Raw genomic sequence first — 57,671 nt, 5'->3', positions numbered from 1 at the left:
GGTAGACGCCGGTGGAGATGGCGGGGAACGCGACGGTGCGGGCGCCGAGTTCGTCGGCGACGCGCAGGGATTCGCGGTAGCAGGAGGCCAGCAGGTCGGAGCGGTCCTCGGACCGGCTGAACACGGGCCCCACGGTGTGGATCACCCAGCGGGCGTGCAGATTGCCCGCCGTGGTCGCCACCGCTCGGCCTGTCGGCAGGCCCTTGCCGTACTGGGAGGCGCGGAGCTTGCGGCAGTCCTCCAGGATGGCCGGGCCGCCGCGGCGGTGGATGGCGCCGTCGACGCCTCCGCCGCCGAGCAGCGAGGAGTTCGCCGCGTTGACGATGGCGTCGGCGCTCTCGCCGGTGATGTCGCCCTGGACGAGCGTGATGGTGGTCATGTCTGCCGCAGCCTCCTCCACACCGCTTTCGCCGCGTTGTGCCCGGACATGCCGTGCACGCCCGGGCCCGGCGGGGTGGCGGACGAGCAGATGAAGACGGCCGGGTGCGGGGTGGCGTACGGGGACAGTGAGAGCTTGGGGCGCAGCAGGATCTGCAGTCCGGTGACCGCGCCGGAGCCGATGTCGCCGCCGACGTAGTTGGCATTGCGGGCGGCCAGTTCGGGCGGGCCGGCGGTGGCACGGGCCAGGACCAGGTCGCGGAACCCCGGGGCGAAACGCTCCAGTTGGCGCTCGATGGCGTCGGTGAGGTCCCCGGTCCAGCCGCTCGGGACATGGCCGTAGGCCCAGAAGACGTGCTTGCCCTCGGGGGCCCGGGTGGGGTCCACCACGCTGGGCTGCACGGTGATCATGAACGGTTTGTCGGGGGCCCTGCCCTCCCGGGACGCCGCGCGCAGGGCGGCGCTGATCTCGGCGGTGTTCGCGCCGATCTGCACGGTGCCGGCGATGCGGGGCTCCGGCGCGGTCCAGGGCACCGGGCCGTCGAGGGCGTAGTCGACCTTGAAGACGCCCGGGCCGTACCGGTAGTTGTCGTAGTAGCGGCCGAAGCCGGCGATGCGGGCCAGCGCGGTGGGCGAGGTGTCGAAGATGTAGGCGCGGGCGGGCGGCAGGTCGTCGAGGCGTTTGACCTCGTAGTCGGTGTGGATGGCGCCGCCGAGGTCCTCGAGGTAGGCCGCGAGCGCGTCGGAGATGGACTGGGAGCCGCCGCGGGCGACGGGCCAGCCGCGCGCGTGCGCGGCGAGCGCGAAGACCAGGCCGATGGCGCCGGTGGCGAAGCCGGAGAGGGGCGCCATGACGTGCGCGACGAGACCGGCGAACAGCGCCTTGGCGCGCTCGTCGCGGAAGCGGCGCAGCAGCCAGGTCGACGGGGGCAGTCCGACGAGGCCGAAGCGGGCGAGGGTCACCGGGTCGCGGGGCAGCGCGGTCATCGGCAGCGACATGAAGTCCCGGACCAGGGTGTCCCATCGGGGCAGGAACGGCTCGACCAGCCTGCGGTACGCCCCCGCGTCGCGCGGCCCGAACGAGGCGGCCGTCTCGGCGACCGAACGGGAGAGCACGGCGGCGGTGCCGTCGGTGAAGGGGTGGGCCATGGGGAGGTCGGCGTGCAGCCACTCCAGGCCGTACCGCTCCAGTGGAAGGGCGCGGAACGCGGGCGAGTTGATGCCCAGGGGGTGTGCGGCGGAGCACGGGTCGTGCCGGAAGCCCGGCAGCGTGAGTTCCTCGGTGCGGGCTCCCCCGCCGACGGTGTCGCGGGCCTCGAAGAGGGCCACGGAGAAGCCGCGGCGGGCCAGCTCCACGGCAGCGGTCAGTCCGTTCGGTCCCGCACCCACCACGCATGCGTCAAGCATCGACGGCACCTTCGGACTCCTTCGTCAGCCGATGGCCACTGGATCAGGATAGGACGGGGCACCGTCGGTCCCGGGTCGCGGGGGACTCGAGCGCGGGCGGTGTCCGGACGGTCACCGTCGGTGGCGTACATCGCGACCCGCGCGCACCCGTCCGCCGAGCCGTGCCTCAGACCCCGCCCGCCAGCAGCCCCACGATCCGTCGTGCCGTCGCCGCGTCCCGTGCCGTGGTGAACGGCAGGGTGTTGCCGCCGGTGATGCGGAACGGCTCGCCGGTGACGGTCAGGTGGGCGCCGCCCGCCTCCTCGACGAGGAGCAGGCCCGCCGCGTGGTCCCAGGCCGCCTCCCAGGAGAAGGCGGTGGCGTCCAACCGGCCACGGGCGATGGCGAGATACTCCAGGCCGGCGGAACCGCAGGCGCGGGGGGCGATGCCGTCCGTCCACAGCCCCAGCAGGGCGCGCTTCTGTTCGTCCGTCGTGTAGTCCGGGTGGGAGGTGGCCACTTCGAGGTCCCGGCCGGGCTCCGGCGGTCCGGCGAACAGTCGCTCGCCGTCGAGGAAAGCGCCCTGGCCCCGTACGGCGGTGGCGAGTTGGTCACGAGCCGGCGCGTAGATCCACGAGGCGCGCAGCACGCCGCCCTGGGCGAGTGCGACCAGGGTGCTGAAGCCGTCCTCCCCGCGCACGAACTGCCGTGTCCCGTCGACCGGGTCGACGATCCAGACCGGGGCGTCGCCGCGTATCGCCTCGTACGAGGCCGGGTTGGCGTGCACGGCCTCCTCGCCGACCACGACGGAGCCGGGCAGGAGGGCGCCGAGCGCTTCGGTGAGGTGCTGTTCGGCCAGCCGGTCGGCGTCCGTCACCAGGTCGTGCGGCCCGCTCTTCTGGTCGACCTCGTGCGCGGCGAGCTGACGGAAGCGGGGCATGATCTCGGCCGCGGCGGCCTTGCGGAGGGCCTCCTCCACGTCGGCCGAGTGGCGGGCGAGAAACTCGTCGATGGTTTCCGTGTCTTCGATCATGACTCCATAAGAGCACGCCCTACTGACAATCCCCACCCGATGGGTGGACTGTGGGTGGAATCACGCTGAATACCGGGATATGGCATCAATGGCCGGGAGTGAGCGTGGCGTGGGCTCAGCGGCCCACCGCGTACCCCTGCATCCCCCGCGGATTCGCCGCCGCCGACAGGATCCCCGTCTCCGGGTCCCGGGCGACCGCGCACAGCCGTCCCTCCGACCAGGGGTCGCTCACGGTGACGTCATGCCCGCGCCGGCGCAGCTCCTCGACGACCCCGGCGTCCGTGCGGGCCTCGACCGTCACGCTGCCGGGCCGCATGCCGCGCGGGTAGAAGGACCCGGGGAAGCTGTCGTTGTGCCAGTTGGGCGCGTCGATCGCGCCCTGCAGGTCGAGGCCCCCGCGCACCGCCGGCCGCAGCGCGACCGCGAGGAAGAAGTGCAGCTGCCACTGGTCCTGCTGGTCCCCGCCGGGCGTGCCGAAGGCCATGACGGGCACGCCGTCGCGCAGCGCGATCGAGGGCGTGAGGGTGGTCCGGGGGCGGCGGCCCGGCGTCAGCGAGTTCGGCAGGCCCTCCTCCAGCCAGGTCATCTGGAGCCGGGTACCGAGCGGGAAGCCCAGTTCGGGCACGACGGGGTTGGACTGGAGCCAGCCGCCGCTGGGGGTGGCGGCGACCATGTTGCCCCAGCGGTCGACGACGTCGAGGTGGCAGGTGTCGCCGCGGGTGGTGCCGTCGGCGGCGACCTCGGGCTCGCCGGGCACCGGGGAGGCCGGGCTCTTGGCGACGGTGGGCTCCCCCGCCCCCATGGGGCTGAAGCCGGGGTCGTCCGTCGCGACCACGTGCGCGTGCGCGCACAGCCGGGGCGCGCGCCCGCCGGGACTGCCGGGCCGCAGTTCGTACGAGGCCTTGTCGCCGACCAGAGCCCGCCGGCCCGCGTTGTACGCGTCCGTGAGCAGCTCGTCGAGCGGCACCTCGGCCGCGTCGCCGTACCAGGCCTCGCGGTCGGCCATGGCGAGCTTGCAGCCCTCGATCAGCAGGTGGACGTAGTCGGCGGACCCGTATGCGGGCAGCTCGGCCGGGAGCAGCGCGAGTTGCTGGAGGAGCGCCGGGCCCTGGCTCCAGGGGCCGGCCTTGCAGAGCGTCCACCCCTTCCAGTCGTACGTCGCCGGGGTCTCGTACGTCGCGGACCACCCGGCGAGGTCGTCGGCCGTCAGCGTGCCGGTGTGCCGCTCCCCGCTGGTGTCCATGGTGGGCCGCCGCGCCTGCCGTACCAGCGCCTCGCCGATGAACCCGGTCCGCCAGACCTCCCGCGCCGCCTCGATCTGTGCGACCCGGTCGCCCGCCGCGTCGACCTCGGCGAGCAGCCGCTTCCAGGTGGCGGCCAGCGCGGGGTTGCGGAACAGCTCGCCGGGGCGGGGAGGCTGTCCGCCGGGCAGATAGATCTCCGCCGACGAGGTCCACTCGGCCTCGAACAGCTCCCGGACGGTCTCGACGGTCGCCCCGACGTTGTCCACGGGCGCGTGCCCGTCCTCGGCGTACCCGATGGCGTACCGGAGCACCTCGGCGAGGGGCTTGGTCCCGTGATCGCGGAGCAGGAGCATCCAGGCGTCGAAGGCGCCGGGGACGGCGGCCGCGAGGGGTCCCGTTCCGGGGACGAGATCCAGCCCGAGCTCCTTGTAGTGCGCGACGGAGGCTCCGGCCGGGGCGACGCCCTGTCCGCACAGCACCCGTACCTCGCCGCCCGCCGGGGCGAGCAGGATCGGCACCTCCCCGGCGGGCCCGTTGAGGTGTGGCTCGACCACGTGCAGCACGAACGCCCCCGCCACGGCCGCGTCGTAGGCGTTGCCGCCGTCCTCCAGCACGGCCATCGCCGACTGCGAGGCGAGCCAGTGGGTGGAGGACACCATGCCGAAGGTGCCCTGGAGGGTGGGTCGGGTGGTGAACACGGGCGGACTCCTCACTGCGGGGGCGGCGCTGCGCATGATCGTACGAAGGAAGCTATGCGGGCCGTGTGCCCGCCGTGAGGAGATGTCCGCTGATCCCCAGGAGCGTCGGTTCCGACTCGATGCGCCGGCTCGCCGCCAGGACGACCTCGCGGCGTTCCGGGTCGTCCAGCCAGTCCTCGACGCCGCCCATCAGCCAGGCGGCGCCCTCCAGGCCGTACTGGCCGTCGACGGTGAGCCCGGCGTCGGTGAACTCGGCGGGGGCCTCGTCGGGTCGGGCGAAGTAGGCGGTGGTGAACAGGCCGCCCTCGGTGCCGTGCCGGCCGTGGTCGCCGACCGCGTCGGTGCGGGCGCGTTGCGCCGGGTCGAAGTAGCGCTCCTCGCGCAGCAGGTCGTGCAGTCCCGCGAACCGGTTGATGGTCGCCGCGACCACCAGTCCACCGGGCCGGACCGCCCGGCAGGCCTCCGCCAACGCCCTGACCCGGTCGGCGCGTTCGGGCAGGTGGTACAGCGGGCCGAGCAGCAGTACCACGTCGTGGGCGGCGTCGGCGGCGGGCAGTGCGCGGGCGTCACCGGCGCGCGCGGTGACGCCGGGGATCCGTGCCGCCTGCTCCACATGGAGCGGTACGGGGTCCACGAGGTCGACCTCGTACCCGTCCCGCACCAGCCACTCCGCGTGCACCCCGCTGCCGCCGCCGACGTCCAGCACCCGGGCCGGCGCCGGGGGCAGCAGCCGTCGCAGCACGTCCTGCGTACGCCAGAACTCCAGCCGCCCGGCGGGAGCCCCTCCGTCCCGCAGGCGGGCGTCCTCGTTGCCGCGTGCGTAGTAGGCGAGGATCTCGTCACGGACGGCGGGCCGCCGGGGCTGTGTCGTCTCTGTCATGGCACCAGGTTGCTGATCGGTGCCCGGACCACGCAACGGGAATTCACTCCCGCGCCCGCACCAGCCCCGACTCGTAGGCGAACACGACCAGTTGGGCCCGGTCCCGCGCCCCCAGTTTCGTCATCGCGCGGCTGACGTGCGTCTTGACCGTGAACGGGCTGATGACCATGTGCGCGGCGATCTCCTCGTTGGTCAGCCCCCGCGCGGCCAGGCCCGTCACCTCGCGCTCGCGAGGGGTGAGGCACTCCAGGCCGGGGGCCGTGGCGCGGTCCGGGGGTCTGGAGACGAACTCGCCGATCAGGGTGCGGGTGACCGACGGCGACAGCAACGCCTCGCCGCCCGCCACCACGTCGATCGCCTGCAACAGGTCAGCCGGGTCCGTGTCCTTCAGCAGAAAGCCGCTGGCGCCGGCGCGCAGCGCCTCGAACACATAGCTGTCGAGGCCGTAGTTGGTGAGGATCACCACGCGCACCCCGGCCAGTGCGGGGTCCGCGGCGATGTGGCGTGTCGCCTCGATGCCCGTCATCACCGGCATCTGCACGTCGACCAGCGCGATGTCGGGCACCTCGGCCCGCACCAGCGCCAGGCCCTGTTCCCCGTCGGCCGCCTCACCGACCACCTCGATGCCGTCCTCGGCCTCCAGCAGGGCCCGGAAACCGGCCCGCATCAGCGCCTGGTCGTCGACGAGCGCCACCCGGATCATCCGGCCTCCCCCACCGGCAGTTCGGCCCGCACCGCGAAGCCGCCCTCCGTGCGCGGGGCGGCGTGCAGGGTCCCGCCTAGCGCCGTCACCCGCTCCCGCATGCCGGTCAGGCCGATGCCCGGCGCGAAGGGCCGGTCCGGGGCGGCGTTCCCGTCGTCCTCCACGGCCACCGTCACCCGGTCCTGCCCGTAGGCGAGCCGCACCCGCACCTTCGCCGGCCCGGCATGCCGGGCCGCGTTCGTCAGCGCCTCCTGGACGGTGCGGTACACCGCCTTCTCGACCGTCGCGCCCAGCTCGCACTCCTCGCCCGTCACCGTCAGGTCCACCGCGAGCCCGGCGGCCCGCGCCCGCTCCACCAGCAGTGCGGGCGTGCCGACGACCTCGTCGGTGCGCAGGATCTCCAGCGTGGACCGCAGTTCCCGCATGGCCTCGCCGCTCGCCTCCTGGATGGCCAGCAGGGCGGGCGGTATCTCCTCGCCCCGTTTGCGGGCGAGGTGCACCGCGACGCCCGCCTGGAGCTTGACGATCGAGATGCTGTGGGTGAGGGAGTCGTGCAACTCACGGGCGATCCGCAGGCGTTCCTCACCGGCCCGGCGCAGCGCCGCCTCCTCACGGGTGCGTTCCGCCTCCAGGGCGCGCTGTTCGGTCTGGCGCAGATACGCCTGCCAGTTCCGGTCGGCCAGGCCTGTCACCGCCGCGAACAGGAACCAGCCCGCGAGCAGCGCCGCGTTCTCCACGATGTCCCGGGTGGCCGGGCCCGTCGCCACGTACGCCGCCAGGTACAGCCCGCTCGCCAGAAGGGCCCAGCCCCGGTGCCCCACGCGTGCCGCCGTGTGCACGGCGGCCAGGACGGGGAGGGCGGCCGGCAGTCCGGGCTGCGCGTGCAGGACGTACGCCGCGCCGGACGCGGTCGAGACGGCCAGCACCGCCCGTGGGGCCGGCCGGTAGAAGGCCAGCGCGGCCGAACTCACCGCCACCAGGCCGTAGTCCAGCCATCCCCTGTCCCCGTCGAAGGCGACCGTGGTCATCGCCAACGCGCCGACCACGACCGCCAGCGCCGCGTCGGCCAGCCCCTTGTGTGTGACCATGTGCCCGCCCATGTCCGCACACTAGAGGGCCCTGCCGACACCCGCGTCAGCCCTGTGGACAACTCTGCGACTACTCCCGCCGTAGTACACCGCGGGCTCGTCCCGCCCCCCGGACGCAGCGTCAACTCCCTTCGGACGTACGACGACCGAGGGCACCCGGTCGGCGCACGCTGCTCTCCATGTCCACACCCTTCCGCTACACCGAGCCAGAGCCGCCCAAGGCGGCCACCGGTCGCGTCGCCGAGGTCTACGAGCAGCTCGCCCGCGAGTTCGGCATCGACGAACCGGTCACCTTCGTGGTCCTCTCCTCCGCCCCCGAACTCCTCGCCCCCGCCTGGGCGCTGATGCGCGAATCGTTGATCGCGGGACCCGGCAGCCGCACCGGCAAGGAGCTGGCGGCGCTCGGGGTGTCGCTCGCCAACCGGTGCCCGTTCTGCGTGGACGCGCACACCGTGCTGCTGCACGCCACCGGCGACCACGCCCTGGCCGAACGCCTCGCGCGCGGGGAGCGGCCCGAGAACGAGGAGCACGCGCGCGTACTGGACTGGGGGAAGCAGACCCGCGTACCGGGTGGCCTCGGCCCCGAGCCGTATCCGTTCCCGGGCGAGGACGCCCCCGGCTACCTCGGCACCGCGCTCGCCTTCCACTTCATCAACCGGATCGTCTCCGCGCTGGTGACCGAGAACCTGCTGCCGGGCAACGCCCAGCGCTTCCGCGCGGTCCGCAGTCTCGCGGGCCGCACGCTGGCCCGGACCGTACGCCGCCCGGCCCGGCCCGGCGCCGCACTCGCGCTGCTCGACCTCCCCGACCCCGGCGAGGCCCCCGCGTGGGCGGGCGGCACGGCCGTCGGTCCCGCCTACGCGGCGCTGCTCCGGGCGGCCATGTCGGGTGGCGCCCTGCTCGACGCCGACGACCAGGACCTCGTGGAAGAGGTCCTGCTGGACTGGGACGGAGCGCACCCGTCCCTCACCCCGGACCCCTTCCCCGACCGGCGCGAGCGGCCCGGGGCCCGCCTCGCGCTGCTGGCCGCCCTCGCGCCGTACCGCATCACCGACGAGGACGTCGCCGCCTGGCGCCGCCCCGAGCACACCGACCACTGTCTGGTGCACCTCGTCGCGTACGGGGCGTTCCTGGCGGTGGACCGGATCGAATCGGCGTTCACCCGCAACTCCGTGCGGACATAACAGGACACACGACGCGTCAACAACGGGCCGCTGTCACCGCACATGTACGGAGCGAGTTGGCACTTCCGCCCCACAGGGAGTCGTGTGACACTGGCGTCCCGTCCGCAGTTCGGACACCTTCCGCACCGTCCCCCACGGAAAAGTGCGCCTGTGCGTTCCCTTCCTCTGCCGCTCGCCCTGACCGCGCGTCTGTCCCCGGTCGTCGTGCTCGCCGCCGCGGGCTGGTCGCTCTCCTCAGGACCGGCCCCGACCGCCGACAGCGACTCCGCGTCGAAGGGCGGCGGTACGCGATCCGCCTCGGCCCCTGCGACCGCGGCGGCCTCGAAGGCCTACACCGCGGCCCCCTCGCCCTGCGGCAGCGTCTCCACGAAGAACATCAAGTCCCTGGTACCGGGCACCAAGACGGCCGGCAAGGAGATCCCGTCGACGGACACGAAGCTCCGCCGCACCTGCTCCTGGAACGCGCTCAAGGGGTACGACTACCGCTGGCTCGACGTGTCCTTCGAGATCACGGACTCGGACGAAGCGGCGCAGACGTCGTACAAGGAGCGCATCGAGGAGAAGAGCGGCGGAGGGGACGTTCCGGGCCTGGGTGACCAGGGCTACTCGGTCGTGAACCTCACCACCGAGGACAAGCAGCAGACCCGCGAGGGCACGGTCATCGTCCAGGCCTCCAACGCGCTGGTGATCATCACGTACAACGGCAGCGACTTCGAGTCGAAGAAGGCGCCCGACACGGATGTGATCAACAAGGGCGCCATCAAGGCGGCCAAGGACGCGGTGGCAGCACTGGAGGGCGGTCAGTAGCACCGACCGCCCTCTCAGCCGTGGACATCAGACCTCGATGCCCTCCTGCTCCCTGCCCTTCGGCAGCATCAGCGCGACGTACAGCACCAGCGAGGCGCCCAGGCCCACGGCCCAGCCGTAGTCGGACAGCGGCTTGAGGAACGGGATCAGACCGTCGGTCGGGAACGGCCCCGTCTTGACCCCGTCCGCGCCGACGGCCGAGTGCGACCCGCCGACCGCGAGGATGCCGCCGACCAGGAAGGCGGCGATCGCCCGCCAGTTCCAGCCGTTGGTGTACCAGTAGCGTCCGCCGGGTGTGTACAGGTCCGCCAGGTGCAGCACCGTCCTGCGCACGATCCAGTAGTCGGCGATGAGGATGCCCGCGACCGTGCCGAGCAGACCGCCGACCACACCGAGCCAGGTGAAGATGTAGAACTCGGGCGTCGAGATCAGCTTCCACGGGAAGATCAGGATGCCGACGACACCCGTGATCAGCGCGCCCGTACGGAAGTTGATGAGCTTCGGTGCCAGGTTCGCCAGGTCGTACGCCGGTGAGACGACGTTCGCCGCGATGTTCACGGAGATGGTCGCGACGAGGACGATGATCAGCGCGAAGAGGAGACCGAAGGCGTTGTCCGCCTTGGCGGCCAGCTCCACCGGGTCCCAGATCGCCGTGCCGTAGACGACCTCGGAGCCGGAGGTGACCAGCACGGCGAGGACCGCGAAGAGCGTCATGGTCGTGGGCAGACCGAGGGACTGCCCCCAGGTCTGTGCCTTCTGACTGGCGCCGAAGCGCGTGAAGTCGGGGATGTTGAGCGACAGCGTCGCCCAGAAGCCGATCATGCCCATGAGCGAGGGGAAGAAGACCGGCCAGAAGTCCGGGCCCCAGCCGAGCTTGGACGGCTGGTCGAGCAGCGCGCCGAAGCCGTCCGCCTTGACCGCGATCCAGATCAGCAGCACGAGCGCGCCGACGATGACGAAGGGCGCGGCCCAGTTCTCGAAGTGCCGCAGGAAGTCCATGCCGCGGTAGATGATGGCGATCTGCAGCGCCCAGAAGAGCAGGAAGCACAGCCACAGCGGCCACGGGTTGCCGGCGATCTGCCCCGCGTTCTCCCAGTGCCCGCCGGTGAGCTTGGAGCCCAGCGCGAAGATGCCGCTGCCGCCGATCCAGGTCTGGATGCCGAACCAGCCGCAGGCCACGGCCGCCCGGATCAGTGCCGGGATGTTGGCGCCGCGCAGACCGAAGGAGGCGCGGGCCAGGACCGGGAAGGGGATGCCGTACTTGGGTCCGGCGTGCCCGGTGGCCAGCATCGGCAGCAGCACGATGATGTTGGCCAGGGCGATGGTGAAGACGGCCTGCTTCCAGTCCATGCCGAGCGCGACCAGGCCGGAGGCCAGGGTCCAGCTGGGGATGCAGTGGGCCATGGAGATCCACAGGGCCGCGAAGTTGTACGTCGTCCACTTGCGCTCGGAGACCGGTACGGGACGCAGGTCCTCGTTGGCGAAGGGACTGTCGGCGGGGTAGGCCCCGGGGCTGAGTTCGATCCGGCCGTCGGGGCCGGCGGACTGGGATATCTGCGACCCCGTGGGGACTGTGTCGGTCATGGGCAGGCCAATCGATGAGAGCGGGACGGGATAGGCCGTGCGGGGGCCGGCGGGACCGGGGAATGGAGGGTCCCGCCGCCCCTCTCCGCCCCGGAACGGCGGGACGGAGAGGGGGGGCAAGGTGTGGGGGGGCGGGGGGAACGGGACCGTGGGGGTCAGGCGTTGACGGCGGGGATCACCTTCGAGCCGTAGGCGTCGATGACGGTCTCCTGCGCGTCGTGCATGTCGTAGACGGCGAACTGGTCGACGCCCAGCTCACGCAGGGCGTTGAGCTTCTCGATGTGCTTCTCGACGGGCCCGATGATGCAGAACCGGTCGACGATCTCGTCGGGCACGAAGGCGGTGTCGGGGTTGTCGGAGCGGCCGTGGTGGGAGTAGTCGTATCCCTCGCGGGCCTTGATGTAGTCGGTGAGTTCGTCGGGTACGGCGGCGGAGTGCTCGCCGTACTTGGAGACCAGGTCGGCCACGTGGTTGCCGACCATCCCGCCGAACCAGCGGCACTGGTCGCGCGCGTGGGCGAGGGCCTCGGGCGAGTCGTCCTCGGTGACGTAGGCGGGGGCGGCGACGCAGATCTTCACCTCGGAGGGGTCGCGCCCGGCGGCGACGGCCGCGTCCTTGACGGCCTTGACCATGTACTCGGTGAGGTAGAGGTCGGCGAGCTGGAGGATGAAGCCGTCGGCCTCCTCACCGGTCATCTTCAGCGCCTTGGGGCCGTACGCGGCCATCCATACGGGGAGTTGGGCGTCCTCCTTGATCCAGGGGAACTTGATGACCGTGCCCCCGAGGTCGGCCTCCTGGCCGGAGCCGAGCGCCTTGATGACCTTCATGGCCTCGCTGATGCGGGCGAGGGTGTTCGGGGCACGGCCCGCGACGCGCATCGCGGAGTCGCCGCGTCCGATGCCGCAGACCGTGCGGTTGCCGAACATGTCGTTGAGGGTGGCGAACGTGGAGGCGGTGACCTCCCAGGTGCGGGTGCCCGGGTTGGTGACCATGGGGCCGACCGTCAGCTTGGAGGTGTTGGCGAGGATCTGACTGTAGATCACGAACGGTTCCTGCCAGAGCACGGCGGAGTCGAAGGTCCAGCCGTACGTGAAGCCGTTGCGCTCGGCCCGCTTCATCAGGCTGACGACCTTCGAGGCCGGCGGGTCGGTCTGCAGGACGAGTCCGAAGTCCATGTGCGCCACTCCTAGTTGAGGTACTGACAGGTGGAGCGCGGGGTGTACGTACCGTGCCCGGCGTGCCCGGTGTACTCCCGCTCGGTGATGACGAGTTCGCCGCGCGAGAGGACCGTCTCGACCCGGCCGGTGAGGCGCTTGCCCTCGTACGCCGAGTAGTCGACGTTCATGTGGTGGGTCTCGGCGGCGATGATCTGCTCGGCGTGCGGGTCGTAGATGACGACGTCGGCGTCGGCGCCCGGGGCGATGGTGCCCTTCTTCGGGTACATGCCGAACATGCGGGCCGGGGTGGCGCAGGCGATCTCGATCCAGCGGCGGCGGCTGATGTGCCCGTCGACGACGGCCTGGTGGAGCAGGTCCATACGGTTCTCGACGCCCGGCAGACCGTTGGGGATCTTCGAGAAGTCGCCGCGGCCGAGCTCCTTCTGGCCCACGAAGCAGAAGGGGCAGTGGTCGGTGGAGACGACCTGGAGGTCGTTGGTCCTCAGGCCCTGCCACAGCTTGGCCTGGTGCTCCTTGGGGCGGAGCGGCGTCGAGCACACGTACTTCGAGCCCTCGAAGTCGGGCTCGGCGAGGTTGTCCGTCGACAGGAACAGGTACTGCGGGCAGGTCTCACCGAAGACGTTCAGCCCCTCGTCGCGCGCCCTGGCCAGCTCGGCCACTGCCTCCATGGCCGAGACGTGCACGACGTACAGGGGCGCTCCGGCGACCTGGGCGAGCTTGATGGCGCGGTGGGTGGCCTCGGCCTCGAGGAGCGCCTTGCGCACCTCCCCGTGGTAGCGCGGGTCGGTCTCACCGCGGGCCAGCGCCTGCTCGACCAGCACGTCGATCGCGATGCCGTTCTCGGCGTGCATCATGATCAGTCCGCCGTTCTCGGCGGAGCGCTGCATCGCGCGCAGGATCTGGCCGTCGTCGGAGTAGAAGACCCCGGGGTAGGCCATGAACTGCTTGAAGGAGGTGACGCCCTCCTCCACCAGCAGGTCCATCTCCTTGAGCGTCTCCTGGTTCACATCGGAGACGATCATGTGGAAGGCGTAGTCGATCGCGCAGTTGCCCTCCGCCTTGGCGTGCCAGGCGTCGAGGCCCTCGCGCAGGGAGTGGCCGACGCTCTGCACGGCGAAGTCGACGATGGTCGTCGTACCGCCCCAGGCGGCGGCCCTGGTGCCGGTCTCGAAGGTGTCGGAGGCGAAGGTGCCGCCGAACGGCAGCTCCATGTGCGTGTGGGCGTCGACGCCGCCCGGGATGACGTACTTGCCGGTGGCGTCGATGGTCCGCTCGGCACTCCAGGCCTCGGCGGCCGGGGTGCCGGAGGCGGCGAGGGCGGCGATACGGCCGTCCTCGATCAGGACGTCGGCGTGGATCTCGTCGGACGCGGTGATGACGAGGCCACCACGGATGACGGTACGGCTACTCATGTTCCCTCTCCTGGTGTCGTACGAGTCGATCGATACCGCCGGTCCGGCCCCCGTGCTCCGGACCGACGGCGGTCCAGGACGGTTACGGGGCGGTCAGCGGGGCGTACGCGTCGGGACGGCGGTCGCGGAAGAACTGCCAGCGGTCGCGCACTTCGCGGAGCTTGTTGAGGTCGAGGTCGCGGACCACGAGCTCGGTCTCCTTGTCGGAGGCCACCTCGCCCACGAACTGCGCCTCCGGGTCGACGAAGTAGGTCGTCCCGTAGAAGTCGTTGTCGCCGAGCTCCTCGACACCGACCCGGTTGATCGCGCCGACGAAGTACTCGTTGGCGACGGCCGCGGCCGGCTGCTCCAGCTGCCACAGGTAGGCGGACAGGCCGCGTGAGGTGGCCGAGGGGTTGAAGACGATCTCGGCGCCCGCGAGGCCCAACGCCCGCCAGCCCTCCGGGAAGTGGCGGTCGTAGCAGATGTAGACGCCGATCTTCCCGACCTTGGTGTCGAAGATCGGCCATCCCAGGTTGCCGGGACGGAAGTAGAACTTCTCCCAGAACCCAGGCACCTGGGGGATGTGGTGCTTGCGGTACTTGCCGAGGTACGAGCCGTCCGCGTCGATCACGGCGGCGGTGTTGTAGAGGACGCCGGGCTGCTCCTCCTCGTACATCGGCAGGACGAGGACGATCCCCAACTCCTTGGCCAGCGCCTGGAATCGCTTGACGATCGGCCCGTCCGGGATCTGCTCGGCGTACTCGTAGAACGCCTTGTCCTGGACCTGGCAGAAGTACGGCCCGTAGAACAGCTCCTGGAAGCACAGGACCTGAGCGCCCTGCGCGGCCGCGTCGCGGGCCGCCTGCTCGTGTACCTGGATCATCGACTCCTTGTCGCCCGTCCACGCGGTCTGGAAAAGGGCGGCACGAATCACTCTGCTCATCGGGACCTCCGGTCGCTAGGTGTGCGAGAAGGCTAGAAAGTCCGAAAGCAGGCTTTGAGTTGCACGGTGTCACGTCTGAGGACGTTCGGCGTGCCACGGTGTCACCCTGTCGTGGGCCCATGTTTCACCGCCGTTTTCCCAGGTCGTGGCATGTTTCAGCCCTGTTGCGCGTCATGCGCGAGGAGTGCGATGTGCACCGAGGCGGCCTGCTCGAAGTCGTCGAGGTCCACACCGAGCCGGGTCTGTATCGCTTCGAGGCGCCGGTACAGCGCGGGGCGCGAGACGTGGTGGAGCTGGGCGGTGCGGGACTTGTTGCGGCCGGTGGCCAGATACGTCCGCAGGACGGCGAGCAGGTCCTCGCCCGCCCCGCAGAGCAGTCCGTCCAGTTCCCGCTCCGCGAAGGACTGCACCTGCGGGTCGTCGCGCAACAGCCGTATCAGACCGCGCAGATGAACGTCCTTGAGGCGTACGACGGCCGGGAGGTCGAGTACTCCGGAAGCGACGGCGTCCGCGACATGCCGGGCCTCGCGCATCCCGGCGGGGACGTCGTCCCAGGCCGTACGGGGGTCGGCGGCCGCCACCACCGTCTCCGGCAGCCGGGCCGCGAAGTTCGCCGTCAGGACCGAGGCGTCCTGGTCCCGGGCCAGGCTCAGCAGTACGGCGGTCGCGCCGTCGGCGAGTTCGGCGACGATGCCGGGCAGCCCCAACAGCCGTAGCACCCGGTCGAGTTCGGCCGGATCACCGTCCCTGACGACCAGCGGCACGAAGGTCCGCCGGTTGACGGGCAGCCCGGCCGCCCGCGCCCGCGGCAGCAGCTGTCTGGCCGGTACGACCCCGCTGACCAGGTCGGTCAGCAGGCTCTGCGCGGACTGCTCCTCCCAGGTGTGGGCGGAGTTCCCGGCGAGCATGCGGTGCAGGACGAGGGCCTCGGCGGCCCGGTCGGCGAGCAGCCGCCCGGTGGCGGTGTCCCCGCGGTACCCGCACAGCAGGATCTGCCCCCACCGCTCCCCGCGCCCGCCCAGCTCGGCCCGGATCCAGCCGTCGCCCTCGCTGCCGCCGGCCTGGCGGGCGATGCGCTCCCAGTCCCGCAGCACGTCGTCCACGGCCGACCGCTCCCCCGCCGTGGCGAGGACGCGGTGGGCGAGGTTGGTGACGACGACCGGACAGGCGCTGTGCTGGGCGACGTCGTCGAGGAGCCGTTGCAGCGGGGCGCCGGCGGTGATGAGTCCGGTGAGGCTGGTGCGTACGGCCTCGGAGAGGCTGACCGCGGCGAACTTCCGCCGTACCAGCCGGGACTGCACCTCCTCGGTCAACGCGGCGAAGGGGAAGGGCCGGTGGAGGACGACCATGGGCAGCCCGCACCGCTCGGCGGCCCGCCGCATCACGTCCGGCGGGGCCGGGAACGCCCGCCCCAGGCCCAGGACGACCGCGGCGGCCTCCGCGCGGTGCAGGGACTGGATGTACTCGGCCTGGGCGCCCTCGTCACCGGCGAGCAGCACCCCGGTGGTGAGGACCATCTCCCCGCCGGTGAGCATGACGCCGACGTCGGGTGCCTCGGCGACATGCACCCAGCGCACGGCCCGGTCGAGCTGGGCCGCGCCGGCCACCACCTCGGGTTCCCCGGCGAGCACCCGTTCCAGGGTGAGGACCTGGCGTACGGACAGGGCCGGTTCCAGGTGGTCCAAGGCGGTGGTCATGGCGGTCGTTCCCTTGCTCTGTCCTGCTGCCCGTACTGCTACTGGATGCTCCTCAGAGCGTTCTCGAGGATCGCGGCGCCCTCCTCGGCCTCCGCGACGGTGAGGGACAGGGGCGGTGCGACCCGCAGCGCGCTGGTGTTGTGGCCGCCGCCCTTGCCGAGCAGCAGCCCGCCCTCGCGGGCCGCCTCCAGGACGGCACTCGCCGCATCGGGGTCGGCCCGGTCGGTGCCGGGTCGGACCAGCTCGATGCCGATCATCAGCCCGCGCCCGCGCACTTCCCGTACGCCGGGAATCTGCGCGGTGACGGCCCGCAGCCGCTCGATGAGCAGCCCGCCGACGCGCCGGGCGTTGCCCTGGAGGTCGTGTTCCAGGAGGTACGACAGGTTGGCGAGGCCGGCCGCCATGGTGACCTGGGTGCCGCCGAAGGTGGAGATGCTGTTGGCGTCCAGGCAGTTCATGATCTCGGCGCGGGCCACGACCCCGCCGATGGACATGCCGTTGCCGATGCCCTTGGCGAAGGTGACGATGTCGGGCGGACCCGAGGAGGCGTGCGCCTGCCAGCCCCAGAAGTGGTCGCCGGTACGGCCCCAGCCGGTCTGCACCTCGTCGGCGATCCACAGGATGCCGCGCTCGGCGAGCACCTCGCGGAAGGCGGCGTACAGGCCGTCCGGCGGTGAGGTGAAGCCGCCGACGCCCTGGATGGGCTCGGCGATCAGGGCGGCGGGCGGGCGGGTGTGGCCGAGCAGGTCGGTCAGGTCGTCGACGCAGGCCGCGATGAACTCGTCGTCGCCGAGGGAGGCGTACGGGCCGCGCGTCCGCACGCCACCGTGGACGTACAGGGTCTGGAGCGGGGAGAGCGAGGTCGGCGACCAGCCGCGGTTGCCGGTGATGCCGACCGCGCTGAAGGAGCGGCCGTGGTAGCTGTTGCGCATCGCCAGGATCGTGTTGCTGCGCCGGTAGGTGGTGGCGAGCATCAGGGCGGTGTCGTTGGCCTCGGTGCCGGAGGTGGTGAAGAAGACCCGGGCGTCCGGGATGCCGGACAGCTGGCTGATCCTCTCGGCCAGTTCCACCATGGGCCGGTTGAGGTAGAGCGTGGACGAGTGGATGATCCTCCCGGCCTGTTCGCTCACCGCCTTGGTGACCTCGGGCAGCGCGTGGGCGGTCATCGTGGTCAGGATGCCGCCGAAGAAGTCGAGGTACTTGTTGCCCGCGGCGTCCCAGACGTGGCGGCCCTCGCCGTGGGTGATCTCCAGCGGGTCCTGGTAATAGAGGGCGAGCCAGTCGGGCAGGACGGACCGGTGGCGGCCCAGCAGGTCCTTGTCGGTCACGGCTGCACCAGCCCTTCGTAGGCGTCGGGCCGTCGGTCCCGGTAGAAGGCCCACTGTTGCCGTACCTCTTCGATGAGGTCGAAGTCGAGGTCCCGGACGAGAAGTTCCTCCACCTTGTCGCTGGCGGTGTCCCCCACGAACTGGCCGCGCGGGTCCACGAAGTACGACGTGCCGTAGAAGTCGTTGTCGCCGTACTCCTCGACACCGACCCGGTTGATCGCGGCGATGTAGTACTCGTTGGCGACGGCCGCGGCGGGCTGTTCCAGGCGCCAGAGGTGGGAGGAGAGCCCGCGGTGGGTGGCCGACGGGTTGTAGACCAACTGGGCGCCGTTGAGGCCGAGTTGCCGCCAGCCCTCCGGGAAGTGCCGGTCGTAGCAGATGTAGACGCCGACCTTGCCCACGGCGGTGTCGAAGACGGGCCAGCCGACGTTGCCCGGCTTGAAGTAGTACTTCTCCCAGAAGCCCTTGACCTGGGGGATGTGGTGCTTGCGGTACTTGCCGAGGAAGGTGCCGTCGGCGTCGATCACGGCCGCGGTGTTGTAGTAGAAGCCGGACTGCTCGACCTCGAAGACCGGTACGACGATCACCATGCCGGTCTCGCGGGCGAGCTCCTGCATACGAACGACGGTCGGTCCGTCGGGCACCGGCTCGGCCCAGCGGTAGTGCTCGGGTTCCTGGACCTGACAGAAGTAGGGGGCGTTGAAGACCTCCTGGAACCCGATGATCTTCGCACCCTGCCGGGCCGCCTCCCGGGCGTGCTCCTCGTGTTTCGCCACCATGGACTCGGTGTCGCCGGTCCAGGTGGCCTGGACCAGGGCGGCACGTACGACGTTGGCCATGAGCTGCTCCTTCGACGGGACCTCAGAGCCTCTACGCCCGTAGATGCAGGCCGTAGAGGGTCGAAAGTAAGCCTCCCCGGGAGCCTTGCCAAGACCATCGTCGTTAACCCGCTGAGTCGATCACGTTTCACACTCTCGTGGGTGATCGACCCCGCCGGTCAGGCGGTGAAGCCGGCGACCCTCAGTGCGTGGACGAGGTCCCAGTGGCGCTCCTCCGAGACACCCCGGGCAGCCTCCAGCAGTAGCGGTACGAGGGTCCCCGGGCCGGGGGCGGCGCTGCGGGCCGCTTCCTCAGGGGTACGGACGCGGACGTAGGCGTCGAGCAGCGCGCGCACCTCGCGGCGGCGGCCCTCGGCGGTCAGACCCAGCACGGCGGCGCCGATCTCCTCGGCGGGCCGGGCCACGCCCTGGCGCAGGATCTGCTCACCGTCGCCGACGCGCCCGGCCTCGACCAGCGCGTCCGCCGCGGCGACCAGCCGGTCGGCGGGCAGCGAGGCGGCCTCCCACAGCAGGCTCGCCCAGTCGTGTCCGAGCCCGGCCCGCTGCAGTTCGCCGGCGAGCCGGGGGAAGCGGGCGGCGGGCCAGTGGGCGGCCTCGACGAGCAGCGCGTGCGCCTCGCCGCTGCGTCCCTCCGCGCGCAGCCGCACCAGCGTCTGGACCGTCTGTACGACCTCCCGCCCGGCCCCCTCGTCCACCGGCTCGGCCTGCGGCTCCGGGCTCGCCTCGGGCTCGTCCGCGGCCCCGGCGAACCGGGCACCTCGCGGAGTACGGCGGGTGCGGGCGGCGGGCGCGGGCAGGGTGGGTTCGGCGGCGGGCGGTACGACGACGGGGGCGGTCTCCTCCTCGGCGATCCCGGCGAAGCGGGCGCCGCCACGACGGCGTTTGCGCTGCTTGGGGGTGGGTTCGGCGACGGGGGCGGGCGGCACGTCGACGGTGCCCGGGTCCCCGTACGCACCCGCGGCGGGGCCGCCGGGACCAGCCGTGACCTGGTCCGGAGCCTTGGCCCACTCGGGTCCACCGGCGACTTCCGGAGCGTCGTGGGCGCCGGCCGCGGAACCGGCACCCTGCCCGCCCCACCCGTCACCCCACCCCGTGTCCTCGCGCCGGCCCGCCGCCTCAGCCGCCGTCCCCGCGTCGCGCTGTTGCGGCATGTCCGGGGCCCGGCCGCCCCGCTGGTCCGCGTCGCCCGGGCCGTACTCGCTCTCGATACGGAACACGCCGCCGATGCGTCCGCGGCGGATCGCCTGGACCTGGCCCTCCGCCGAGCGGTGATCCAATCGCTGTATCCGGGAACGGAGTTCCGCGCACCGGACGGTCGCCCGTTCGTGGTCGTCGCGGGCCCAGGCGAGGTCGAGGCGGAGGGCGTCGGCCTGCTCCTGGGAGGTGGCGGCGGCCAGCGAATGACCCAACTGCGCCTGGCGTTCGGCGGCGTACCGCTGTTCGCGGAGCATGACGTCGAGTCGGTCACCGAGGGCGTCCCGGCCGCCGGGCCGGGCGTCGAACGCGGTCAGCGCCGCGGCATGCAGGGCCCTGACCTGTTCGGCCTCGGCAGTGGCGGCACCCGGGCCGTACTCGGTGGCCAGGTCCTGCAGCAGTGCCTCCACCACGTCCCAGGGCGGCACTTCACGCCCCTCGAGACAGGCCCGCACACCGTCGGGGTCGCGCTGCCAGAACACCGCGCACCAGCCGCCGCCCTGATCCAGGCGCGCCAGCAGACCGTTCAGGTAGTTCGCGAACTCCCGCACCCGACCCGGGAGTTGTTCCACTGCCATCGCACAACTCCCGCCAGACCGGAGTACTCCGGTCCGTAGAAAACACCAGTTGTGTTACGGCGCGGCTACAGCAGCTTTGCGAACCGGGCGCAAAGATCCCCGACCGGGCGGTCCGCCGCTGTGCGCCCCGCCGTCAGGCAGGCACCAGCACACACCTCACCACGAGGTCGTCCATGGACAGCCCCAGCACTCCCGCCAGGGCTGCGACCGTGAAGAACGCGGGCGTCGGCGCCCGGCCGGTCTCGATCTTCCGGAGTGTCTCCGCGGAGATGCCCGCACGCGCCGCGACGTCGGCCATGCTGCGGCCGCCGCGGGCCTCGCGCAGAAACCGGCCGAGCCGCTCGCCGCGTTCACGCTCTTCTTGGGTCAGTGGGGTGCGCACCATGACACCATTCTAATACCGGTATAGTAATTGGCATGGTGGAGCTGAAGACGGACACATCGATCGACGCCATGTACGAGGCCGGCCAGGTCGTGGGGCGTGCCCTCACGGCCGTGCGCAAGGCCTCCGACGTGGGCGTCTCCCTGCTGGAGCTGGACGAGGTGGCGCACGACGTGCTGCGGGAGGCGGGCGCGTCCTCGCCCTTCCTCGGCTACCGGCCCTCCTTCGCGCCGACCGCCTTCCCGGCCGTCCTCTGCGCCTCCGTGAACGACGCGATCGTGCACGGCATCCCGACCGGCTACAAGCTGCGCGACGGCGACCTCGTCTCGATGGACTTCGGCGCCGAACTGGGCGGCTGGGTCGGCGACTCGGCGCTCAGTTTCACGGTCGGCACACCGCGCCCGGCCGACGTACGCCTGATCGAGACGGCCGAGCGGGCCCTCGCCGCCGGTATCGCGGCCGCCGTCGTCGGCAACCGCATCGGCGACATCGCGCACGCGATCGGCACGGTGTGCCGCCAGGGCGGGTACGGCATCCCGGACGGCTTCGGCGGCCACGGCATCGGCCGCCGGATGCACGAGGACCCGGGGGTGCCCAACGAAGGGCGCCCCGGCCGCGGCATGAAGCTGCGCCACGGCATGGTCCTGGCGATCGAGCCGATGCTGATCGGCGGCGGCACGGACGGCTACCACGCGGACGCGGACGGCTGGACCCTGCGCACCAACGACGGCTCACGCGCGGCACACGCCGAACACACGGTGGCGATCACGGAGACGGGCCCGCGGATCCTGACGGCGCGCGCGGACTGACGGGCGCCGGATCTCCGGGGCCGGGGTCTCGGGGGCCGGGGTCTCGGGGGCCGGGGTCTCGGGGGCCGGGATGGGCAGATCTGTCGCACCGCCGGACAGCGAAGCCGCAGGCGGCCGAGGCCCGGCATGGGACAGATCCCCCACCCCGGACTGCCGCGCCCCGCATCCCCACGGCGTACGGGTCGACCGGCTCACCGCCCGTACAGCCCTGCGGCGACCGGGAGTTACCCTGCCCCATGCCGATCGCACCGGGGACCGCCGCCGACGCCGACCGTATCGCCGCTCTGCACACGGCCAGCTGGCGCAGTGCGTACGCCGCGCTTCTGCCAGCCGCCTATCTGCACGGCCCGGTGGCCGGGGAGCACCGGGAGCAGTGGCGGGCCAGGACGGCCTCGCTCGCCCCCGACCGTCTGCTTCTCGTCGCGCACGAGGACGGTGAGCTGCACGGTTTCGTCTACCTGTGCACCACGGCGGACGGTCGGGTCCACGTCGACAACCTGCATGTCCGCCCGGATCGCGTCGGCACCGGTCTCGGCCGGAGCCTGCTGCGCCGCGGCCTCGCCTGGGCGGCCGCCGCGCACCCGGGGCGGGACGTCTTCCTGGAGGTGCTGCGGGGCAACGATCGTGCGATCGTGTTCTACGAGCGCCAAGGCGGCCTGCGCACGGCCGAGCGCCCGCTGTGGCTGGCCCCGGACCTCGTGGTGGACGAGGTGGAGTACACCTGGCCCGCGGCACAGGTGGGTCGTCCGGGCGAGGACGGGCCAGAGGTGTAACCGGCTCCCACGCGGGTTACCCGACCCCGGCACGTCGATCGGCGAGGCGTCCCCGGGCCCTGCGGGGAGGCCGGATGGGAACGGCCATGACCAGCGGCTTCAATGGATCGGAAGGCTACGACCCCTTCGGCGAGTTCCTCGCCCGGTTCTTCGGCGGACCCCGGCCCGGGCCCCGGCAGATCAACATCGGCCGGCTGCTGAGCCAGCCCGCCCGTGAGCTGGTCCGGGGTGCCGCCCAGTACGCCGCCGAGCACGGCAGCCGGGACCTGGACACCCAGCATCTGCTGCGGGCGGCGCTGTCCGCCGAGCCGACCCGGAGCCTGCTCAGCCGGGCCGGCGCGGATCCGGACGAGCTCGCCGAGGAGATCGACGAACGGTCCGGCCCGGTGCAGCACCCGCCGGGCGAGGTCCCGCCGCCGACCTCGCTCTCCCTGACCCCGGCCGCCAAGCGCGCCCTGCTGGACGCGCACGACCTGGCCCGGGCCCGCGGCACCGGTTACATCGGCCCCGAGCACGTCCTCAGCGCGCTGGCCGCCAACCCCGACTCGGCGGCCGGGCACATCCTCAACTCCGCCCATTTCGCGCCCTCGCCCCTGCCGCCGGAGACGGCACCGGACGCCGGGCAGCCGCGCAGCGAAGCGCCCCGCACCACCGGCACCCCGACCCTCGACAAGTACAGCCGTGACCTCACCGAGCTGGCCCAGCAGGGCCGGATCGACCCGGTGATCGGCCGCGACGAGGAGATCGAGCAGACCATCGAGGTGCTCTCCCGGCGCGGCAAGAACAACCCGGTGCTGATCGGAGACGCGGGCGTCGGCAAGACCGCCATCGTGGAGGGGCTCGCCCAGCGGATCTCCGAGAGCGATGTGCCGGACGTGCTGATCGGGCGGCGCGTGGTCGCCCTGGACCTGACCGGGGTGGTCGCGGGCACCCGCTACCGGGGCGACTTCGAGGAGCGGCTCACCAACATCGTGGGCGAGATCCGTGCCCACTCGGACGAGTTGATCGTCTTCATCGACGAACTGCACACCGTCGTCGGCGCGGGCGGTGGCGGTGAGGCCGCCTCGATGGACGCCGGCAACATCCTCAAGCCCGCCCTGGCCCGCGGCGAGCTGCACATCGTCGGCGCGACCACCCTGGAGGAGTTCCGCCGGATCGAGAAGGACGCGGCGCTGGCCCGCCGCTTCCAGCCGATCCTGGTGCCGGAGCCGTCCGTCGCGGACACCCTGGAGATCCTGCGCGGGCTGAGCGACCGCTACGAGGCCCACCATCAGGTCCGCTACGCCGACGAGGCGCTGGTGGCCGCCGTGGAGCTCTCCGACCGCTATCTCACCGACCGCCGGCTGCCCGACAAGGCCATCGACCTCATCGACCAGGCCGGCGCCCGGGTACGGCTGCGCGCCCGCACCAAGGGCACGGACGTACGGGCCCTGGAGCGCGAGGTCGAGCAGCTGGCCCGGGACAAGGACCAGGCGGTCGCCGACGAGAGTTACGAGCAGGCCATGCAACTGCGCGACCGCATCACGCAGTTGAAGCAGCGGATCGGTGAGGCCACCGGGCACGACGAGGCCGACGAGGGGCAGAACCTGGAGGTGACCGGGGAGGCGGTCGCCGAGGTGGTGTCGCGGCAGACGGGCATCCCGGTCGCCAGCCTCACCCAGGAGGAGAAGGAACGGCTGCTCGGCCTGGAGGAGCACCTCCACCAGCGCGTGGTCGGCCAGGAGGAGGCGGTGAGCGTGGTCGCCGAGGCGGTCATGCGTTCCCGCGCCGGGCTCGCCAGCCCCGACCGCCCCATCGGCAGCTTCCTCTTCCTCGGCCCGACCGGCGTCGGCAAGACCGAGCTCGCCCGCGCCCTCGCCGAGGCCCTGTTCGGCAGCGAGGAGCGCATGGTCCGCCTGGACATGAGCGAGTACCAGGAACGCCATACCGTCAGCCGTCTGGTCGGCGCCCCGCCCGGATACGTCGGCCACGAGGAGGCCGGGCAGCTCACCGAGGCCGTCCGCCGGCACCCGTACTCGCTCCTGCTGCTGGACGAGGTCGAGAAGGCGCACCCGGACGTCTTCAACATCCTCCTCCAGGTCCTCGACGACGGCCGCCTCACCGACTCCCAGGGGCGCACGGTCGACTTCACCAACACGGTCGTGGTGATGACCAGCAATCTCGGCTCCGAGGCCATCACCCGCCGCGGCGCCGGCATCGGCTTCGGCCCGGGCGGCGCCGAGGCCGACGAGGAGGCCCGGCGCGAACAGATCCTGCGGCCGCTGCGCGAGCACTTCCGCCCGGAGTTCCTGAACCGCATCGACGAGATCGTGGTCTTCCGCCAGTTGACGCAGGAGCAGCTCCGCCGGATCACGAACCTGCTCCTGGACCGGACCCGCCGTATGCTCCACGCCCAGGGCATCACGGTCGACTTCACGGACACGGCCGTCGACTGGCTCGCCCAGCGCGGCTACCAGCCAGAGTACGGCGCCCGTCCCCTGCGCCGCACGATCCAGCGGGAGGTGGACAACGAGCTGTCCCGACTGCTCCTGGACAGCCGTGTGAAGGAAGGCGGCCGGGTGACGGTGGACCTGGAGGGCGGGCATCTCGCGTTCCGTACGCAGGACGAGACGCCCACCCCTGAGCTGTGACTACGGCGCCGGGTGCACCACCTGCGCCGAGCCGCCGCCCCGTCGTACCGTCTCCGCCGCCGCGAGCCACTTCCCGTCGGGCAGCCGCTGGACACCGGTCGCCGCCCCGATCTCGGGGTTCAGCCTGAACGAGTGCCCGATGGCCTCCAGCCGCGACCTGAGGCTCCCGGGACTCGTGTCGTTGAAGAGCGCGGGCTCCAACTCCGTCTGCGCGGCGTTCCGCTGGCTCGCCCGCGGCGCGGCGATCGCGTCGACGAGCGGCACGCCCCGGTCCACGAACCGCGTCAGCGTCTGCAGCACGGTGGTGATGATGGTCGCCCCGCCGGGCGAACCGAGCGCCACGACAGGCTTGTCGTGCCGGTCGAGCACGATCGTCGGCGAGATCGAGGACCGCGGCCGCTTGCCCGGGCCCGGCAGATTCGGGTCGTGCACGGCCGGGTTGGCCGGGACGAAGGAGAAGTCCGTCAGCTCGTTGTTCAGAATGAACCCACGCCCCGGCACCGTGATCCCGCTGCCACCGGTCTGCTCGATCGTGAGCGTGTAGGAGACGACGTTCCCCCACTTGTCGGCCACCGTCAGATGCGTGGTGTTCTCACCTTCGTACGTCGTCGGCGCCGCCGTTCCCGCACTGGTGCAGGCCGCCGGATTGCGCGGATCACCCGGCGCGACCGGACTCGTCAGCACCGCGTCGTCCTTGATGAGGCACTCGCGGGAGTCCGCGTACTTCTGCGACAGCAGGTCCTTCGTCGGTACGTCCTCGAAGGCGGGGTCGCCCACCCAGCGCCCCCGGTCAGCGAACGCGATGCGGCTGGCCTCGATGTACCGGTGCAGGTACTGGACCTCGCTCGCCTTCGAGAGGTCGGTGTTCTCCAGGATGTTGAGGGCTTCACCGACGGTCGTGCCGCCGGAGGAGGAGGGTGCGATGGAGTAGACGCCGAGCCCGCGGTACGAGGTCTTCGTGGGCGCCTGGAGCTTCGCGCGGTAGGCCGCGAGGTCCTTCTCCGACAGGTCGCCCGGGCGGGCGTTCCAGCCGGAGGCCGGGTCCACGGGAGGGTGGTTCACGGTGTCGACGATCTCGTCCCCGAGGCCGCCGCGGTAGAGGGCGTCGACGCCCTTCCTGCCCAACTCCTCGTAGGTGCGGGCGAGATCGGGGTTCTTGAAGGTGGAGCCGACGACCGGGAGCTGTCCGCCGGGCAGGAACAGCTTCGTGGTGTCCGGGAAGTAGCGGAACCGGGTCTCGTTGGCGGCGGTCTGCGTGCGGAAGGTGTCGTCGACGGTGAACCCGTCGCGGGCGATCCGCTCGGCGGGCTTCAGGACGGTACCGAGTCTCTTGCTGCCCCACTTGCCGAGCGCCGTCGCCCAGGTGGCGGGGGTGCCCGGCGTACCGACGCTCAGCCCGCTGCTGACGGCGTCCGCGAAGGCGAGCGCCTTGCCGTTCTCGACGAACAGGTCGGAGCCGGCCGTCAGCGGAGCCGTCTCCCGTCCGTCGATGGTGTGCACCTTGCGGGACTTGGCGTCGTAGTAGACGAAGTAGCCGCCGCCTCCGATGCCGGAGGAGTAGGGCTCGGTGACGCCGAGCGCGGCGGCCGTGGCGACGGCGGCGTCGACCGCGTTGCCGCCCTTCTTCAGGACCTCGATGCCGGCCGCGGAGGCGTCGAGGTCGACGCTCGCGACGGCACCGCCGTAGCCGACGGCGACGGGCACCTTCCGCGGCGCCGGAGTGGTCGAGGAGCTCCCTGGCGGAGCTGTCGCCCCGACCGACACCACGGCGGCCGAAACCGCCAGGACGAGAAGCTTCCGCGCGACAGGGCGACGCATGCGTACCTCCAGGCCGGGACCGTCCGCGCAGCGTAACCACAACACCAGGGGCCCGACAGCCCCATTCAGGGCACCTGCCATGAGAACGCCACACTTCGAACACGGGTACGTACCAGCCATGTCGGCCCGCTAACATGCGCGCCCATGAATGACGACGTGCGCAACATCGTCCTGGGCGTGGTCGCGGCCGGCATCAGCGCCGCCCTCGGCTGGGTGGCCCGCACCTATCTGTGGAAGCGCAAGCTCCGTAAGAAGCAGGCGTTCTTCGGACTGCCGGACAACTCCGAGTCCCTCCTCGTCGTCAACCGCGACGCCGGCAGCCCCGATCTCGCCGTGCACCGCTACGACGTCTTCGCGCTCCTGGAGCTCTCCGCGCTCATCAAGGACTGCGGTGCGCATGCCGAGGTGATCACCCAGGACACGGCCCGGCAGGGCTTCGGGGAGCGCACGGAGTTCTGTGTCGGCGGCCCGGGATCCAACCGGCGAATGGCGGCCCATATGCACGCCATGCTGCCCGGGGTGCGGGTGAACACCGACCCGGAACCGGGCCCGGACCGGCTCGCCTTCCAGATCGGCAGCGAGCGCTACCGCATGGAGAAGGGCCTGTCCGAATACGTGCTGCTGGCCCGGCTCACGGCGGGGCAACCCGGCCTGACCCGGCCCGTCTTCCTGTTCAGCGGCCAGACCGCGATCACCAACCAGGCCGCGACCCGCTACCTCGCCCGCAACCACGAGCGGCTGTCCCGCAAGTACGGCAACAACACGTTCGTCCTGCTGTTGAAAGTGGTCAACTCGCAGGCGTACGGCCCGGACGTCGCCGAGCTGATCGCGGACGTGACCCGGGCCGCACAGGCACCGCTGCCGGCACCCGCGGCTCCCCGCAACTCCCACCGCGCCTCCTGAATTCATTCACATGACAACAATCGTTACTGCCGCGTAACTTACCGACGGGTTACCTACGGTAAGAAGCCGCGGTTACCGTCGGGTCACTTTGCATTGACACGAGTGAGGAGTGACCCGTGGGACACCATCGCAAGGCCCTGCGCACCACCGCCGTGGGCGCCGTCTCCGCGACCCTGATCGCCGGTGGGGTCCTCGGCACGGCCCCCGCCGCACAGGCCGCGACGAACGACGTCCGGTTCGTCGACATCGCCGGCGAGGGCGGCACCGTCCTCAAGGCGAACGTCATCACCCCGGCCGGCGCCGACGGCAGCCGCGCCTACCCGCTGCTCGTGCTGCCCACGAGCTGGGGCCTGCCCCAGGTCGAGTACTTCGCGCAGGCCCAGAAACTCGCGAACTCCGGCTATGTGGTGCTCAGTTACAACGTGCGCGGCTTCTGGCAGTCCGGCGGGGAGATAGAAGTGGCGGGCCCGCCCGACATAGCCGACGCCCGCAAGGTCATCGACTGGGCGCTCGCCCACACCCCGGCCGACGCCCGGAACGTCGGCATGGCGGGCGTCTCGTACGGCGCCGGCATCAGCCTGCTCACCGCCGCACAGGACAAGCGCGTCAAGGCGGTCGCCGCCCTCAGCGGCTGGGCCGACCTGATCGACTCGATCTACTCGGGGCGCACCCAGCACGTCCAGGCCTCGGCCCTCCTCGACGGCGCGAGCCTGGTCACCGGGCGCCAGAGCGCCGAACTCCGGGAGATCTTCGACAACTTCTACGCCTCCGACCTGTCCAAGGAACAGGACATGGTCAATTGGGGGAAGAAACGTTCGGCCGCCACATATATGGATCAGCTGAACAAGAACGGCGCGGCGGTCATGATGGCCAACGCCTGGGGCGACACGATCTTCCCGCCCAACCAGTACGCCGACTTCTACGAGAAGCTGACCGGTCCGAAGAGACTGGAGTTCCGCCCCGGCGACCACGCGACCGCCGAGCTCACCGGTCTGCTGGGGCTGCCCAACGACGTGTGGACCGACACCGAGCGCTGGTTCGACCACTACCTCAAGGGCGAGGCCAACGGCATCGACAAGGAGCGGCCCGTTCGGCTCAAGTCCCGTTCCACGGGCGGCTACGAGGGCTACCCGGACTGGAAGTCGGTCGGCGCGACCCGCAAGAAGCTCGCCCTGTCCGGCACCACCACGATCCGCACCAACGTCGACTCGGGCGCCGACGGCGGGGTCGTCTTCCTGTCCAGCATCCTCGACCAGGTCGCCAAGCTGCCCCCGGTCGCCTCGATCCCCCTGCTCCCCCGCACCTGGGCGGCCGTATGGCAGTCGGAGAAGTACCCGACGGCCCAACAGGTGCGCGGCACCACCGAGTTGCACACCACAATCACCCCCACCAAGGAGAGCGGCACCCTCGTCGCCTACCTGTACGACGTGGGGCCGCTCGGCCTCGGCAAGCTGGTCAGCAACGCGCCGTACACCTTCCACGGGCAGACGCCCGGCAAGCCGTTCGGCGTCGACCTGGAGCTGTACTCCACGGCCTACGACGTCCCGGCGGGGCACCGTCTCGCCCTGGTCGTCGACACGGTCGACCCGCTCTACATCGAGCACAACCCGTCCGGCGCGCGGCTGACCTTCTCCTCGCCGTCGAACGACCCGTCGTACGTGTCGATTCCGCTGCGCGAGCAGTGATCTCCGGCCGGCGCCGGGCGGGTATGGCTCTGTGAGCTGCCACCCCCCTACGGTCTCGGGGCCGCAGGGGGATCCCCACCCGGCAGCGGCGTCCCCGGCGGGATCACCGTCACCACGGGGATGAACGGCATAGCGTAATCGAGGTTCGACGCGAGGAAGTCGCCGGCATGGGGGCCGACCACCGGGTCCTTGCACACACGTGTGGTGCGGAACATGGGTCGCACTCCCCCCGGGTCAATGCGTGAGGATCTTGGAGAGGAAGTCCTTCGCTCGCTCGCTGTTCGGGTTGGTGAAGAACTCCTCGGGGGCACGGTCCTCGACGATACGGCCGTCGGCCATGAACACGACGCGGTTGGCGGCCGAACGGGCGAAACCCATCTCGTGGGTGACGACGACCATGGTCATGCCGTCGTGCGCGAGTTGCCGCATGACCTCCAGGACCTCGTTGATCATCTCCGGGTCGAGGGCCGAGGTCGGCTCGTCGAACAGCAGGGCCTTGGGCTCCATGGCGAGGGCGCGGGCAATGGCCACACGCTGCTGCTGGCCGCCGGAGAGCTGCGCCGGGTACTTGTCCGCCTGGGAGGCGAGACCCACCCGGTCGAGAAGCTGACGGGACCGCTTGTCGGCCTCGTCCTTCCTGCGCTTACGGACCTTGGTCTGAGCCAGCGAGATGTTCTGGAGGACCGTCTTGTGGGCGAAGAGGTTGAAGGACTGGAAAACCATGCCGACCTCGGCGCGGAGCTTGGCGAGGGCCTTGCCCTCCTCCGGCAGCGGCTGTCCGTCCAGCTGGATCTCACCGGAGTGAATGGTCTCCAACCGGTTGATCGCCCTGCACAGGGTCGACTTTCCCGACCCTGACGGGCCGATGACCACGACCACCTCCCCCTTGCCGACAGTGAGGTTGATGTCCTGGAGGACATGCAGTTCCCCGTAGTACTTGTTGACGTCACGCAGCTCGATCAACGGATCGACGGCCATGCCCAGCCCTACCCACTCTCAGCTGTGTCGCGATTGCCGCAAACTATCCAGACAAGAGTGGAGTTAATACACGACACGCACTTTTCGGGCATTAGCCGTATTTACTCCTTGCTTATACGCCCGCTCTAGGCCTCCGCCACCTCGGCGTACAGCTGGGAGAGTTCGGGCACCCCGCTCGCCGCCCACTCATGGCCGTCGGCGACGACATCGAACTCCCGGCCGGAGGCGAGCCGGATCACCGGCTGCCCGTCGGAGCGGATCCCCCAGTGGGCCCCCTCCACGGTCCGTACGATCACCGTCCCGAGATACAGCCCGGCGTCGTTGCCGAGCCACTCCAGGACCTCCGCGTCGTCCCGCCACCGCGGCACCAGCTGGTCGAGCGCCTCCAACGAGGCAACGGTGTCGTCCAGTTGCACACCGCTGCGGTACGCCTGGTGGCGCAGCAGTTCACATTCGGAGAGGAGCTCGGCGATGCCCTCGGCGTCGTGCACCTCGGGTTCCTTGCGCCGGTTGCCCAGAAAAGGGATCTTCATACGCCCAGCGTGTCATTGGCACACGCCCCAGCACCACAGGCGCGCGCCTGCAGTCGATTCGGGGCGACTTCACGCCGAGTTCGCGCATGGCTCGTTGACGCGCCACCGGTGCCTCCTTAACTTCACGGAGCGTCTTTCGTCTCGTCCCGACCGGTGCTGAACGGGGGAACCAGGTGCGCCGAGGTGTACGGATGTCCGCGCTCGCCCTCGCCCTGTGCGCGGTCCTGGTGCCGGCAGGACCGGTACAGGCAAGTGCCCCGCGGCGAGCGGAGAGAGCGCAACCGCTTCCGCTGGAGCGGCTCTTCGACAACACGGCGGTCAGCGACGACGCCCGGCCCGGCGCGGCGGACTTCGACGGGTCGGGCGCCTCCCTGTCGGCCCAGGACCTCACGGCCGCGGGCTGGACGCCCGGCCGCACGCCGACCGTGCAGGGGGCGCGGCTGTCCTGGCCGCGCCGGGAGGCGGGCGAGCCGGACAACGTACGGGCCGCCGGGCAGTCGGTGCGCGTCGGCGGCCGGGGCGACGCACTCGCCTTCCTGGTGGCGGGCACGGGCGGCGCCGACGTGACGGGTACGGGCAGGGTGTCGTACGCGAACGGCAGCAGCTCCTCCTACCGGCTCACCGCCCCCGACTGGCGCACCGGCCCGCTCGCCACGAAGGCGGTGGCCCTTCCGCACGTGAACACGCCCGGCGGTCAACTCGCCGAGAAGGCACGGCTGTACGTCGTGACGGTCCCGCTCGCGCGCGGCCGCCAGGTCGCCTCGGTGCGGCTGCCCGACTCGCCTGCCCTGCATGTGTTCGCGGTGTCGGTGCGGGCCACCACTGCGGGCTGGAGCGGGAGTTGGGCGGCCGCGACCGCCGGGTATCCGGCCGTGGGGCCGTGGAGCGAGCGGACGCTGCGGCTCGTGGTGCACTCCTCGGTGGGCGGGCCGCGGGTGCGGCTGCGGTTCGACAACACCTTCGCGGCGGCTCCCGTGCGGATCGGGAGTGCGACGGTGGCGGTCCAGGAGGCCGGTGCGGCGGCGCGGGACGTGCCGGTGCCGGTCGCCTTCCGGGGTGCGGTGGGCGCCGAGGTGCCCGCGGGGGCGCAGGTGTTCAGCGATCCGCTCGACTTCGAGGTGCCCGCGGACGCGAATCTGCTGGTGAGCTTCCATCTGCCGGGGACGGTGACGGCGGCGCCCGTGCACCGGCTCGCGCAGCAGCGCTCGTACGTCAGCGAGGCGGGCGACCACACGGCCGACGGCTCGGCGACGGCGTACACCACCGTCCTGACGAGCTGGCCGCTGCTGACCGGGGTGGACGTGGGCGGCGGGCCGGGGTCCGTGGTGCTGCTCGGGGACTCGATCACCGACGGGGACAAGTCGACGGTCGACGCCGATCGGCGATGGCCCAATGTGCTGGCCACACGACTGCTGGCGCAGAATGTGGTGCCGCACTACGGCGTGCTCAACCAGGGGATCTCCGCGAACCGTGTGGTCACCGACCGCTATCCCGGTGACGGGGTCTCCACGGACACCGGCGGGGTGAGCGCCCTGCACCGGTTCGACCGAGATGTCCTCGCGCAGACGTCGGCGCGTACGGCGGTCGTCTTCCAGGGCGTCAACGACGTGCGGTGGGGCGCCACGGCGGACGAGGTGATCGCGGGCCTGCGGGAGATCGCCGACCGGGGCCGTGCGCGCGGCCTGCGGATGCTGGCCGCGACGATCCTGCCCTGCGAGGGCGAGGCACGCTGCACGGCCGCCGTGGACGGCGAGCGGGTCGCGGTGAACGCCTGGATCCGGAACGCCGGTGTGTTCGACGGCGTCCTCGACTTCGACGGCGTGATGCGCGACCCGGACCGCCCGGCACGGATGCTGCCCGCGTACGACAGCGGCGACCATCTGCACCCGGGAGACACGGGTCTCGCGGCGCTCGCCGGGTCCGTGGACCTCGGCCTGTTGCAGTGACTAGACGTCGAGATCCACGACCACGGGCGCATGGTCCGACGCGCCCTTGCCCTTGCGCTCCTCGCGGTCCACGTAGGCGTCGCTGACGGCCTTCGCGAACGGCTCGTTGCCGTAGACGAGGTCGATGCGCATGCCTCGGTTCTTGGGGAAGCAGAGCTGGCGGTAGTCCCAGTACGTGAAGGGGTGGTCGTACTTGAGGGGGCGCGGGACCACGTCGGACAGGCCAGCCTCGCGCAGGGAGGTGAGGGCGGCGCGCTCGGCCGGGGTGACGTGGGTGAGGCCCTCGAAGGCGGCCACGTCGTAGACGTCGTCGTCGGTCGGCGCCACGTTGTAGTCGCCCAGGACCGCGAAGGGGCGGCTGCCCGCCGCGTCGCCCGCGACGGCCGCCTTGAGGGCCTCGAACCACTGGAGCTTGTAGGCGTAGTGCGGGTGGTCCACCTCGCGGCCGTTCGGCACGTACACCGACCAGACGCGGACCGGGCCGCAGGTCGCGGAGATGGCGCGGGGCTCGGGGGCGCCGTCGTAGCCGGGGTCGCCGGACAGGCCCTTGACGACGTCCTCCAGGCCGACGCGGGAGATCACCGCCACGCCGTTCCACCGGCCCGTGGCGTTGACCGCCGCCTCGTAGCCCGCCTCGCGCAGCTGGTCGAACGGGAACTGCTCCTCGGCCAGCTTGGCCTCCTGGAGGCAGAGCACGTCGGTGCCGCTGCTCTCCAGCCAGGCCAGGAGCCTCGGCAGGCGGGCGGTGATCGAGTTGACGTTCCAGGTCGCGATGCGCATGCCTGACAACCTACCGGGCGCCACTGACACTCACAGCGACGTGCTCTCCCCCGGCGCCAGCCGCAGATGTTCCGAGCCGCCGAGCGCACCGATCTGGTTGTCGTAGATGGGGCGGGCGAGGTCGGTGAGAAGGGCGTCGTGGATGTCGTACGCCCGCTGCGGCTTGACCTCGCGGACGTAGTCGATCACCTCGGAGATCTTGCTCCAGGGGGCCATGACCGGGAGCATCAGCGTCTCGACGGTGTGGTCGGGGACGGTCAGGGCGTCACCGGGGTGGAAGACGCGGCCGCCGTCGACGAGGTAGCCGACGTTGGTGATGCGCGGGATGTCCGGGTGGATGACGGCGTGGAGCTCGCCGTGCACCTGGACGTCGAAGCCGGCCGCCGTGAAGGTGTCGCCGTGGCCTACGGTGTGCACCCGGCCCGGGAAGGCGCCGGCGATCTTCTCCGCGACGGACTTCAGGGTCCAGATCTCGGCGGCCGGGTTCGCCTCCAGGGCCACGCGCAGCCGCTCCTCGTCGAAGTGGTCGGGATGCTCGTGCGTGACGAGGATCGCGTCCGCCCCGACCGCGGCGTCCGCCTCGCTGAACCCGCCGGGGTCGAGGACGAGCGTGCGTCCGTCCTTCTCGAGGCGGACACAGGCGTGCGACATCTTCGTGAGCTTCATGACTTCCATCCTGCCTCCTGGAAGAGGCGCCGGGGCGGCTCAGCCTGGTGGTTCCGCTGCCCCGCTGAGGCGCTCACTCCTCGGGAGTCGTCTCCTCCCGTATGACCTGCTGGGCCACCTTGAACGCGCTGTTGGCCGCCGGCACCCCGCAGTAGACCGCCGCCTGCAGCAGCACCTCCTTGATCTCGACCGGGGTGAGCCCGTTGCGCAGGGCGGCCCGGACATGGAAGCCGAGCTCCTCCAGATGGCCGCCCGCGACGAGTGCGGTGAGCGTGACACAGCTGCGGGAGCGGCGGTCGAGGCCGGGGCGGTCCCAGATCTCGCCCCAGGCGTAGCGGGTGACGAACTCCTGGAAGTCGCCGGAGAACTCGTCGGCCTGCGCCAGCGCCCGGTCGACGTGCGCGTCGCCGAGCACCTCGCGGCGCACCTTGATCCCGGCGTCGTACGGGTCGGGCCGTCCCCCGCCCACGAAGGGCGCCGGTACGGCGGGGGCGATCTCGGCGATCGGCGAGACCTGCGGCGGGGCGGCCAGGACCGGCTTGAGCGGGGCGGCCGGGATGGCCGTCTGACCGGTGGTGGAGTCGAAGGCGGGCTGCCAGGCCGTGGAGAAGTGCCGGACCAGGAGGTCGGTGACGGCCGCGGGCTGCTCGACCGGTACGAGGTGGGAGGCGCCCGGCACCACGGCGAGCCGTGCGTCGGGGATGCCGGCGACGAGCGTACGGGCCTCCGCCGGACCGGTGACCTGGTCGTCGGAGCCGACGAGGACGAGGGTGGGCACGCCGACGTGGGCGAGGTCGGCCCGTATGTCGAAGGCCGCGAGGGCCTCGCAGGCGGCGATGTAGCAGCCCGGGTCGGTGGTGCGGACCATCTGCACGGCCCAGTCGGTGATCGCGGGCTGCGCGGCGGCGAACCCGCCGGTGAACCAGCGGTCGGGGGAGGTACGGGCGATGGGGTCGAGCCCGTTCGTCCGCACGATCACGCCTCGCTGGCGGAACTCGTCCGGCGTGCCGAATCTCGGCGAGGCGGCGATCAGCGCGAGCGAGGCGACCCGCGCCGGGTGGCGCAGGGCCAGCTCCAGGCCGACCGCGCCACCGAGCGCACAGCCCGCGTAGCCGAAGCGCTGGATGCCGAGCCGGTCGAGGGTGGCGAGCAGCCGGGCGGTGAGGTCGCCGACCGAGCCCGCCGGGTAGGCGGGGGCGCCGCCGTGCCCCGGCAGGTCGAACCGGAAGATCCGCCACTGCTTGGCCAGCTCGGGAACCTGCCGGTCCCACATGTGCCACGTGGTGCCGAGCGAGGGGCCCAGGATGAGGACCGGGGCGTCGTCCGGGCCGTCGAGGCGGTACTGGAGGGCGGGGGTCTGCGTCTCACTCACCGCTCCACGCTAACCGCCGTTCCTTGATCCCCGGCCCCTGGGCCCCCACTCCTCACACCTGGCTCCCGGACATCACCGGCGAATACTCACACGGCCTTCACCGAAGGACGGGGACGGGGGCCGCGCCACGGACGGTCACCCCGAACCGGGTCCGCATCCTTCGCATCTCCCACAGCGAGACGGCCGTCACGGTCAGCGGGCCGCCCAGCAGCGAGCAGTACTGCACGGCCGGCGGCCCCTGGGGCATGCCGCTGTCGATCGCGTTGAAGACGGCGAGCACCCACACCAGTGCCACGGTCACCACGGGCGGCAGCATCGGATGGACGTGGGCGGTGTTGAACGCGCTGCGCGCGGAGTACAGCGACGCCAGGAGGAAGAAGGGGATGCCCCAGGCCAGCACGGCCAGCCCCGTGAGCCCCACCAGAAAGCCCTGCCACCCGTTCAGGTCGGTCTTGGCCGCCTGACCGACTCCCAGGAGGGTCCCCACGAGGACGAGCACGGTCAGCAGGTACCAGCCGACCGCCTTCAACGGGGCATGGAGCCTGGAGCGCAGATGGGGCCTCAGGTGCGGGGGCGCGTAGAAGACGAAGGCGAGGATGACCAGCGGGCCGCCGACGATCAGCAGGACCGGGGCGATGATCATGTTGGCGACGCCACCGGTCGCGGCATCCTCCCAGCCGTCCTTCTCCGTGCCATAGGCCAGGAACAGGGCGACCGTGGCAACAGCGCCGAGCACGGTGCGGGCCACCTGGACGCGGTCCACGGTGCGGTCCTCGATCCGGCCGTCGCCCTCCTGCACGAAGAAACGGACCGCGACGCGGTGCGCGGAGCGGAGGATGGCGGTGACGAGGTAGGGCGCGGAGAGGAACCACAGACGGCTGCGGCGGCGCGGCGCGCGGCCGGGCACGGGGGCCGGGGGCACGTAGGGGTACGGGTTCTGCGGCGGATACGGGTTCTGCGGCGGGTACGGCGCCTGTGGTGGTACGTAGGGGTTGTTGGCCGGCGCTCCGGGCGGCGGGCCCCAGCCCTGTCCGCCCGGTCCATTGCCGCCGGGCTGTCCCGTGCTGGGACCCCATCCCCCCGTAGCCATGCCGCTTCCCCCGTTCACTTTCGGTCAGTTGTGGTGTCGCAGGGCGACATCGCGGCATTTTAGTGGCACACGAGTCGCCGTTCCCCGCAGCCACTGTGCGAACCGTGTGTGGTGGTTGTGTGAAGCGTGTCAGCCCTCGGGGGAGGCACCCAGGCCGGTCAGGGCGCCGACCGGGTCGAGGTCGGGGGTGCCGCGGGGCCACCAGTCGTCGGCGCCCGGGTCGGATTCGTAGGCGTACCACAAGCCGTCGCGGCCCAGACGGAGTTGGACATGGCCGCGGGGGTGGGTGAGGCGGTTGCGCCAGGGGCGGAAGGCCGGGAGGTCGGCGGCGAGCAGGAGCGGGCGGGCGCGGTCGAAGCGGCCGGCCGGCGGGTCCCAGGGTTCCTCCAGGACGGCGAGGCCCTCGAACCCGCCCTGCCGCCAGGCCGCGACCGCGCGTGCCAGGTCGGCCGGGGTGCGGTCGGCCGCGGCGGCGAGCGAGGCGTAGAGCGAGCGGGTGGCGGCGGTGAGGCCGGAACCGGGGCGGGCCGCGGCGAGCCGGACCGCGTCCTGCCACAGCGTCAGTTCGGCGACCGGGTCACGGCCGGTGCCGAGCAGCGCGTGGGCACGTCCGGCGGCGTCGGTCGCCAACTGGTCCAGTGCGAAGGGGTCCGGACCGCCCGGGGCCGCCGGGTAGACCGGGGGCTGCTCGGGATGCGGGGGCACCGGCAGCGGGGCCGGCAGGGGCGGCAGCCGGCGGGGTGCGAGGGCCTCGGTGGCGCGTACGCCGGGCAGCGGCGCCGGGCCCTTGTCCTGGGCCGCGCGGGCCGCGCGGGCGGCGCTCAGCCGGGACAGCGCGTCGAGCAGTTCGCGCTCGCCGCGGCCACGCAGCAGGAGCAGGACGAAGGGGTCGGCGTCGAGCAGGCGGGCGGTTTGGTAGCAGAGGGCGGCCGCATGCTTGCAGGGGTGGCCGCGGTCGGGGCAGCTGCACTGCGGTTCGAGGTCGCCGGGCCCGGGGAGCAGCCGGACACCGCCCTCGGCGAGGGCGTGGGGCATCTCCTTGTCGAGCAGGGCGGCGATGTGCCCGGTCCGCTCCGCGGCGGCGTCCAGGAACCGGTCCCAGTCGGCGTCGTCGAGCGTCCGCAGCCGCACCTGCACCCGGTACGGCCGGGGCCGGCTGCCCTGCACGTACGCGAGGACGAGCCCCGGCGTCACGGTGATGGCGTCCACATTCCCCTGCTCCGCGTAACCACGCCCCCGCGCCAGCCGCTTGGCGTCCAGCGCACCCCTCTCGAGAGCGTCCACCCACGCGTTGCCCCACCAGGTCTCGGCGAATCCACCGTCCTCGCCGGAGGCGCGGGCCGTGAACGCCGGGAAGGTACGGCGCAGTTCACCGTCGCGGCCGGGGGCGCCCATGGAGCGGGGCCGGCGAGGTGCGGCGGGCGGGGGTGAGTCCGAGAGGGCGGTGCCGAACGCGGCGTGGGCATGGAGGGGGGCGGGGCCCGTGCCGGTGCCGTACGGATCGGGGCCCGTGTCCTGCGAGGAGTCGGCGGGAACGGGGTCCCGGTCCCGTTCGGCCGAACTCCCCTGGTCCGCCTCGTCGTCGGGCATACGGAAGGCGTCGGCCAGCGACTCCCGCACGGCACGAGCCCGTTCGGCGGCGGTAGCGCCGGCCGGACCGCCTCGGGTGACGGGAGCAGGCGGTGTCGTACGGCGCGGCCGGGCCCCGCCGTCGGTGCCCCCGCCCGTGACCTCCGTGCGCAGCCGGCGCTCTTCCGCACGGGCTGCCCGCAAGGCCTCACGCGCCCGGTCCGCGGGGCGCGCTCCTTGTGGGGCTCCTCCCCCGTTCCCCGCTCCCGGGACGGGATTCGCCGTGTCACCGAGCCGGTCGGTCTCCTCACCGGACCCGCTCGCCGACGCGTCCGGCCCGGCAGGCGTATCCGCCTCGTCCTCAGGCGTCCTGGCCTCCTGCGCCGGTCCCTCGGCTCCGGCGCCCCGCCGATCAGCGGCCGCGCGCCGCAGCGCCGCGCGGGCGGCGTCCCCCGGCCGGACCTCACCGGGCTCCGGCTGCCACGCTGCGGGCCCTTCACCGATGGCTACGGCGGAGCCGGAGGAACCGGCGGATGTCCCCGGCACCGAGCCGTCGCCCGCAGGCTCCCTCGGCTCCGCCGCGCTCTCCGCGGTCCCCTCCGCCTCCCGGCGCTCCCGTGCCTCCCGCAGGGCCCGGCGTACCTCGTCCGCCGGCCGGCCCGTCATGACGTCCTCCGCAGGGAGACGAGGTCGGACAGGTCGCGGTCGGTCAGTTCGGTCAGGGCGGCCTCGCCGGAGCCGAGGATCGCGTCGGCCAGTGCCCGCTTCGCCTCCAGCATCTCGGCGATGCGGTCCTCGACGGTGCCCTCGGTGATGAGCCGGTGGACCTGGACCGGCTGGGTCTGGCCGATGCGGTAGGCGCGGTCGGTGGCCTGATCCTCGACGGCCGGGTTCCACCAGCGGTCGAAGTGGACGACGTGGCCCGCGCGGGTGAGGTTGAGGCCCGTGCCCGCCGCCTTCAGCGACAGGACCAGGACCGGTGTCGCACCGCTCTGGAAGCGGTCCACCATGCGCTCGCGCTCCGGCACCGGTGTACCGCCGTGCAGCAGGTCCACCGGGACCGCGCGGTCGGTCAGATGGGCGGTGATGAGGCGGGCCATGCCGACGTACTGCGTGAAGACGATAGCCGAGCCGTCCTCGGCCAGCAGGGTGTCCAACAGCTCGTCCAGCAGGGCCAGTTTGCCGGAGCGGACGGCGAGCTGGCCGGCGGCTCCGGCCTCCTCCTTCAGATACAGCGCGGGGTGGTCGCAGATCTGCTTCAGCGCGCCCAGGAGCTTCAGGACCAGGCCCCGGCGTGCGATGCCCTCCGCCGTCTCGATGGCGAGCAGCGATTCGCGGACCACCGCCTCGTAGAGGGAGGCCTGTTCGCGGGTGAGCGGGACCGGGTGGTCCGTCTCCGTCTTCGGCGGCAGTTCGGGGACGATGCCGGGGTCGGACTTCTTGCGGCGCAGCAGGAAGGGGCGGACCAGCCGGGCCAGCCGCCGCACCGCCTCCTCGTCCTCGCCGTTCTCGACGGCGCGTGCGTGGCGGGCGCGGAAGGACTTCAGGGGGCCGAGCAGTCCGGGGGTCGTCCAGTCGAGCAGGGCCCACAGTTCGGAGAGGTTGTTCTCCACCGGGGTGCCGGTCAGCGCCACGCGCGCGGGTGTCGGGATGGTGCGCAGCGCCTTCGCCGTCGCCGAGTACGGGTTCTTCACATGCTGCGCCTCGTCCGCGACGACCATGCCCCAGCGCTGCTCGGCCAGCCGTGGTGCCATCGACCGCATGGTGCCGTACGTCGTGAGCACGAACCCGCCGTCCAGGTCCTCCAGGGTGCGGTCGGGGCCGTGGAAGCGGCGGACGGGGACACCGGGCGCGAACCGGGTGATCTCCCGCTGCCAGTTGCCGAGCAGCGAGGCCGGACAGATCACCAGGGTCGGCTCACGGCGGGCGCGCTTCAGGTGCAGGGCGATCACCGTGATCGTCTTGCCGAGGCCCATGTCGTCGGCGAGGCAGCCGCCGAGGCCGAGGGAGGTCATGAGGTCGAGCCAGGCCAGGCCCCGCAGTTGGTAGTCGCGCAGGGTGGCGTGCAGACCCGGCGGCGGCTCGGCTGGCCGCACCCCGACCGTCAGCCGGTCCCGCAGCGCGGCCAGCGCGCCGACCGGTACGGCTTCCACCGTCTCGCCGTCGACCTCCGCGCTGCCGGTGAGTGCGACGGACAGCGCGTCGACCGGGTCGAGCAGGCCCAGTTCGCGCTTGCGGGCCTTGCGGACGAGCGCCGGGTCGACCAGCACCCACTGGTCGCGCAGCCGGACCACGGGCCGGTGGGCCTCGGCGAGCGCGTCCATCTCGGCCTCGCTGAGCGGGTCGCCGCCCAGCGCCAACTGCCAGCGGAACTGGAGGAGTTCCTCGCTCTCGAAGAAGCCGGTGCCGTCGGTGGCCGAACCCGGCGCGGACCGCACCACCGCGGCCGCGCTCAGGTCCTGGGCCAGGTCACGGGGCCAGTGCACGGCGACCCCGGCCGCCGCGAGCCGGGTCGCGGCGACGCCGAGCAGGTCGCCCAACTCCTCCTCCGACAGAGCCAGTACGTCGGGCACGTCCTGTTCGCCGAGCCGGTCCAGAGGCGCCCAGACCCTGGCGGCGCGCCGCACCGCGAGGGCGGCGTCCACGCGTGCGCGTGGGCCGAACACCGCGTCCGCCTCGCCCGACCACAGGGCCGCCGCGTCGGCCACGAGGGTGGGGTCGGCGAGGCTGTGCACCTGGACGATCGCGGCACCGGCGCTGCGGGCCCGGCCGCCCTCGTCGAAGAGGTCGTACGCCGACAGGTCGAGGCGGAGCGAGATCCGCACGCCCGCGTCCATGCCGGCGGCGACCTCGGCGGCCCAGTCCTGCGCGCCGGGCAGACGCTGCGGGCGGCGGTCCGCGAAGGGCCTGCCGGAGGCGAGGGGCGCGGCCGGGGTGCGCGGGAGGGTGTCGGCTACGGCGTCCAGGAAGGAGCGCATCAGCGCTTCCGGTTCGGGCAGCCGGAGCGGGCCGGGGCCGGGCAGCGGGACCGCGTGGCCCTCGTGGGGCAGGGCGGCGGCGATCGCGCGCAGGTGCGCGATGTCGTCCGGGTCCAGGGGGCCGGCCCGCCAGGCGTCGTGGCCGGTGGCGGTGAGGCCGGGCAGCAGCCGGCCGCGGGCGGTGAGTCGCAGCGCGTGCAGGGCGGCCGCGCCCCAGCAGGCGGTGGCGGGGTGGGCGGCGGGGTCGCGCCGGGCGCGCACGAGGAGGGGCAGGGCCTCGGCCAGGGGCAGTTCGAGCGCGGGGGCGGTCCTGCGACGCACTCCGGCGCCGTGTCGTCGTACGACGGTGAGATCCGTGTGGCCGTCGGGCAGCGGCCCGTCCTCGGGGTCCCAGAAGGCCATCCGGCCCTGGCGTGGAAGGGGTGCGGGCAGGAAGACGGCGGCGAGTCGCACGGAGACCGGGTCCATCGCTCGCCCGGCCGTCGCGACCGTGTCACTCATACGTCCTGCCACCTCCCGTCCCGCGTGTCGGATCAGACGTCTTCGACTCTACGGGCGGGGTCTGACAATCGGCTCCGGCGACGGGCCGGGCCGCCGTGCCGAGCGGCCGGACGGGACGGGGCGTCGTCCTACGGCCTACGGAACGGTGCGGGAGACGACGTACACCATCGGGTTGGCCGGATCCACGGTGTTCACCACGATGTCCTGGGTGGGCGCCGGGTTCTTCTGCTTGTGGACGAGGCCCGACCAGGGGCCGGGGCCGGTGAACCTCCAGCCGGTGATCTTCTGGTCGCGGGCGCCGATGGTGATCTCGCCCTCCTTCAGGTCGTCGCGGTTGACGCCGACGCCGGCAAGGAAGGTGTCGAGGCCCGCGTTGCTGGTGCGGAACTGGACGTAGAGGCGGCTGGTCTTCCAGTTGTTGGTCTCGTAGTACGCGATCCGGTCCGCGGGGTGCGGAATCGGCACCTGGTAGAGGCGGCGCTGGACCTTGGACGGCCAGCCGGCGGTGAGGCCGGTCGCCGAGTACTTCGCCTCCTTGTCCTTGCCGCTGTTGCGGCTCTGGTTCGCGGAGATCACCAGATAGCCGGCCGGGACGCCGATGAGCAGCACGATGATGAGCAAGGTGAGCGCCCGGCGGCGGTTGCGGTGGCGGCGGTCCTCGGTCGGCCGCCGCGGTTCCTCCGGGGAGTCGCCCTGGCGGGGCACCGAAGGGGTCACGGACGGGTTCACGCCTGCCCCTGGGTCGTACGGCGGGACTCCGTGTACTTGGCGTAGCGCTCGTAGCGCTCGACCCGGCGCCGGTTGGCGCGCCGGAAGCGGCGGGCGACCAGGCGGGCGAGGTCGGCGGCGCCGACCATGCCGGCCTCGGGGCCGAGCTGGGCGCGGACGATGCGCGCCTCGGGGCGGTAGCCGCGGCCGGTGAGCTGGCGCTTGAAGGCGTCCCGCGCGGGGCCGATCAGCAGCTCGTCGGCGGCCGAGACACCGCCGCCGATCACGAAGCAGGACGGATCGAGGGCGGCCGCGAGGTTGGCGATGCCGACGCCGAGCCACTGGCCGATGTCCTGGAGCAGCTCGATGCACATGGCGTCGCCGTTTCGGGCCAGCTCGGTGATCATCGGGCCGGTGATGTCGCCGATCTGCCCCTTGACGTGCTCGATGATCCCGTAGGCGACCGGGGAGTCGGCCGCGGCCAGCTCCTTGGCCTCCCTGACCAGCGCGTTGCCGGAGCTGTACTGCTCCCAGCAGCCGCGGTTGCCGCACGGGCAGCGGTGGCCGCCGGGCACGACCTGCATATGGCCGAACTCGCCCGCGACACCGTACTTTCCGCGCTTGACCTGGCCGTCCTCGAGGATCGCGCCGCCGATGCCGGTGCCGAGCGTGATCATGACCAGGTGGTCCTCGTCGCGGCCCGCGCCGAAGCGCCACTCGGCCCAGGCGGCGGAGTTGGCGTCGTTGTCGACCAGGACGGGCACCGCGAGCCTGCCCGCGAGGCGGTCGCGCAGCGGCTCGTTGCGCCAGGACAGGTGCGGGGCGAACAGGATGCGGTTGCGGTCGGCGTCGACCCAGCCGGCCGCACCGATGCCGACGGCGTGCACGTCGTGCCGGTCGGACAGGTCCAGGACCAGTTCGCAGATGGTGTCCTCGACGACCTTGGGGCTCTTGGACTTGTCCGGGGTCTCCGCGCGGAGCTTCTCCAGGATGTTGCCGTCGGCGTCGACGACACCCGCCATCACCTTGGTGCCGCCGATGTCGATACCGACCGTCGGCACGCGGGGTGCGGTCAGGTGTGAGCGGCGTTCCCTGGTACCGACCGTGCGGAGGACGGGGGCACGCCGGGAGCCGATCGGGGCCGTGAAATTGCCGTAGGTGCTCATCAGGCCCGATTGTGCCTCACCGTGAGTAAGGGTGCTGTGCGGGGGAGCAAAGGGGCGGTTCCTGTGCTTCGCCGGGTGCGGGTGCGTTGAGGCTCATCGCGCGCCGGTCGCGTTGTCCGGACATTGGAACCAATGCGGCGACACTCGAGCGGATCCCAGGGCCGCCTTCAGGGCCTCACGAGCAGTTGGAACTCGAAGGAGTAGCGGGTGGGCCGGTAGGTGTGGGTGCCGAACTCGACCGCGCGCCCGGTGTCGTCGAAGGTGACGCGCTGCATGGTGAGCAGCGGGGCGCCCTCCTCCTCGGCGAGCCGCTCGGCCTCGACGGCGGTGGCGCCGCGCGCGCCGATGGACTGGCGGGCGCTGTGCAGGGTGATTCCGGCGGAGCGCATCATCCGGTACAGGCCGGTGGCCTCCAGCTGGCCGGTCTCCAGGTCGAGCAGGTCGGTCGGCAGGTAGTTGCAGAGGTACGCCATCGGCTCGCCGTGCGCGAGGCGCAGCCGCTCGATGCGGTGCACGTCGCTGCCCTCGGCCACCCCGAGCGCGGCCGCGACCTCGGCGGAGGCCGGGACGAGGGTGTTGACGATGACCTTGGTGGCGGGGCGCTGACCTGCCGATTCCAGGTCGTCGTAGAGGCTGCTGAGCTCGAGCGGGCGCTTGACCTGGCTGTGCACGACCTGCGTACCGACGCCACGGCGGCGTACGAGCAGGCCCTTGTCGACGAGCGACTGGATGGCCTGGCGGACGGTGGGCCGGGACAGGCCGAGGCGCGCGGCGAGCTCGATCTCGTTGCCCAGCAGGCTGCCGGGGGTGAGCGCTCCGTGCTCGATCGCGGCCTCCAGCTGCTGGGACAGCTGGAAGTACAACGGCACCGGGCTGCTCCGGTCCACACTGAGTTCGAGCGACACGGTCGGGTCCACATCTGGTTTCGGCACGGGCCCGAGCGTAGCTCCGCGCGCTGTTGACGGGAAGTTGTGTAGTTCGATTGTCCGGACATATGCATTGACAGGGTGGGGTCTCCGGCCACATTTTGTTCACATGCGCATCGGCGTCATCGGTACGGGCCGGATCGGCACCATTCACGCGAACACGCTCAGTCGTCATCGCGATGTCGGCTCTCTGATCCTCACGGACGCGGACGGCGCGCGGGCCCAGGAGCTCGCGAACCGGCTGGGGGAGACGGCCGCGCCGGGAGTGGACGAGATCTTCAGATGGGGCGTGGACGCGGTGGTGATCACCACCGCCACCTCGGCACACGCCGAACTGATCGGCCGCGCGGCACGCTCGGCGCTGCCGGTGTTCTGCGAGAAGCCGATCGCCCTCGATCTGCCGGGCACGCTCCAGGCGATCGGCGAGGTCGAGTCGGCCGGGACCGTTCTCCAGATGGGGTTCCAGCGCCGCTTCGACGCCGGGTACACGGGCGCCCGGGAGGCGGTGCGGTCGGGGCGGCTCGGGCGGCTGCACACGGTGCGGGCGCTGACCTCTGACCAGGCGCCGCCGGCGGCCGCGTGGCTGCCGCTGTCCGGCGGGCTGTACCGGGACACGCTGATCCACGACTTCGACGTCCTGCGCTGGGTGACCGGGCGGGAGGTCGTGGACGTGTACGCGGCCGGCTCCGACGCCGGACCCGCGATGTTCCGTGACGCGGGCGACGTCGACACGGCCGCGGCGGTCCTCACCCTCGACGACGGCACCCTGGCCACGGCGACGGCGACCCGGCTGAACGGCGCCGGCTACGACGTCCGGATGGAGCTGGCCGGGGAGCTGGACCAGATCGTCGTCGGCCTGGACGACCGCACGCCGATCGCCTCCACCGAACCGACGGGCCCACCGGCCGCGACCAAGCCGTGGACGGGGTTCCTGGAGCGGTTCGGGCCGGCCTACGAGGCCGAGCTGAACGCGTTCGTCGAGGTGGTCCGGGGCGAGCGGGCCAATCCCTGCGACGGGCGCGAGGCGTTGCAGGCGCTGCGGATCGCGGAGGCGTGCGAGGTGTCGCGGCGGGAGCGGCGGCCGGTACGGATGGCGGAGCTGCCGGGCTGAGCGGGTCCTCCGACCCCGTACGGCCGATCCCCCCGCGCGGGGCCCTGTACCGCCCTACCAGCGCACCGGCAGGCTCCGCAGCCCCCGTATCAGCATCCCCGGCAGCCACTCCCCCGGCGGTCCGTCCAGGGCCAGGTCCGGGGCGCGGTCCAGCAGGCTCCGGATCGCCGTACGCGCCTCCAGGCGGGCCAGGGGAGCGCCCAGGCAGTAGTGGATGCCGTGGCCGAAGGCGAGGTGGCCCCGGGGGTCGCGGCGGATGTCGAAGGTGTCCGGGGCCGGGTAGCGGGTGCCGTCGCGGCCGGCCGCGGTGAGGCCGACCATGACGTGGTCGCCCTCGGCGATGGCGGTGCCCGCGATCTCCAGGGGCTCGGCGGCGTAGCGGAACGTCGCGTTCTCCACCGGTCCCTCGTAGCGCAGTGTCTCCTCGACCGCGCCGTCGATCAGGCTCATGTCGGCGCGCAGGGCGGCGAGTTGGGCGGGGTGTGTGAGCAGGGCGTGGACGCCGTTGGTGATGAGGTTGACCGTGGTCTCATGGCCGGCGATCAGCAGGAGGAAGGCCATGCCCAGCAGTTCCTGCGAGGAGAGCCGGTCGCCGTCCTCGGCGGTGGTGCGGATGAGGTCGCTCAGCAGGTCGTCGCCCGGTCCGGCGCACCGCTTGTCCTCGATCAGCTCGCGCAGGTACGCGTCGAGCCGGACGACGGCGTCGTAGGAGTTCTCGGGGCTGGTGGGCGCGACCACCTCCGTCGACACCTTCCGGAACTCCGTGCGGTCCATCTCGGGCACGCCGAGGAGCTCGCAGATCACGGTGATCGGCAGGGGGTAGGCGAGGGACTGCACCAGGTCGCCGCGGCCGTACGGCAGCATCGCGTCGAGGAGGTCGTCGGTGATCTCCTGGACCCTGGGCCGCAGTTCCTCCACGCGGCGCATCGTGAAGGCGCGGGAGACGAGGCCGCGCAGCCGGGTGTGCTCGGGCTGGTCGGCGCCCAGCAGATGGCGGCCGATCAGCTCCTCCTCGTGGAACGTCACACCGATCCTGCGGCCGTCCTTGGACAGCCGGGGGTCGGCGAGCGCCGCCCGCGCCTCCTCGTGCCCGACGACGAGCCAGGCCCAGTAGCCGGGATCGGAGCCCGGCGGCCGGACCCGGTGCACCGGGCCGCGCTCACGCAGCCGCGCGTACACGGGATGCGGGTCCGTGCGGAACGCCTCGCCGAACTCGCCCAGGTCGACCACTTCTGCCATGAAGATCCCTTCCCCTCCCTCCGAGAACGGACAGCACGCCCCGCTAGTGCCCGCCCTCCCCGGAATCCCCCGATTCGGCGGCGTCGGCCCCTTCCTCCAACAGCCCCGCGTCGTACGCGAGCAGCGCGATCTGCACCCGGTTGTTGAGGTCGAGCTTGGCCAGGACGCGTGAGACATGGGTCTTGACGGTGGCCACGCTCATGAAGAGTTCCGCGGCGATCTCGGCGTTGGACAGGCCCCGGCCGACCGCGACGGTCACCTCGCGTTCGCGGTCGTTGACAGCGGCGATCCGCTCACGCGCGCGTGCCCGCCGGGTGTCGGCGGCGGTGCCGACCGCGTGGTGCATCAACTGCCGGGTGACGGTGGGCGACAGGACCGGGTCGCCGGCCGCGACCCGGCGCACCGCGTCGACGATCTCCGCGGGCGGGGTGTCCTTGAGGACGAACCCGGCGGCGCCCGCGCGCAGGGCGCGCAGGACCTGTTCGTCGGCGTGGAAGGTGGTGAGGACCACGACCTGGGGCGCGTCGGGCCGGATGCGCAGCCGCTCGGTGGCGGTGATGCCGTCCACGGACGGCATCCGGATGTCCATGAGGACGACATCCGGTCGGGTGCGGTCGACGAGCGCGTCGACGTCCTTGCCGTCGGCGGCCTCCCCGACGATCTCGATGCCCTCGGCACCGCCGATCATCAGGGACAGGCCGGCCCGAACCAGCGGATCGTCGTCGACGAGGAGCAGTCTGATCGCGGTCATGGGCCTTACGTAATCACGGTTTCAGGGTCGTACACGCGCTCGCGAGCGGCCACTTGGAGTCGACCGCGGGTCATCAGCCACGCAGGAGCACTCCGTGTCGGGTGTGTGCGGCCTCGCGTGCGACGGCGCCCAGCGGAACAGGACCGCGCACCCCCGGCGCGCTGAGGAGCAGCAGCGGCGGGGTCACCACGAGCCGCATCATGTACTGCTCCTGGGCCTGCCCGAAGTCCTCCGGCTTGCCGTAGACGATCAGCAGCCCAAGGGTCATGAGGGCCGCGCTCATGGCCCGCGTCTTCTGAAGACGTCTCACATACGGGTCGTCGTAGAGACGGTGAGCGCGTGGCGGGAAGAGGCGGTGCGCCCGTACCCGGGCCGAGCGGGCGAACACGTACCCCACCATCAGGGCCGGCACCACGAACCAGGTGCACGGCAGCAGCAGGAACGCCCATACGCAGCCGTGGACACGAGGACGTCCGCCCCGCAACAGGTCGCGCAGGGGCGGCCATTCGGCACCGCGGAGGCCGCTCACCGTTCTCCACAGGGAGGCGGGGGGCTGCGGTCGGGGCTGAGGGATGTACGGATACGGCTGGGGCGGGATGTACGGCCCGGTGTTCGGCGGCGGCGGATAGGGCGGCTGGTACGGGTTGTTGGGTCCCCCGAAGCTCACGCTGGTGTTCCTTCCGGTGCTCGTGCGGCTGCGGGCCGCATATGTACGGCCCGTACGTTCGCACGAGTCAACTCGCTTCACGGCCAAAGGCCATGGGATCGGTCGTACACGCCCGGCGAACGTCCCGGGTATGCCCTGTCCGCGCCCTGCCGATGCTGGCAGGATCGCCCCATGCGCACCGTGTACGCCCTGTTCGTAGGCATCGACGACTACCCCGGCGGCCGCCGACTGCGTGGCTGCGTCAACGACGCGCGGGATGCGGAGAGTTGGCTGCGACAGCAGAGCGGCACCCTCGCGCCCGTCGTCCGGACCCTGCACGACGGTCAGGCCTCCAGGGCGGCCGTGCTGGCAGGCGTCCGGCAGCATCTCGGGCAGGGCGGGCCGGAGGACACCGCGCTGTTCTGGTTCAGCGGCCACGGCAGCGAGTACCGCACCGACGATCCGCGCGAGGCGACCGGCCACGCGCAGGCGCTGGTGTGCCACGACAGTCTGGGGCCGACCGGACAGCCGCTGCTCCAGGACAGCGAACTCGGCGCGCTGCTAGACGAGATCGCGGCGCGGGGCACCCACGTCGTAGCGATCCTCGACTGCTGCCACGCGGGCGGCGCGACCCGCGACTCCGGCTTCGCGCCGCCCGGCGCGACGAGCCGCGGCGTGGACTGGCAGCCCTGGTGGCAGGTCACGGCTGCTCCCCGCGAAGGCGGCGGCGAAAGCGGCCCCGACAGAGCCCGGCACGTCCTGCTCGCCGCCTGCCGCCCGCACGAGCGCGCGCACGAGAACCTCATCGACGGCCGGATGCGCGGCTACTTCAGCCACGCGCTGCTGGGCGCACTCGACCGGCTGGGGTCCGGCGCCCCGTACGGCGCGGTGCACACGCTGGCCGAGGAGCGGGTGCGCACCCGGACCCCGTTCCAGCATCCCGAGCTGCGCGGCCCGGAGGACGGCGGCTTCCTGTCCGGCGCCGCGGTCGCGACCGGGCCTTTCCTGCTCCGGCACACGGCGCACGGCTGGGAGGTCAACTGCGGTCAGGCGCACGGGCTGCGGGCGGCCGGCGCGGAGTTCACGCTGCTCGACGGGCCCGCCTCGCGCAAGGCCGTCGTACGTCAAGTGCACCCCGAGTCCTGTCTGGTGGAGCCCGAGGGCTGGCAACCCGGGGAGACGGACCGGCACTTGGCGCACCCGGTGACTCCGTCAGCGGTGGCGTTCACGCCCGCCGCCGTGACGCTCGCCGGGGACCCCGGCGCGATGCAGCTGCTCTCGGCGGCCATGGCGCACGTGCCGGTGCTCGCCCACGGCGGGGACGGACTGCCGCTGCGCGTCGACGCCGCGGGCGGATGGGCGCGGGTGTCGGGCGGGGCCGGGCATCCGGTGCCCGAGCTGCCGCTGCGCTCACGCGCGGACGCGGACCGGGTCGTCGACTGCCTTGCGCATCTGGCCCGTTGGCATCACATCCTGGATCTGCACAATCCCGATCCCTGGCTGTCGTCGCTGGTCCGGGTCACCGTCGAGGAGACGTCGGTGGGGCGGGTGACGCACTGCGCCGACGGCGAGATCGTCTGCGGGTACACCCTGACCGGCCGGGAGCCTCAGGTGATGGTCCGCATCCACAACCAGTCGCACCGCCGACTGTGGTGCGTACTACTGGACCTGACGGACCGTCATGCCTGTTCTCCGCACCTGTACGAGGGTGACTTCGTCGGGCCCGGCAGGGCGGGTCTGGCGCGCCGCGGGGAGCCGGTGTGGCTGCGGCTGCCGCCGGGGCGGGCGCTGGTGCGGGGTGCCTTCGCCCGGGACTGGCTGAAAGTGATCGTGACCGAGAACGAGCTGAACCTCGCGCCCTTCCGGCTGCCCGCCTGGCCCCCCGAGACTCCCGAAGAGGGCGAGCGAGCGCACCGGGAACCGGCCGTCGACGGCCTGCTGCGGCTCACCACGCCGTCGCACCGGCGGGACGCGGGCGGCCCGGCGCACGACGTGGGCCGCTGGGGTACGGCCCAGGTCGTGGTGCGTACGGAGGTCACCTGACCGGCTCACCGGCCCAGGTGGGTGAAGCCCGCCCAGGCCGTCAGGTCGGCGCCGCTGATACGGCGCACGCGGGCCTGGAGGTGGGCCGGCATCCCGGGCGGCGGCCGGCGACGGTCGTCCAGCATCCACAACTGCGCGCTGCGCAGGGCCGGTCCGGGCGGCATACCGTCGCGGCTCATGAAGTGGTGGGTCATGTACATCAGCAGGGACGTCGCCTCGTCGGGCACCGGCCACAGGGAGCCGATCACCGAGCGGGCGCCGGCCACGAGGAACGCCGTTGACAGGCTGTACGCCTCGTCGTAGCCGCGCCCCGACACATTGGTACGGCAGGCGGCGAGGACGACCAGTTCCAGGTCCGGGAAGCGACGGGCCCCCTCGGTCAGTTCCTCGGCCGCCAACTGCCCCCCGGACAGGGCGAGATAGGCACTGTGCCGCTCGCCCTGGCGCACCACGCCGTGGCAGGCGAGGTGCAGCAGTCCGCCGCGCTGCCGGCGCAGCCAGTCGGTGACGGCTGCGGGCGTGGCGGTGCCGGGGCCGAGGATGTCGCCGTCCGGGTGGAAGGCGCGGTGGATGGCCTCGGCCTCCTCGCCCGCGTGATGGAGGTCGCGGGTGGGGTTGCCGACGACGAGGGCCTGCCGGGTCCGGGCGGCGGGCCGGGTGGCGACCTCGCACAGCAGCCGGGCGGAGGGGAGGTAGGAGACGTCCGCCTCCTGGCAGGCGTGGCGGCGGCCTCGGCCGGGCAGACGGGCCGCGTGCCAGGGCACGGCGCCGAGCTCCGCCATCGGCACCAGCACGACGGAGGGCACCCGGCCGTAGCCGCGCGGGAGGTGCTTCAGCAGCGGCTCCATCACCGCCGTACCGGCCCAGTCGCACAGTCGCTCCAGCGCGGCCCGGCTCACATCCGCGCGGGGCGGTGGGGCGGGGCTGGGCTCGGTGGGCGGGCCGCCGGCGTCCCGGCCGGGGGTGCCGGTGGCGCGGTAGGACGCCAACTCGGTGGCCTCGACGAGGAGTCGGGGCATGGGCAGCGCCTGTGTCCGGCCGTCGGCGGAGACGATGAGCGCCTGGCCCTCGTCGGCTCGCCGGCCGAAGAACACCCGGTCCGTCAGGCTCGGCTCCTCCGCGTTGCCGGGAACGAGATAGACCAGGGCCGTCGCGCCCATGGTGCGCAGGGCCGCGCCGATCTCCTCGGGCGAAGGGGCTTCCAGCAGCCGCTGCCGCAGCGGGGACGCGGACAGTACCTCCAGGGCACGGCGGCGCAGCCGGCTGGACGGGCCGGAGACGGGGATCTGTCCCGTGAGCGTCAGTCCGGCCTCGGGCTGCGGTACGGCGGCCACGACGCCGGCCCGCCGCCATTCGTCCGCGAGTTCGGCCTGGCCCGCGGCGGCCAGCAGATCGGGCACAGTGGTCGCCACGGTCGCCGCGTGCAGGGCCAGCCCGCGTCCGGCGTCGAGGGCGCGGACGGCGTCCGCGTGGGCGCCGTCCTCGATGCACCAGCGGGCCACGTCGAGCGCGTTCTCGCCGGCGCGCCGGGCGGTCTCGGCGGCGTGGGAGGTACCGGACTGGAGGATGACCTGCCAGGCCGCCGCCCGCAGGGAGTCGAGGCCGACGCGCCGGGACTCCTCGTGGTTGCGGCGCTTGGCGTGGCGGTCGCGTGGATGCAGATAGTCGCCACGGAACCGGTAGGCCATGGCGAGGCACATCCCGGTGTTCCCCCACTGCGGATGCTCCGGGCCGCCGGACAGCTTGAGGGTGTGCCGCAGCCAGGCGATGCCCTGGTCCAGGTGGTGGGGGCAGTCGGCACGGGGGGCGATGCTGTTGACGGCGAGCATGCAGTGGGCCATGCCGAGCGTGCCGGCGTTGCGGAGCCACCGTTCGTCGTCGGGCTCCAGCAGGTCCATGGCCTCTCCGAGGAGACCGAACGCCTCGACGGTGCCCGCGTAGTCGCCGGCGAGCATGGCGCGCGCCGCTCGGGCGAGACCGACGTCGCTGAGCCGGTCGGTCCGCGCGTTCTGCGGGACGCCGGCGAGTTGTCGTCGTACCTCGTCCAGTGGCGTCGCGGGCGGGAAGTCCGCCGCGGTGAGGTCCTCGCCGGTGCGGCGGGCGCGGAGGATCGCCAGGTTCCCGCGGGCGGCGTCGAGGTAGGCCTCGAGGTTTGGCCGGTCCATCTGGTCGGGCGACATCCGCGCCAGGGCGGACTCCATCTCCCTGATCCGTAGGGCGAGGTCGGCCTCGTCCTCGCGCCGGGTGGCCTGGTGGGAGCGGTACACGGCCAGCTGTACGGCCATGGCCAGTCGCTGCTGTTCGTCGAACACCGGCGAGTCGGCGAGCCGGGCCAGGTCCTCGACCGCGGAGTCGAAGTCGTCCTCGCCGCCACCGAGTTGGGCCAGGTGAATACGGACTCCGGCGTGCGACGCGTCGATGGCGTCCCGATGCGGGCTGCCAGGGGGCAGCATGGCGCGGGCTTCCTCCAGTCGCCCGAGTGCAGCCTCCAACTCCGCCGGGTCACCCAGCTGTTGGAGTGCCTGCATACTGCTCACGCCCAGGATGCCGGCCTGCCAGGACTGGTCCTGCGGCCCGTACTGCCGCGCCTCGCCCAGGAGTTCCCGCTGCCGCCGCTCGTCGGCGACCGGGCGGTCGAACATCAGGTGCGTAAGAATGCTGAGGATCTGCCCCGCGCGCAGTCCGGACATCATGGTGCCCCGGGGCAGCGCCTTCCAGTCCTCGTACAGCATGTCGTACGCCTCGCGGCCCGTGGCGCAGCCCAGATGGCCGAGCACGAGGGAGGTGAGCCGGGTCATGTCCTGGGCGTCGTTCATCCCTTGGCGTGCGCCCTGCTGGATCTCGTAGATCAGCGCGTGCAAGTCGTACGGCTGCTGCGGCACTTCAGATCATCCGTTCCGGCCGTCGTGGCGCGGCCTGTGTCCGGTACGGCGCGAGTACGCCGTCCAGCCAGCGCTCGCCCTCCTCGGTCCCGAAGTCGACGGACGGCGCGCCCGTGGGTTCGAGGACCGGCGCCCCGCCCCGGTCCTCGAAGAGGACGGCGACCCGGTCGGCGGGTTCGCGTTTCGACGGCCAGACGAAGCCCTGCGCCCAGGGTTTCGTCTGCCGCCGGATCCAGTGCCCCCAGTCACGGGTCTGCGGGTAGTCGGCGCCCTCGGTGTGCACCAGCCAGGTGTCCTGTGCCACCGCCGCGAGGTCCGCGCCGGACATCAGCGACACGACCTCGACATCGGCGGCCGGCCGGAGGAACGACAGGCTGCGCCGCTCGAACGCGACGCGCGGCAGCAGCCGCGGGCCGCCGTCGCCGTCGAAGGGCAGCGAGCGCAGCAGCACCTCGCTCACGGCCGCGCCGACGCCGAAGCCGATGTAGAGGTAGCCGTAGGGGTCGTAGGGGGTGCTGTCGAACCGGCCACCGTAGTAGAAGGGGTGCGAGGGGCGGGAGTTGTACGCCGTCGGCGCGCGGTGCGTGGAGTGGACCCGGTAGACGGGTGTGCCGGCGCGCAGGACGGCACGGGTGGGCTCGCCGGGCGGTGCCTCGGGGGGCGGGTACTTGCCCATCGGCTACTCCCCCGCCCCGTCAACGGCCGCCAACGCCTGGGCGGCGCCCAGTAGTTCGGCGTCGCGGTCGCGGCCCAGCAGCCCGGCCGGGGTGCCGTCCCACCATGTCGTGCGGGAAAGCCACCAGTCGGCGGCTCCCCAGGGGTCGATGTCGGCGCGCAGCACGGTGTTGACCTCCAGCACGATCCGCCAGGGCATGGTCCCGGCCTCGAACTGGAACAGCGGGAGCCGTCTGCGGCCGTCCTCGCCGGACAGCGCGATCAGCCGTGGATCGGCGTCCCCCCACCACTGCGACGCGGGCTGCGCGAGCAGGCGTTCGCGTACGGGACCCATGACGGGGCCGACCATCGGGTTGCCGTCGAGCACGAGCATGCACAGGTCGGCGGCGGCGAACCCCTCGTACTGCGCGGAGTCCGACGCGTCCACGAACCGCCCCTGGCCGCCGCCGTCCTGACGCAGCCACGCGGCCTCCTCGGCCGGGAGGGCGTCGAGCAGGGTCCGGGCCGCTCGGTCGGCGGCCGGTTCCTGGTCGGGGCCCGCCGCGCGCAGTTCGGCGAGCCGATCGCCGAGGGCCTGCCGCACGCCCGGGTCGAGCAGCGGCGACAACCTGCCGAAGTCGGCGGCGAACGCGGCGAGCACCATGAAGGGGTTCACCCGCACCCGGCCTCCCTCTCTTCGCTTCCGGTCGAATGCGCCGGTTCCAGGGGCTGTTGGGTCGCCCCGAGCACGTCCGCGACCAACTCGGCGAGCAGCGGCCTGCGCACGACGAGATGCAGCCTGCGGTCCGGAGCGGAGTCGGCTGCCAGCGCGGACCACAGGGCGCTCAGGCTGGTCTGCGTCGGCAGTCCGCCGCGACCGGCGCCCAGCAGGGGGAAGCAGATCGAGCGCAACGGCGGGGTGTGGGCGTCGCGTTCCTCGTCCATCAGGGCCAGTGCGCGGGCCGCGGCCGTGGCGACGTCCTGCGGGGTGACGACGTAGTCGTTGGTGCCGGGCCTGGGGATGGTGACGGCCGCGTGGTAGATACGGCGGACTCCGCGCGCGGCGAGGGCGCCGGGGCCGGTCGGCGCGACGGTTCCGGGGAGTACGGGGCGCCCCGTGACGCCGTTCTCCCGGCGCCACCGGGCCAGTTCCTCGTGCACCGGGTCGCCGGTCACATCGCCCCGCGCGTCGCGCACCGCACCGGCCCGGCGCAGCGCGGCCGGCACGGAGGCCTTGAACATCTCGGGCAGGGCGAGGTGGGTGTTGGACGGTGAGACGATCACGTCCACGTTCCGGATGAGCTCGACGGGGTGCACATGGAGCGTCACGCCGATGGGCCCGACATGCAGGGTGCGGTGCTGCAAGTGCGGGGCGAGCAGGGCGGGTCCGTCTCCCGGGCCGCGCCGCGCGCCGGTGCCGGCGAGCCAGCACACCTGCTCGGCGCTCTGGCCGAGGACCATCTCCTCCTGGCTCTTGCGGAACCGCTCGACACTGACGCTGTACGCCCGCGCGGCGAGCCTGCGCCGGTCCGCCGCCGGCCGGTCGCGCATCCCGGGTGCCAGGCCGACGGTGAACTCGGCCGCCGCCTGGAGCGCGCCCCCGCCGAGCCGGGCCACCGCGGCCCGCAGCAGGTTCTCGACCTCGACGGGCCAGGCGTCGGTGACCGCGCCGGAGCGCGGAGCGGCCGCCCGCCGCAGCAGCGGGAGATCGAGGTCACGGATCCGGACCAGGCCCTCCACCCGGACCATCTTCACCTCCCTGAGGACCGACGCGACGTCGAACTCCGGAGCATCAGGGGACATGACACCCATGATCGTGCGCCCGCCGCACCTGCCACAAGTGCCGCACGGCACCCCACGCTAGCGGGTACGGGGTTTGCCGGGGCGGTGTTGACGGGGCGTCACCCGGTCGAGTGCGGGGCGGAGTTGGGCAGGCCAGGAGCGACGGTCGTCGGCGCCGCGGGGGCACACGGGCGGGGTGCCGGTGGCGACCGGCGGAGAGCCCTCCCGGGCCGCCGACGCACCGGTGCCGATGCCGGTGCCCAGGCCGGTCCCGGTGCCGTCCTCACCCCCACGGCAGCCACGCCCGTACCTCGAAGCCGCCGTCCGCCATAGCGCCGTGTTCCAGGCTGCCGCCGGTCAGTGTCGCCCGTTCCGTCAGCCCGATCAGCCCCTGTCCGGAGCCGGGCACGGGGGTCACCTCGCCCTCGGGTGCCGGGTTGCGCACCGCCACGGTGAGCCCGTCACCGGGGCCGCCCTCGACCGAGACGGTGACCTCGGTGCCGGGGGCGTGTTTGCGGGCGTTGGTCAGGCCCTCCTGGGCGATGCGGTAGGCGGTGCGGCCGACGGAGGCGGGGACCGCGGCGGGGTCGGTGACACGGGTGGCGAGGGTGACCTTCATGCCGGCCTCACGGGACTCGGCGACCAGCGCGTCCAGCGCGGCGAGGGTCGGCTGGGGGCGGCCCGTGTCGTCCTGGTCCCCGGCCCGCAGGACACCGATGATCTCGCGCAGGTCCTGGAGCGCCTCGTGCGCGCTCTCCCGGATGACGCCGGCCGCGCGGGCGACCTCCTCCCGGGGTGCGTCGGGCCGGAACTCCAGCGCGCCCGCGTGCACGCTGAGCAGGGTCAGCCGGTGGGCGAGGACGTCGTGCATCTCGCGGGCGATGGCCTCGCGGGCCAGCCGCTGCGCCTGCTCGGCCCGCAGCCGGGCCTCGGTCGCGGCGCGCAGGGCGCGGTCCTGGAAGCTCAGCACGAGCTGCCGCTTGGACCGTACGACCATGCCCGAGGCGACCACCACCGCGGTCATCAGCACGAAGATGAGGACCATGACGAGATACGGCAGGTCGGGGTCGGGGCGGATCCAGAAGTAGAGCGGGATCAGCGCCATGGTGGCCCCGCCCACCCACGCGACGTACCGGAACGGCCGATGCACGGCGAGCGTGAACACGGCGATGAGGCAGGCGCCGCCCGCGGTGTCCGAAACGAACCCCACGGGGAGCGAGGCGACGGCCAGCCCGACGGGCCAGCGGCGACGCAGCCACACCGCGGCGCAGGAGACCGCGCCGATCACCTGGTCGAGACGGGCGAGGCCGTCCGGGACATGGGGGTTGGAGGTCACCGCCTCCGCGCCGACCAGGCCGACGATCACGGCCACCGCGAAGCAGCTGAAGTCGACGAGCCAGTCGCGCGCGGTGCGCCGGGGCCGCCGCCCGGGGCGCTCGCCGTCCGGGTCGAGCTCCTTGAGGACTGCCGAGGGCATCAGCCAGCGCCGCCCCGAGAACGCCGGGGGCACCGCTGCGGGCTCGTCTCCACTCACGGTCGACAAATCTATGCACGGAAGGCCCGTGTCACCTCCGCGCGGACGGGATCTCCGACCAAAGTCGGCGGGCCGCCTACTTTCGGCGCGGCCGGACCGCGCGGACCGCAGACTTCCGTCGCATACGCCTCGCCCCGCGGCCGATGTCCGTGGGGGGTCCGCGGGGCGAGCGTATGCACATGAAGCAACTGCTGGAACTGCTCGGATTCTTCGCCCTGGTGCAGGGCGTCGCCGGTCTGGTGCAAGAGTTCACCGACTGGCACTGGGGACTCGTGCAGCGGCTCGGCTTCCTCGACGGCTACGAGCTCTACGCGAGCGTCGCCCTGATCGTGCTGGCGATCGCGCTGTTCGCCGCGGCGGAGAGCCGCACGTCCGACTGACCGCTCTCGCTCGGCCTAGCGATCAGGGGTGGGCGTCGGCGGGTCGCTGTCGGGCAACTGCCGGAGGATCTCCGCCTCCACGGCGCTCAGCGGCACATCCGGACACAGCCGCTCCGGATGCCCCGGCGGCGGGCCCTCCAGGGGCTTCGGACGCCCCGGCGGCGGGCCCTTCGGGGGCTCGACGGGCGGGATCCACACCCATATCCGGCCGAAGGCGATCAGGGAGTCCTGCACCGCGCGAAGCAGCCAGGCGCACAGGGAAGCCATTCGTGCAGGATCTTCGCCCCGGCCAAAGCCCGG

The 57,671-nt window shown here is 72.4% G+C and carries 48 protein-coding genes (1 of these 48 cut by a window edge); 11 read left to right on the top strand and 37 right to left on the bottom strand.

Translation table 11 applies throughout. From position 1 onward, the window contains the following. The 7 genes from OHU89_RS38985 to OHU89_RS38955 form a co-directional block, all read right to left on the bottom strand. A protein-coding gene (locus tag OHU89_RS38985) for an O-acetyl-ADP-ribose deacetylase (protein ID WP_405649664.1) crosses the window boundary here: on the bottom strand, positions 1-379 show its 5' portion. Its footprint begins 131 nt before the window's first position; the window shows 379 of its 510 coding nt (coding positions 1-379); the start codon lies at positions 377-379; the stop codon falls past the left edge of the window. Continuing rightward, entirely contained in the window at positions 376-1,785 is a 1,410-nt protein-coding gene (locus tag OHU89_RS38980; RefSeq protein WP_405649662.1) for a phytoene desaturase family protein, read from the bottom strand. Before OHU89_RS38980 ends, OHU89_RS38985 begins: the two co-directional genes overlap by 4 nt. Before the next feature lie 166 nt (positions 1,786-1,951). Then, complete coding sequence (locus OHU89_RS38975; RefSeq protein WP_365410409.1) at positions 1,952-2,797, bottom strand: inositol monophosphatase family protein; 846 nt, start codon at positions 2,795-2,797, stop codon at positions 1,952-1,954. Between the two features lie 115 nt (positions 2,798-2,912). Further along, the gene (locus OHU89_RS38970; RefSeq protein WP_405649660.1) at positions 2,913-4,739 is read right to left on the bottom strand and encodes a gamma-glutamyltransferase family protein; all 1,827 of its coding nucleotides are present in this window, start codon (positions 4,737-4,739) and stop codon (positions 2,913-2,915) included. 52 nt (positions 4,740-4,791) lie between these two features. Beyond that, a complete protein-coding gene (locus OHU89_RS38965) occupies positions 4,792-5,619 on the bottom strand; it encodes a class I SAM-dependent methyltransferase (RefSeq protein ID WP_405649658.1) in 828 nt (275 codons plus the stop codon). A gap of 43 nt (positions 5,620-5,662) precedes the next feature. After that, complete coding sequence (locus tag OHU89_RS38960) at positions 5,663-6,322, bottom strand: response regulator (protein ID WP_405649656.1); 660 nt, start codon at positions 6,320-6,322, stop codon at positions 5,663-5,665. Continuing rightward, entirely contained in the window at positions 6,319-7,422 is a 1,104-nt protein-coding gene (locus OHU89_RS38955) for a histidine kinase (protein WP_405649654.1), read from the bottom strand. Before OHU89_RS38955 ends, OHU89_RS38960 begins: the two co-directional genes overlap by 4 nt. A 167-nt stretch (positions 7,423-7,589) precedes the next feature. On the opposite strand from OHU89_RS38955, the gene OHU89_RS38950 reads away from it, so the two are divergent. Next, a complete protein-coding gene (locus OHU89_RS38950) occupies positions 7,590-8,594 on the top strand; it encodes a carboxymuconolactone decarboxylase family protein (RefSeq protein WP_405649653.1) in 1,005 nt (334 codons plus the stop codon). A gap of 150 nt (positions 8,595-8,744) precedes the next feature. Next, positions 8,745-9,401, top strand: coding sequence for a hypothetical protein (locus OHU89_RS38945; RefSeq protein ID WP_405649651.1), 657 nt, complete (start codon positions 8,745-8,747; stop codon positions 9,399-9,401). Positions 9,402-9,428: 27 nt separating this feature from the next. Here the strand turns inward: OHU89_RS38945 and OHU89_RS38940 are convergent, their stop codons facing one another. The 9 genes from OHU89_RS38940 to OHU89_RS38900 all read right to left on the bottom strand — a co-directional run bounded on the left by OHU89_RS38940 (position 9,429) and on the right by OHU89_RS38900 (position 20,521). Beyond that, positions 9,429-10,985: an NCS1 family nucleobase:cation symporter-1 gene (locus OHU89_RS38940; RefSeq protein WP_405649649.1), complete on the bottom strand. Its 1,557-nt coding sequence runs from the start codon at positions 10,983-10,985 to the stop codon at positions 9,429-9,431. A gap of 155 nt (positions 10,986-11,140) precedes the next feature. After that, positions 11,141-12,160, bottom strand: a complete 1,020-nt coding sequence (locus OHU89_RS38935; protein ID WP_405649647.1) for a TIGR03842 family LLM class F420-dependent oxidoreductase — start codon at positions 12,158-12,160, stop codon at positions 11,141-11,143. Between the two features lie 11 nt (positions 12,161-12,171). Continuing rightward, complete coding sequence (hydA, locus tag OHU89_RS38930) at positions 12,172-13,575, bottom strand: dihydropyrimidinase (protein ID WP_405649645.1); 1,404 nt, start codon at positions 13,573-13,575, stop codon at positions 12,172-12,174. An 82-nt stretch (positions 13,576-13,657) separates the two neighbouring features. Beyond that, positions 13,658-14,500 (bottom strand): nitrilase-related carbon-nitrogen hydrolase, encoded by an 843-nt coding sequence (locus OHU89_RS38925; protein ID WP_266886166.1) that lies wholly within the window; start codon positions 14,498-14,500, stop codon positions 13,658-13,660. Between the two features lie 155 nt (positions 14,501-14,655). After that, positions 14,656-16,197 (bottom strand): PucR family transcriptional regulator, encoded by a 1,542-nt coding sequence (locus OHU89_RS38920; RefSeq protein ID WP_405649642.1) that lies wholly within the window; start codon positions 16,195-16,197, stop codon positions 14,656-14,658. A gap of 38 nt (positions 16,198-16,235) precedes the next feature. Next, the gene (locus tag OHU89_RS38915) at positions 16,236-17,525 is read right to left on the bottom strand and encodes an aspartate aminotransferase family protein (RefSeq protein WP_405649640.1); all 1,290 of its coding nucleotides are present in this window, start codon (positions 17,523-17,525) and stop codon (positions 16,236-16,238) included. Further along, positions 17,522-18,364, bottom strand: a complete 843-nt coding sequence (locus tag OHU89_RS38910; RefSeq protein ID WP_266886172.1) for a nitrilase-related carbon-nitrogen hydrolase — start codon at positions 18,362-18,364, stop codon at positions 17,522-17,524. Before OHU89_RS38910 ends, OHU89_RS38915 begins: the two co-directional genes overlap by 4 nt. Before the next feature lie 158 nt (positions 18,365-18,522). Further along, positions 18,523-20,136, bottom strand: a complete 1,614-nt coding sequence (locus OHU89_RS38905) for a hypothetical protein (RefSeq protein WP_405649638.1) — start codon at positions 20,134-20,136, stop codon at positions 18,523-18,525. 133 nt (positions 20,137-20,269) lie between these two features. Beyond that, a complete protein-coding gene (locus OHU89_RS38900) occupies positions 20,270-20,521 on the bottom strand; it encodes a helix-turn-helix domain-containing protein (RefSeq protein ID WP_405649637.1) in 252 nt (83 codons plus the stop codon). A 32-nt stretch (positions 20,522-20,553) separates the two neighbouring features. On the opposite strand from OHU89_RS38900, the gene map reads away from it, so the two are divergent. The 3 genes from map to OHU89_RS38885 all read left to right on the top strand — a co-directional run bounded on the left by map (position 20,554) and on the right by OHU89_RS38885 (position 24,730). Beyond that, the gene (gene map / locus OHU89_RS38895; protein ID WP_405649635.1) at positions 20,554-21,327 is read left to right on the top strand and encodes a type I methionyl aminopeptidase; all 774 of its coding nucleotides are present in this window, start codon (positions 20,554-20,556) and stop codon (positions 21,325-21,327) included. Positions 21,328-21,563: 236 nt separating this feature from the next. After that, positions 21,564-22,100: a GNAT family N-acetyltransferase gene (locus tag OHU89_RS38890; RefSeq protein ID WP_405649633.1), complete on the top strand. Its 537-nt coding sequence runs from the start codon at positions 21,564-21,566 to the stop codon at positions 22,098-22,100. 86 nt (positions 22,101-22,186) lie between these two features. Next, complete coding sequence (locus tag OHU89_RS38885) at positions 22,187-24,730, top strand: ATP-dependent Clp protease ATP-binding subunit (RefSeq protein WP_405654835.1); 2,544 nt, start codon at positions 22,187-22,189, stop codon at positions 24,728-24,730. On the opposite strand, the gene ggt is transcribed toward OHU89_RS38885, so the two are convergent. Beyond that, the gene (ggt, locus tag OHU89_RS38880) at positions 24,731-26,548 is read right to left on the bottom strand and encodes a gamma-glutamyltransferase (RefSeq protein WP_405649631.1); all 1,818 of its coding nucleotides are present in this window, start codon (positions 26,546-26,548) and stop codon (positions 24,731-24,733) included. A gap of 144 nt (positions 26,549-26,692) precedes the next feature. Between ggt and OHU89_RS38875 the strand changes: the two genes are divergently transcribed. Both OHU89_RS38875 and OHU89_RS38870 read left to right on the top strand, forming a co-directional pair. Beyond that, on the top strand, positions 26,693-27,451 hold the full coding sequence (locus tag OHU89_RS38875) for a hypothetical protein (protein WP_267014475.1): 759 nt from the start codon (positions 26,693-26,695) through the stop codon (positions 27,449-27,451). 116 nt (positions 27,452-27,567) lie between these two features. After that, on the top strand, positions 27,568-29,136 hold the full coding sequence (locus tag OHU89_RS38870; RefSeq protein WP_405649628.1) for an alpha/beta fold hydrolase: 1,569 nt from the start codon (positions 27,568-27,570) through the stop codon (positions 29,134-29,136). A gap of 234 nt (positions 29,137-29,370) precedes the next feature. Here OHU89_RS38870 and OHU89_RS38865 read toward each other — a convergent pair whose 3' ends face one another. Then, entirely contained in the window at positions 29,371-30,114 is a 744-nt protein-coding gene (locus OHU89_RS38865) for an amino acid ABC transporter ATP-binding protein (protein WP_405649626.1), read from the bottom strand. Positions 30,115-30,239: 125 nt separating this feature from the next. Beyond that, a complete protein-coding gene (locus tag OHU89_RS38860) occupies positions 30,240-30,647 on the bottom strand; it encodes a DUF6278 family protein (RefSeq protein ID WP_266886190.1) in 408 nt (135 codons plus the stop codon). A gap of 191 nt (positions 30,648-30,838) precedes the next feature. On the opposite strand from OHU89_RS38860, the gene OHU89_RS38855 reads away from it, so the two are divergent. Beyond that, positions 30,839-32,593 (top strand): SGNH/GDSL hydrolase family protein, encoded by a 1,755-nt coding sequence (locus OHU89_RS38855; protein WP_405649624.1) that lies wholly within the window; start codon positions 30,839-30,841, stop codon positions 32,591-32,593. Here OHU89_RS38855 and OHU89_RS38850 read toward each other — a convergent pair whose 3' ends face one another. From OHU89_RS38850 to OHU89_RS38810, 9 genes are all read right to left on the bottom strand, one after another. Then, positions 32,594-33,373: an exodeoxyribonuclease III gene (locus OHU89_RS38850; RefSeq protein WP_405649622.1), complete on the bottom strand. Its 780-nt coding sequence runs from the start codon at positions 33,371-33,373 to the stop codon at positions 32,594-32,596. A 30-nt stretch (positions 33,374-33,403) separates the two neighbouring features. Further along, positions 33,404-34,039 (bottom strand): MBL fold metallo-hydrolase, encoded by a 636-nt coding sequence (locus OHU89_RS38845; RefSeq protein WP_405649620.1) that lies wholly within the window; start codon positions 34,037-34,039, stop codon positions 33,404-33,406. A 73-nt stretch (positions 34,040-34,112) separates the two neighbouring features. Next, a complete protein-coding gene (pcaC, locus tag OHU89_RS38840; protein ID WP_266886198.1) occupies positions 34,113-35,411 on the bottom strand; it encodes a 4-carboxymuconolactone decarboxylase in 1,299 nt (432 codons plus the stop codon). Positions 35,412-35,508: 97 nt separating this feature from the next. Beyond that, on the bottom strand, positions 35,509-36,501 hold the full coding sequence (locus tag OHU89_RS38835; protein ID WP_405649618.1) for a hypothetical protein: 993 nt from the start codon (positions 36,499-36,501) through the stop codon (positions 35,509-35,511). Between the two features lie 129 nt (positions 36,502-36,630). Continuing rightward, the gene (locus OHU89_RS38830) at positions 36,631-38,736 is read right to left on the bottom strand and encodes an SWIM zinc finger family protein (protein ID WP_405649617.1); all 2,106 of its coding nucleotides are present in this window, start codon (positions 38,734-38,736) and stop codon (positions 36,631-36,633) included. Next, positions 38,733-41,549, bottom strand: a complete 2,817-nt coding sequence (locus tag OHU89_RS38825) for an SNF2-related protein (protein ID WP_405649616.1) — start codon at positions 41,547-41,549, stop codon at positions 38,733-38,735. Before OHU89_RS38825 ends, OHU89_RS38830 begins: the two co-directional genes overlap by 4 nt. Before the next feature lie 135 nt (positions 41,550-41,684). Next, entirely contained in the window at positions 41,685-42,266 is a 582-nt protein-coding gene (locus OHU89_RS38820) for a sugar kinase (protein WP_405654833.1), read from the bottom strand. 8 nt (positions 42,267-42,274) lie between these two features. Further along, a complete protein-coding gene (locus tag OHU89_RS38815; protein ID WP_405649615.1) occupies positions 42,275-43,423 on the bottom strand; it encodes an ROK family glucokinase in 1,149 nt (382 codons plus the stop codon). A gap of 167 nt (positions 43,424-43,590) precedes the next feature. Further along, the gene (locus OHU89_RS38810; protein ID WP_405654831.1) at positions 43,591-44,328 is read right to left on the bottom strand and encodes a GntR family transcriptional regulator; all 738 of its coding nucleotides are present in this window, start codon (positions 44,326-44,328) and stop codon (positions 43,591-43,593) included. A 130-nt stretch (positions 44,329-44,458) separates the two neighbouring features. Between OHU89_RS38810 and OHU89_RS38805 the strand changes: the two genes are divergently transcribed. Then, positions 44,459-45,460 carry a Gfo/Idh/MocA family oxidoreductase gene (locus tag OHU89_RS38805; protein ID WP_405649614.1) on the top strand — a complete coding sequence of 334 codons (1,002 nt, stop codon included), beginning with the start codon at positions 44,459-44,461 and terminating at the stop codon, positions 45,458-45,460. Positions 45,461-45,514: 54 nt separating this feature from the next. On the opposite strand, the gene OHU89_RS38800 is transcribed toward OHU89_RS38805, so the two are convergent. From OHU89_RS38800 to OHU89_RS38790, 3 genes are all read right to left on the bottom strand, one after another. Beyond that, entirely contained in the window at positions 45,515-46,699 is a 1,185-nt protein-coding gene (locus OHU89_RS38800) for a cytochrome P450 (RefSeq protein ID WP_405649613.1), read from the bottom strand. Positions 46,700-46,742: 43 nt separating this feature from the next. Then, entirely contained in the window at positions 46,743-47,450 is a 708-nt protein-coding gene (locus tag OHU89_RS38795; protein WP_405649612.1) for a response regulator, read from the bottom strand. Positions 47,451-47,523: 73 nt separating this feature from the next. Beyond that, positions 47,524-48,117, bottom strand: coding sequence for a hypothetical protein (locus OHU89_RS38790; protein ID WP_405649611.1), 594 nt, complete (start codon positions 48,115-48,117; stop codon positions 47,524-47,526). A 171-nt stretch (positions 48,118-48,288) separates the two neighbouring features. Between OHU89_RS38790 and OHU89_RS38785 the strand changes: the two genes are divergently transcribed. Further along, complete coding sequence (locus OHU89_RS38785; protein WP_405649610.1) at positions 48,289-50,139, top strand: caspase family protein; 1,851 nt, start codon at positions 48,289-48,291, stop codon at positions 50,137-50,139. Between the two features lie 5 nt (positions 50,140-50,144). On the opposite strand, the gene OHU89_RS38780 is transcribed toward OHU89_RS38785, so the two are convergent. The 5 genes from OHU89_RS38780 to OHU89_RS38760 form a co-directional block, all read right to left on the bottom strand. After that, the gene (locus tag OHU89_RS38780; protein WP_405649609.1) at positions 50,145-53,021 is read right to left on the bottom strand and encodes a CHAT domain-containing protein; all 2,877 of its coding nucleotides are present in this window, start codon (positions 53,019-53,021) and stop codon (positions 50,145-50,147) included. A gap of 1 nt (position 53,022) precedes the next feature. Next, positions 53,023-53,697 (bottom strand): RES family NAD+ phosphorylase, encoded by a 675-nt coding sequence (locus OHU89_RS38775; protein ID WP_405649608.1) that lies wholly within the window; start codon positions 53,695-53,697, stop codon positions 53,023-53,025. 3 nt (positions 53,698-53,700) lie between these two features. Continuing rightward, positions 53,701-54,357: a hypothetical protein gene (locus tag OHU89_RS38770; RefSeq protein WP_405649607.1), complete on the bottom strand. Its 657-nt coding sequence runs from the start codon at positions 54,355-54,357 to the stop codon at positions 53,701-53,703. Beyond that, positions 54,348-55,478, bottom strand: coding sequence for a hypothetical protein (locus OHU89_RS38765; protein WP_405649606.1), 1,131 nt, complete (start codon positions 55,476-55,478; stop codon positions 54,348-54,350). The genes OHU89_RS38770 and OHU89_RS38765 overlap by 10 nt, the downstream gene beginning before the upstream one ends. Positions 55,479-55,740: 262 nt before the next feature. Further along, positions 55,741-57,000 carry a histidine kinase gene (locus OHU89_RS38760; protein WP_405649605.1) on the bottom strand — a complete coding sequence of 420 codons (1,260 nt, stop codon included), beginning with the start codon at positions 56,998-57,000 and terminating at the stop codon, positions 55,741-55,743. A gap of 170 nt (positions 57,001-57,170) precedes the next feature. Between OHU89_RS38760 and OHU89_RS38755 the strand changes: the two genes are divergently transcribed. Then, positions 57,171-57,371: a hypothetical protein gene (locus OHU89_RS38755; protein ID WP_405649604.1), complete on the top strand. Its 201-nt coding sequence runs from the start codon at positions 57,171-57,173 to the stop codon at positions 57,369-57,371. A 15-nt stretch (positions 57,372-57,386) separates the two neighbouring features. Here OHU89_RS38755 and OHU89_RS38750 read toward each other — a convergent pair whose 3' ends face one another. Then, entirely contained in the window at positions 57,387-57,638 is a 252-nt protein-coding gene (locus OHU89_RS38750; RefSeq protein ID WP_405649603.1) for a DUF6059 family protein, read from the bottom strand. Positions 57,639-57,671 lie beyond the last annotated feature (33 nt).

Source organism: Streptomyces sp. NBC_00019 (genome assembly GCF_045041015.1).
GTDB lineage: Bacteria > Actinomycetota > Actinomycetes > Streptomycetales > Streptomycetaceae > Streptomyces.
Note: the sequence above shows the minus strand (reverse complement) of the source record. Positions and strands in the feature narration are given on the sequence as shown.

Coding starts and splice junctions, on each gene's coding strand:
- OHU89_RS38900 (WP_405649637.1), bottom strand. CDS start 20,521: ATGGTGCGCACCCCACTGACCCAAGAAGAGCGTGAACGCGGCGAGCGG.
- OHU89_RS38950 (WP_405649653.1), top strand. CDS start 7,590: ATGTCCACACCCTTCCGCTACACCGAGCCAGAGCCGCCCAAGGCGGCC.
- OHU89_RS38910 (WP_266886172.1), bottom strand. CDS start 18,364: ATGGCCAACGTCGTACGTGCCGCCCTGGTCCAGGCCACCTGGACCGGC.
- hydA (WP_405649645.1), bottom strand. CDS start 13,575: ATGAGTAGCCGTACCGTCATCCGTGGTGGCCTCGTCATCACCGCGTCC.
- OHU89_RS38795 (WP_405649612.1), bottom strand. CDS start 47,450: ATGACCGCGATCAGACTGCTCCTCGTCGACGACGATCCGCTGGTTCGG.
- OHU89_RS38885 (WP_405654835.1), top strand. CDS start 22,187: ATGACCAGCGGCTTCAATGGATCGGAAGGCTACGACCCCTTCGGCGAG.
- OHU89_RS38860 (WP_266886190.1), bottom strand. CDS start 30,647: ATGAAGATCCCTTTTCTGGGCAACCGGCGCAAGGAACCCGAGGTGCAC.
- OHU89_RS38905 (WP_405649638.1), bottom strand. CDS start 20,136: ATGGCAGTGGAACAACTCCCGGGTCGGGTGCGGGAGTTCGCGAACTAC.
- OHU89_RS38800 (WP_405649613.1), bottom strand. CDS start 46,699: ATGGCAGAAGTGGTCGACCTGGGCGAGTTCGGCGAGGCGTTCCGCACG.
- OHU89_RS38890 (WP_405649633.1), top strand. CDS start 21,564: ATGCCGATCGCACCGGGGACCGCCGCCGACGCCGACCGTATCGCCGCT.
- OHU89_RS38940 (WP_405649649.1), bottom strand. CDS start 10,985: ATGACCGACACAGTCCCCACGGGGTCGCAGATATCCCAGTCCGCCGGC.
- OHU89_RS38935 (WP_405649647.1), bottom strand. CDS start 12,160: ATGGACTTCGGACTCGTCCTGCAGACCGACCCGCCGGCCTCGAAGGTC.
- OHU89_RS38765 (WP_405649606.1), bottom strand. CDS start 55,478: ATGTCCCCTGATGCTCCGGAGTTCGACGTCGCGTCGGTCCTCAGGGAG.
- OHU89_RS38960 (WP_405649656.1), bottom strand. CDS start 6,322: ATGATCCGGGTGGCGCTCGTCGACGACCAGGCGCTGATGCGGGCCGGT.
- OHU89_RS38830 (WP_405649617.1), bottom strand. CDS start 38,736: ATGACGGGCCGGCCGGCGGACGAGGTACGCCGGGCCCTGCGGGAGGCA.
- OHU89_RS38775 (WP_405649608.1), bottom strand. CDS start 53,697: ATGGGCAAGTACCCGCCCCCCGAGGCACCGCCCGGCGAGCCCACCCGT.
- map (WP_405649635.1), top strand. CDS start 20,554: ATGGTGGAGCTGAAGACGGACACATCGATCGACGCCATGTACGAGGCC.
- OHU89_RS38925 (WP_266886166.1), bottom strand. CDS start 14,500: ATGAGCAGAGTGATTCGTGCCGCCCTTTTCCAGACCGCGTGGACGGGC.
- OHU89_RS38845 (WP_405649620.1), bottom strand. CDS start 34,039: ATGAAGCTCACGAAGATGTCGCACGCCTGTGTCCGCCTCGAGAAGGAC.
- OHU89_RS38920 (WP_405649642.1), bottom strand. CDS start 16,197: ATGACCACCGCCTTGGACCACCTGGAACCGGCCCTGTCCGTACGCCAG.
- OHU89_RS38980 (WP_405649662.1), bottom strand. CDS start 1,785: ATGCTTGACGCATGCGTGGTGGGTGCGGGACCGAACGGACTGACCGCT.
- OHU89_RS38755 (WP_405649604.1), top strand. CDS start 57,171: ATGAAGCAACTGCTGGAACTGCTCGGATTCTTCGCCCTGGTGCAGGGC.
- OHU89_RS38975 (WP_365410409.1), bottom strand. CDS start 2,797: ATGATCGAAGACACGGAAACCATCGACGAGTTTCTCGCCCGCCACTCG.
- OHU89_RS38855 (WP_405649624.1), top strand. CDS start 30,839: ATGTCCGCGCTCGCCCTCGCCCTGTGCGCGGTCCTGGTGCCGGCAGGA.
- OHU89_RS38750 (WP_405649603.1), bottom strand. CDS start 57,638: ATGGCTTCCCTGTGCGCCTGGCTGCTTCGCGCGGTGCAGGACTCCCTG.
- ggt (WP_405649631.1), bottom strand. CDS start 26,548: ATGCGTCGCCCTGTCGCGCGGAAGCTTCTCGTCCTGGCGGTTTCGGCC.
- OHU89_RS38785 (WP_405649610.1), top strand. CDS start 48,289: ATGCGCACCGTGTACGCCCTGTTCGTAGGCATCGACGACTACCCCGGC.
- OHU89_RS38865 (WP_405649626.1), bottom strand. CDS start 30,114: ATGGCCGTCGATCCGTTGATCGAGCTGCGTGACGTCAACAAGTACTAC.
- OHU89_RS38805 (WP_405649614.1), top strand. CDS start 44,459: ATGCGCATCGGCGTCATCGGTACGGGCCGGATCGGCACCATTCACGCG.
- OHU89_RS38835 (WP_405649618.1), bottom strand. CDS start 36,501: ATGGCTACGGGGGGATGGGGTCCCAGCACGGGACAGCCCGGCGGCAAT.
- OHU89_RS38850 (WP_405649622.1), bottom strand. CDS start 33,373: ATGCGCATCGCGACCTGGAACGTCAACTCGATCACCGCCCGCCTGCCG.
- OHU89_RS38825 (WP_405649616.1), bottom strand. CDS start 41,549: ATGAGTGACACGGTCGCGACGGCCGGGCGAGCGATGGACCCGGTCTCC.
- OHU89_RS38875 (WP_267014475.1), top strand. CDS start 26,693: ATGAATGACGACGTGCGCAACATCGTCCTGGGCGTGGTCGCGGCCGGC.
- OHU89_RS38815 (WP_405649615.1), bottom strand. CDS start 43,423: ATGAGCACCTACGGCAATTTCACGGCCCCGATCGGCTCCCGGCGTGCC.
- OHU89_RS38965 (WP_405649658.1), bottom strand. CDS start 5,619: ATGACAGAGACGACACAGCCCCGGCGGCCCGCCGTCCGTGACGAGATC.
- OHU89_RS38955 (WP_405649654.1), bottom strand. CDS start 7,422: ATGGGCGGGCACATGGTCACACACAAGGGGCTGGCCGACGCGGCGCTG.